The following is a 57,671-nucleotide window of genomic DNA, read 5'->3' as shown; positions in this document are numbered from 1 at the left end:
TAATATATTATTAAAAATTGCCGATCAAGGTAATGGAATGTCAAAACAAGTTCAAAAACAAATTTTTGAAAAGTTTTATAGAGAACATTCTGGAAATGTACATAACGTAAAAGGACATGGATTAGGATTGGCCTATGTAAAACGTATTGTAGATGATCACCATGGGCATATATCAGTAGAAAGTGAAAAAGGAAAAGGTAGTGTATTTACAGTAAAACTGCCACTAATATCTTAGATTATGGAAGAACAAAATAAAAAAATTCTATTAGTAGAAGACGATCCAAATTTTGGAACAGTCTTAAAAGACTATTTAAACATGAACGATTATGATGTGGTTCATGCTAAAAATGGAATGGAAGGTTTTGAGAAATTTAAAAAAGACGATTACGATCTTTGTATTTTAGATGTAATGATGCCATATAAAGATGGTTTTACATTAGCTAAAGAAATTAGAGAGAAAAATGCCGAAGTTCCAATTATCTTCTTAACTGCAAAAGCGATGAAAGAGGATGTATTAAAAGGATACAAAGTAGGGGCAGACGACTATTTAAATAAGCCTTTTGATAGCGAAGTGTTGTTAATGAAAATTAAAGCAATCATACAACGCAAAGCTACAGACACAGTTGCAGATAGCAAACAATTTGAATTTAAAATCGGTCGTTTTGATTTAAACTCAAAATTACGTTTTCTTAAATTTGATGGTGCTGATCCTGTAAAACTGTCTCCAAAAGAGAATGAGCTTTTACGTATGCTTGCACTTCATGAAAATGATTTAATGCCAAGAGAATTAGCATTAACAAAAATATGGAGAGACGATAATTACTTTACGTCAAGAAGTATGGATGTGTATATTGCTAAATTACGTAAGTACCTTAAATTAGATGAAAATGTAGAGATCTTAAACATTCACGGTGAAGGTTTCAGACTTGTAGTCAATAAAAGCTAATACAGTTAATTCTTATTTAAGAGTTAGAAAATACTGTATGAGTTTCTTTATTATCTTTTCAGAATGAAACTATATTTGTTCTGAAAAGATACTTATTATTAAAATATGAGTAGTTTGTTTTTTATGAATTACGAACTTATATCACATGAAAAAGCCAGCAAATTGCTGGCTTTTTACATTAAAAAAATATCGAATATTAGATAACTTTTACGTTTACTGCGTTCAATCCTTTTCTACCTTCTGTTAAGTCGAATTCTACTTCATCTCCTTCACGAACTTCGTCAATTAAACCAGAAATGTGTACAAAATGTTCTTTGTTGTTGTCTTCTTCAGTGATAAATCCGAACCCTTTAGAGTCGTTGAAGAATTTTACGGTACCTTTACTCATAATATAAATTAAATTATTAAAGGTATAAAGATAGTGTTTATAAATTGACTTTAAAGTGAAATAGTATATTTATTTTAACTATTTAACTTTCAGGTAGTTTTTGTATAAAAATCAAGGTATCATTTTTTCTTTTAGCAAGTTGGTAACGGTATTAAAATTGGTATTATAATCTATCCAATTAATGCTTTCTGTTCGTTTAAACCATGTTAATTGACGCTTTGCAAAGCGTCTGCTGTTCTTTTTTATTTCAGAAACGGCAAAATCTAAATCCCATTCTTCATCAAGGTATTTAAAAAGTTCTTTGTAGCCAACGGTGTTTAAAGCGTTCAGATTTTGATGTGATTTTAAGCTTATAACTTCGTCTAATAAACCGGCATCCATCATAAGATCTACACGTTTATTTATACGGTCATAAATTAATTGTCTTTCGGCAGTTATTCCTATGGTTATGGTTTTAAAATTACGATTTACTTTTCCTTTTTTTAAAAATGAAGAATAAGGTTTTTCGCTTCCAATACAAATTTCTAAAGCTCTAATTACACGTTGTGGATTATCAATAGCAATAGTTTGATAGGCCACAATATCCAACTCTTGTAGTTGTTGCTGTAAACCTTCTAAGCCTTGAGTTTCTAACTGTAAATTTAATTGTGTTCTAATATTAGGATCAACTTCAGGGAAATCATCCAAACCTTTTGTTACCGCATCAATATATAAGCCAGAACCACCTACCATAATTACGGTATTATGTGTTTTAAACAAGGTATCTAAGTTTGCTATGGCTTCTTTTTCAAAAGCACCAACATTATAGGTTTCTGTAATGGATTTATGATGAATAAAATGATGAGGAGCGCTTGCCAATTCTTCAGGATTAGGTGCAGCTGTTCCTATTTGCATTTCTTTAAAAAACTGGCGGGAATCTGCCGAAATAATTTCGGTATTAAAATGTTGCGCTAATTTAATGCTTAATGCTGTTTTTCCTATAGCTGTTGGTCCAACTATTGAAATGAGGTAGTTATTTGATGTTGTAGTTGAGATATAATTATATTTAAGGTTAATCTACATGAAGTGTGTGCCCGCATTTATGACAAAATTTGGCACCTGATTTATGATTTTCTTCCAAACAGTTGGCACAAGATTGTGTGTTTTGTTCGTTGGTGTTTAGTGATTTTGCAAATTCTGCTGAAACAATTCCGGTAGGAACTGCTATAATTCCATAACCTAAAATCATAATAATTGAGGCTATAAACTGTCCTAATGGTGTTATTGGCGAAATATCTCCGTATCCAACTGTGGTAAGGGTAACGATACACCAATAGATGCTTATTGGGATATTTTCAAATCCACTTTCTTCACCTTCTATTAAATACATAAAGGTTCCAAAAATGATAGATAATATAACTACCGCAAATAAAAACACTGATATTTTTGGTTTACTTGCCTTTATTGCTGTGGCTAATTGGTTGGATGCTCCGGTATAACGCGCCAGTTTTAAAACTCTAAATACGCGTAGTAAACGTAATGCTCTTAACGCTACAAGTGCATGTGTGCCAACAAAAAAGATAGATAAATATTTTGGTAACGTGGATAGTAAATCAATAACTCCATAAAAACTAGTAACGTATTTAAGTGGTTGTTTAACAGTTACAATACGCGCAATATATTCAACAGTAAAAAGGATTGTAATAATCCACTCGGCAATATCTAAATAGGTATGATATTTTATGTCAAAAGATTTAATACTTTCTAACATTACCAAACCAATACTTGCTAAAATAACAATAAGTAAGATAACGTCAAATAGCTTTCCTGCAGGTGTATCTGCTTCATAAATAATTTCATGAAGTTTTGCTTTCCAATCTTTATGTAATTTGGTTTGACTCATAGTTTCAAATGTACTAAAAGATTTATGATTTCTTCTTTAATAAAATTAATGAATTCTTTTGAATATCAACTATTTTACCCATATAAGCTTTTAAAACTGAATAATATGAAGCTCCGTAAATGGCATCTGTAAAATTGAATTTAAAGTAAATCATCACCGAATTATCGGTTTGTTTTGTTGTAAATATAAGTGTGCCTTTTCCGTTTGGGAGTGAGAGATTTAAATCTTTTGGAATTTCTACAACATCATAACCATCTGTTTTTATTTCAAAAGAATATAGATAGGCATCTTTATATCCAAAATCAATAGGGTAGGTGCGTTCTTGAAGTTTAAATGGGTTTTCTGAGATTACTTTGAATAAAAAAGGATTAAGATAAATGTTACCTCCAATAGTTTCTAGTTGAGAATTGACTGTAAATGTTTCTTTAAAATCAAAGCTGGTTTGGTTTTCGGTGCTCACACTATGATCTAAAAACTGAATGTTTGGGTATGTGTTTTCAAAATATTTTAGATAATTTTCTGAACTTTCAAAATAAGATTTTTTAAGTGGTAGCGCATGATATCCCGAATTTACTGAGCTAATTGTCCCCGATAATTCTTGATTTTTATTAAGCGATAATTCAACCTTATTTCTAACGATAGACATTTTATTAGCTTCAATATCAATCCATCTGCTCCCATTTTTGAAATCTAATAAACGCCCTGTTAAATTTAAACATCTAAACGGAAGCATTCCAAAATCTAAATACTTATCGGTAGCATCTAATAAGTATGTTTTACCATCGATTTCAACTTGTACAATTAAGTAATTAAAATCAGTAATAATAGGATATAGTTTTGTTGGGAAACCGTTTTTTCGAGTAGATGATAATACCGGATATACTTTAAAACCTTCGTTTTCTAGTAGGTTATGAAGTAAAATATTAATTTCTTTAACGTTTCCAGATTTCTCAGAAACTAAATCTTTCACCTTAACCTCTTTAGAGTAAGAATTGTTCCAAGTGTATGTGTCTTGTACGTATTTGTAAATATTTTGTGCTTTTTGTAAAGGAGTATCAGCATTAGTTATTTGGGCAGTTAATAAGGTTTTAGCATAGTTACCTTTTCCTAATTGATGACCTAAATTATCATTTAACTTAAACTCTTTATCTGCATCTTTCCAAGTTTTTGAAATATTATCAATACGTCCATCAAAACCTCGGTATACTTCAAGTTCATATTCAATTCTTGATAAGTAGTTTTGTTTTGCAGTGATATAACTTTCTTCAATAAAAGCGGGAATATTTTCCATTTTATAGGTAGATATATTGCAGTTTGCCGATGCGCCATAATTGGTTTTTAAACATTCTCTTTCGTACGCAACCGAACGGTCTGAGAATTTTAAACCACCTACTAATTTTGCATTATATTCGTAATTTCCTGGGATACTTGTAATGTATTCGCTATACAATTTTGGAATATCACTTTGAAAATTCCATGGTCTGTATTTGTATATAAAAGGGGTATCTAATTCATAACTATAAGTAATTACCGAGCCTTCTTTTATAGCAGGTAAAGTAAATTTTATAGCAGTATGATTTTTGTTGTATGCTTCAGTGTAAATCTGATCGTCTTCTAATTTTATGGTTGAAACTTTTTCACCATCCAAATTATAGGTAATAGCTCTAATATTGCTTATTTTTTCTTTATTACGCTTGTTGTAATACAAGTAAATAGCAACGGTGGCTTTACCAAATCCGTTAGCATTAAGGATTTTAATTTTCTTTTTAATTTCTGTTTTTAATCTAAAATCATGCTTATCAATATAGCTATAGCCTTTTTCATAAATCACTAATGCGCCAGCTGTAGAGTCATTTTCAAAATGATTGGTAATTAAATCATTTCTGCTTACATTATATTCTGAAGCATTAAAATCTGTTTGTGCTTGTAAATTTAAAGCACAAAGTAAGAGTAGGATTTGCACAAAATATTTCATTTTAAGCGTCTAAATTAACAATCTTTAAATTCTTGTTTTTACGCATATAACTCTGTATAATATGCTTGGTATCTTGATTGGCTTGCATTGGCGTAATAAATGATTCTAGTACGCTAATTGTATTAATTTGATGGTTAAGATTATAAAAACCAAAGCCTTTAAAAACCCCATCTTTAATAAGTATTGCACTACGCTCATCAACCTCACGGCCTTTATCTGAAATTACCAGATTTTTATGGTTTAAATCATATTTTGAAATCAACTCATTAACACGTTTGTTGTAAGTTTCGGCAGGTTCTTCGTTTACACAAGCACCTTCACAGGTGTTTAATTTATAATTATAGCAATGAGAATTAGTATCGTAAAGCCCTGTTAGTTTTTGACAAAGATTATATGCTTTTACGTTTTTAAGCATAAAACTTGTACTGCTTTGCTTGTTAGTAAAGGTGATAATAGCCGTTTTTTCAGGATCAATTTTAGTAACTTCTAAATTGAGATATCCGTTAGCATCCGTAAAACTGTACAATCCGTAATGAAACGTAGTTTGTTTTAAAGACCTATTATATTTAGGGTTTTTACGTTTTACTTCTTCACTTTCCTTCAGAAGCGCTATTAGCTCATTTCCGGTAGGTTCATAAGTTACAGAAGCCACCTGTAGTTGTAGTTTTTTAGACCGTGAAGAATTGTTGGTAAAATGCTGATTAATTCGGTTTTTAATATTTCTACTTTTACCAATATATATAATTTCACCATTTTTATTATGAATGTAATAAACGCCAGTAATACTTGGTAAATCTTCGAGAATTTGCTGCAAATTTCCTTGCATTTTATCGGTGACTTCAGCTTTTATTTTTTCAGTAATAATAACCTTATCCAAATCTTTACTCAGCAACATTTTAAACAGTTTTACTGTTGCAATAGCATCACCATCTGCTCGGTGTCTGTCATTAACAGGAATTCCTAAAGCGCGTGCTAATTTACCCAAACTATATGAGTCTTGGTCTGGGATTAATTGTTGTGATAACTCTACCGTACATAGGGTTTTACGTTTGTATTCAAACCCTAAACGCTTAAATTCTGTGCGTAAAATACGATAATCAAATTGTGAATTATGAGCTACAATAATGCAGTCTTCAGTAATTTCAACAATACGTTTTGCAACCTCATAAAATTTAGGTGCATTTTTAAGCATATTGCTGTTAATTCCTGTAAGATTTACAACAAAAGGTTGAATTTCTCGTTCCGGATTTACCAAACTAATAAATTGATCGACTACTTTATGACCGTCAAATTTATAAATGGCGATTTCGGTAATTCCCTCTTCATTGAATTTTCCTCCTGTAGTTTCTATGTCTAATATTGCGTAGATAAGATTGTGGTTTTAAATTGAATAATTTCTTGCTCCAAAAATACTGCTTCCAACTCTAACCATTGTACTTCCGCAGGTTATAGCGAGTTTAAAATCGCCACTCATTCCCATGCTAATAGTTTGTAAGTGTGCGTTCGTATTTTGAAATTGTTTTAAGTGATCAAAACTGTTTTTTAATTCTGAAAACTCATTTTTAACTTGAGTTTCATCATCTGTAAAAGTTGCCATTCCCATAATTCCGGTAACGCAAACATGTTTTAATTCGCTAAATGCATCAGACTGTAAAATAGTTGCTGCCTCTTCACTAGTCATTCCAAATTTAGATAACTCATCGGCTATTTTAATTTGAAGTAAGCAGTTAATAACTCGGTCGTGCTTTTTTGCTTGTTTATTTATTTCTTTCAGCAATTTAAAACTATCCACACCATGAATTAAATCTACAAATTCCGCCATGTATTTTACCTTATTGGTTTGTACATGTCCTATCATATGCCATTTAATATCTTTTGGCATCTCCTGATATTTGTCTGCCATTTCTTGGATTTTATTTTCTCCAAAAATGCGTTGTCCTGTATTGTAAGCCTCCATAAGGTCGCTTACAGGTTTAGTTTTTGAAACTGCTACCAAAGTTACTTGCTCTGGTAATTGAGATTTAATACTGTTTAAATTGTGCTGTATAGACATTTTAAAATTCGTAAATAGTAACTCCACTACGGAGTTTAGGTTCTATAAATGTGCTTTTTGGTGGCATTTTTAAACCATCATTAGCAATCTCTTTTAATTCGTTAATAGTAACTGGGACCATACCAAAACCAACGGTAAAATTTCCATTATCTACATTAGTCTTAATGTTAACAAGGTCTTTTTTTCCGTTAATATATTTTATACGATCATCATTTCTTAAATCTTCAATCCCTAAAATAGGTTGTAAAATGGTTTTAAATAGAATTTGTGCATCCAAGCCATCTAAAGAATTAGAAATGGTATATGTTTTTTTACGTAAGTAAAGGGAATAAAATTCACCTTCCAAATACATGCTGAAATGTTGTTTTTTTGAAGGTTTATAAGGAATAGCGCCTCTATTTTCAATTCTGAAAAAAGCATCTAATTGTATTAAAAACTCTTCTTTACTCAGGCCGTTTAAACCTTTTACTAATCGGTTAAATTCATGAATTTGTAAATCGGATTCAGGAATTAAATAACTCATAAAAAAGTTATAAGCTTCGTTTCCGGTATGTGTAGGGTTATTTTCTTTTAAATCTTTATATAGCAAGTATGATGATGACGATCTGTGATGACCATCTGCAATATAAATAGTATCCATATCCTTAAATTCTTTAGCGATAATGCTTAAAGTTTCAGGATTATCTACTTTCCAAAGATAATGTGTGTCTCTGTAAGTGGTTGTAAACTCATATTCTGCACGTTCCTTTTGTGTCTCGTCTATAATTTGTTTTATAACCGAATTATCAGGATAGGTGAGTAGTACAGGTTCTGCATTAAAGCCTACTGTTTTTAAGTAATCTTTAAAGATGGTTTCGCGATTGGCAATTGTATCTTCATGCGTTTTTATTACATTATTTTCATAATCTAAAGCACTTGAAGCAGCAATAATTCCGTTGAATTCTTGATTCTCTCTATCTACAATTTTATATATATAGTAACAAGGTGTTTCATCTTGAACAAAAATAGCATCCTCTTTAAATTCTGAATATCTGTTTTTTACTAAAGAATAACGCTCAGTACCAGAAATTTCCTTATCATATTTGTAACCAGGATTTACAATGTGCAAAAACGAAAACGGATTATCTCGTAATCGTGCTTCGCGTTGTTGCACCGAATAACTTTGATAGGATCTTGCAGCCACCAAACTCACTTTGTCTCGTGTAGGACGTACCGCTTTAAAAGGAATGATGTTTGCCATGTTATATGCTAAAAATAAACAGAGGTTAGTACATGTTAATAAACTAACCTCTGCTATAATTTATATTTTATTTTGAAAACTGAGCCGAAACTTGCTCTGCTTTTCTACTTTGAGAATAATCGTAAAAACCTTCACCAGATTTTACACCTAATTTACCAGCTCTTACCATATTTACTAATAATGGACAAGGGGCGTATTTTGGGTTTTTAAATCCTTCGTACATAACGTTTAGAATAGATAAACACACATCTAAACCAATAAAATCAGCCAACTGTAATGGTCCCATTGGATGTGCCATACCAAGTTTCATAACGGTATCAATCTCTTGTACTCCGGCAACACCGTTGTATAAAGTTTCAATAGATTCGTTAAGCATTGGCATTAAAATACGATTAGCTACAAAACCAGGATAATCATTTACTTCAACAGGTGTTTTTCCTAATTGAGTAGATAATTCCATGATAGTTTTTGTAACGGCATCACTAGTATTGTATCCTCTAATAATCTCAACCAATTTCATAATTGGCACCGGATTCATAAAGTGCATTCCAATGACTTTATCAGGACGATTTGTTACTGCCGCTATTTGTGTAATAGAAATTGAAGATGTATTAGTTGCTAAAACCGTTTCTTCAGCACATAATTCATCTAATTGCTTAAAAATCTTGAGCTTTAAATCTACATTCTCAGTAGCAGCTTCAACAACCAAACTTGCGTTTTCTACACCATCTTTAATACTGGTATAAGTTGTAATATTATTAAGTGTATTTTGTTTATCAGCTTCAGAAATTCGTTCTTTAGCTACCATACGGTCTAGATTTTTAGTAATAGTCTCTAAACCTTTTTTTAATGAAGCTTCGCTAATATCAATAAGTTGAACATTAAATCCGCTTTGTGCAAATGTGTGTGCAATTCCATTTCCCATGGTTCCTGCACCTATAACTGCTATGTTTTTCATATCACAATACTTTAAGTCTTCCCGAAGGAAAAATCGTGTTAATTTTTATTTTTTTTGTTGAATATCGCCCCACCAGAGGCTTGTGCTTAAAATTGATCTATAATCATGGTCGCCACACGTAATGCTTCGGTACCATCATGTAAGGTTACAACTGGTGTGGTGTTATTGTTTATAGCATCGGCAAAAGTTTCTAACTCATCTAAAATAGCATTGTTATTTGCTACTTCTGGGTTGTCAAAATAGATTTGCTTTTTAATTCCTTCAGCATTTTGAAGAATCATATCAAAATCTCCAGGAGCTTCTGGAGCATCTTTCATTTTTACAACTTCACATTTTTTCTCAAGAAAATCTACAGAAATATAGGCGTCCTTTTGAAAAAATCTAGTCTTACGCATGTTTTTTAATGAAATACGACTTGCTGTAAGATTGGCAACACATCCGTTTTCAAATTCTATACGCGCATTTGCAATATCTGGAGTGTCACTAATTACAGAAACTCCGCTTGCAGATACATTTTTAACTTTAGATTTTACAACACTTAAAATAATATCAATATCATGAATCATTAAATCTAACACTACAGGAACATCTGTTCCTCTTGGATTAAATTCAGCTAATCTATGCGTTTCAATAAACATTGGTTGCTGTATATTATCTTTTATAGCTGTAAATGCAGGATTAAAGCGCTCTACATGACCAACCTGACCTCTAATGTTATGTTCAGATAAAAGTTGTCTAATATGTTCAGCCTCTTCAACTGTATTAGTAATTGGTTTTTCTATAAATATATGTTTGCCTTTAGCGATGGCTTGTTTTGCACAGTCATAATGCGAAAGTGTAGGGGTTACAATATCTACCATATCTACGGCGTCTATCAAGGCTTCAATGGTTTTAAAATATTTAAATCCAAATTCAGCTTCTACTTTTTTAGCGTTAGCTTCATTAGCATCATAAAACCCAACGAGTTCGTATTTATCAGATTGTTCAAGTAATCTTAAGTGAATTTTTCCTAGGTGACCAGCACCAAGTACTCCTGCTTTTAACATGTTTTTGCGTTTTTAACAAAGCTAAGTATTTTTAGTGTTTTTTAATATCAATTTTGTAATAAAATCGTTGAAATAAAAAGATATTAATAATTCTTAGTCCTTTTATTTTTAGCTTTAGTTAGTTTCAATTAATTTAGCGGTGTAAACCCACTTTAATTTCGTGAAAGACTCTTTTAAACACCAAGGAATGCGACAACAACTTGTAAATGTCGTAGCATCTAAAGGTATTACCGATGCAAATGTTTTGGATGCTATTGGTACTATCCCAAGACACTTATTTATGGATTCTAGCTTTTTGGATCATGCTTATCAAGATAAGGCTTTTCCTATTGCGGCAAATCAAACGATTTCACAGCCTTATACCGTAGCATTTCAAACGGAATTAATGCAGATAAAACCTGGAGATAAAGTTTTAGAAATTGGTACAGGTAGTGGTTATCAAACTGCAGTATTGTATTTGTTAGGTGCTAAAGTTTTTAGTATTGAGCGTCAGCAAGAACTGTTTAAAATCACGAGTAAATTTTTACCAAAATTAGGCTATCGTGCTAAAAAACTAATTTTTGGTGATGGTTATATTGGTTTGAAAGAAGAAGCACCTTTTGATAGTATTATTGTAACTGCCGGTGCACCTTTTGTACCAAAACCTTTATTAAGTCAGTTAAAAATAGGTGGTCGTTTGGTTATTCCTGTTGGAGAAAATGTACAAACAATGACGCTTTTTGTAAGAAAAGGACCTAAGGAATTTGAAAAACAAGAATTTGGAGAATTCAGATTTGTCCCATTACTAGAAGATAAAAACTAATCTTCTTTAGGTAGAAAAGCTTCTGGTATAGGGTTTTCTTTGTGTTCTAAAGACCAATATAAGTTAAGAATCCACCAACGGTTTCCATCATATAGCATTTGAAAACTATTTACACCTCTTAAAACAGGAGCAGTATCTGTTTTACTATGTTTTGCTTGGTAAGTACTAAATACATTAGCCATATTGCCAAAACGTTGTGTTTCTCTATGAATTTCTTTTACTAAAAACCCATTTTCAGTTAACCATCCAGAAGACGATTCTATATATGTTTTTGGCGTAATATAACGTGCTTCAAAAAGTGTGTCCTTTACAATGGCTGTAGGGATGAGTTGTGCATTATGATGAAATAAAAAATTGTAAAGCTCCCAGTCGCGTTCACCTTCTTTTTCGGCAGAAAGTACTTCGTAATACGATGTTATTGTACTGTTTAAAGTGGTAACATTTAACGTGTAATCTTTAGGAAGTGGTATTTCTTCTTGTGCAAATGCACTAAAAGTAAAACCAACAACGCAACATAGGAGTATCAAGCAATTTTTCATGGGTTAAAATTAATTAAACTTTAAGCCAAAAACAACTGCATCACTAACAAAACCACTTTGGTAAGAGCGTAAATAATCGACTCTTAAAAAACGGTATTTACCCCAACCAATGTTATCAATTCCAACGGTAAATTCTTGATATGGTGTTTTCCCATCTGTCGCTAAAGCGTGTGCACCAAGAATTAAGTTGAAATTTAGTTTATTAAGTAACGGAATTTTCTGTAAAATAAACCCATTAAAATCATGTTCAGCATGTACTTCTAAATAAGATGTATTTGTACTTTGTTCATAATAGGGTAGGTTATTAAACACGTTTGTATAGTTTCCTGAGGTTGAAAAATGTGTTTGATTTCCATTAAAATGTTTGTAATCCATAAAGGCAATATCATCGGCATTAAAAAACATTCCTGCTCTTAGGTTGTAAATAAATGTTCCTTTATCTCCAACGTTAAATTGTTGTGTTACACGTGCTTTTATTTGATCGAAATTATATTTTGAATCTGTAGCTGCAAAACCTTTTTCATACCCAAGATATAATTTTGGATATTTTGAACTGTAAAGATTTATTTTTCGATCTGGATAACTAAAATATTCTTGTCCGAAGGTAATAGCGGTGTTTAATTCTAATTTTGCAATGCGATGCGTATCAAAAGACGGTATGCCAAAAGCAGTTTCATTTAAAGGATTATTACTAGTGTAAGCATCATTACGGTCTTTAAAAACGGTTTGATCTGTTGTGTTGAAAAGCGCTTTTCTACGCTCATAGCTTACGTTTCCGTAGGCTCTAAATCCATTAGTCACTTCTTGAGAATAACTTATTTTTGCAAACGTTTTATCGTAAAGTTTGATGTAGTTGTCTTTAAAAAATAATGAACTTATAGTGTTTTCTAATTTCGAAATTGGCTCAGCATCATTAAATTGTTGTACGGTTACACCTCCAGAGGCTGATAAATACGGACGCGTAGTATTATTAAATTTGTAGCTTGCCGAAACTGTTGCCCGAAGTCTATCGTCTGAAACCCCATAATTAAAAGTGGCATCTGTGCTAAGATATTGACTGTAGTCATTCCAACCTTTAGTGTAATATAGTTTTACGTTACTATTGTAACCCTGAACGGTATTAAAATTAAAACCAGATAGGGGAGAACTTACGCCTAAACTATATTTTTTATAAGAATTAGAGTAGTTGTAACCCGAAATAAGATTTCCAAATTTAAACTTATTATTTACGCCATCAATAGAATCTAGATAAGGTTTAGACTCTCTAACAATTTGAATACTATCTTTTTTTACATAATCGTTAACCTCTTCAACGGTTAAAGGAACAGGTCGTAAAGTGGCCCAATAGGTAGAGTCTTTTTTGTTTGCAAGATCTTGAAATGATAAAATTTCTCTTCCAAAATCATTTTTTGAAAGTTCAGGATTAAATATATAATCACTATAAACGGCTATAAAACGACCATCACCTTTTAGTCCTAAAAAGGCATATTCAAAATCCATGGTTTGCGAAATTAATGCCCAAATATTATCGTTTTCTGAATATGAAAAATGCTGAGTTATTACAATTTTATCGGCTGCAGGAATTTGTGCTTGTTCTCCTGTAATGCTTAATTCGGTAGCATAAATGGTCCATTGATCTTCAACAATATAAATGCTTCCAGAAAAAATACGATCATTTTTTCGCTTCGGAATGACGTTTACTTTATTAATAAGATTGCCTTTATCGTCATAAAAGATACCTTCTAATTTATAGGTGTAATAATTAAAAGCATAATCTGCAAGTGGTGATATTATTTGATTTCCTAACGGAATTGTATTGTTATAAAAATTAAAATCGGCATCACCAGCAGTATTAAAGCTAAAGCCGTTATTATCGCCACTTACTTTTGAAGCAATAATTTTCTCTTTAAGTTTATCGGGTTTTAAAAATTCAATTTCAGATATAGTTTCCGAAAGATAAATAATTCCACTTCTGGTAGAATCTATTGATCCACCAAGATCACCAAGTTCTACTCCAAATATTTTTTCGGGAGCATCTTTAATTTTTATTAATCCACGTGAGTAATAATTTGCTTTGTAGGCTTTAATTTTATCAAAGTTTTCTTCACGTTTAGCAATAGCAGCTCTCATTATTTTGTTGGCAGGATTTTCGCCAGCAGTTACAATAACTTCATTTAAAGAAATTTCTTCATCTTCCATAATCACATTAAGTGTGTGTGGGAATTTAGAAATTGAAATTGTTTTTTTAATGGTTTTATAGCCTAAAAATTGAAATACAACGGTATAGTTTTTAGGTGTTGTAATATTGAGTTCAAAATTACCGTTTTCATTACTGGTAGATCCTATATACGTGTTTTCAATATAAATATTTACAAACGGAATAGGGGTGTTTTTACTATCGGTGATTGTACCTTTTATCTGAGAATATGAAAGGAGCGAATAAAAACATAAAAAGATAAGGAGTAGTTGTTTTTTCATAAGATTGATGCTTGTATTTATATAGACGCATTTTTTTTACAAATGGTTGCCTAAACATCTCAAACTTACTTATAAAAACGTTTTAAGTTGTTATAAAAATCACAAAATTATTTATATATCTTTTTTACTCTGTCTAGATCACGTTTATTATCTCTGTCTTTTATCGTCTCACGTTTATCGTAAAGTTTTTTACCTTTAGCTAAAGCTATATGTAGTTTTGCTAATCCTTTTTCGTTGGTAAATAATAGTAACGGCACAATTGTAAGTCCTTTTGTAGTAACGTCTTTTTCTAATTTTTTAAGTTCACGTTTGTTTAATAATAATTTACGCTCTGCTTTTGGTGCGTGATTGTAGTAATTACCATATACATATTCTTGTATAGTCATGTTTATTACAAACAGTTCACCTTTATCATTAAATTCACAAAAACTCTCAGTAATTGAGGCTCTACTATCTCTAATAGATTTAATCTCAGTTCCTGTTAAAACAATTCCAGCAGTATATTTATCGAGTATTTCGAATTCAAATTTCGCTTTTTTATTTTTTATTTTTACTGTTTTTTGCATAGCTACAAAATTACGTTTTTTTTAATCTATATATTCAACATCGTAACTAACTTTTTAATGTTACATTACTTTTTTTAAGATGCTATCTGTTTTTATGTCTTAAAAATCACCGTGAGATAAAGCAATCCATCTTACCCATTTATTATCAGGTTTTTTATATAATGCTAAACTTGCGTGACCAAAAAAATCACCACAACATAAATGAATGCTAAACACACAAGCAATCTCTCCATTACGAATAAAAACAGGTTTTGAAATTATTTTTAATTCGCGATTTCTATCTTTTTTTAAAAACGAAATTAGCTCTGAATTCTCAACAGGTATTAACTCTTTTTCGTCTTCTAAATTCCAAGTAAAGTCTGCAAGTTGTGATAATTCAGAAATAATGTATTCCTTTTCTTTTTTACTAAAAATTATACTGTCTGTTTTATTGATTTTATGATCATAATATATCCGTTTAGTCTCTTTTTTAAAGTTATTAATATGATAAGTAAGCATTTTAAAATCTACTGTTTTAACGTATGCAACTTCTGTAAAACGATCTGGGTATAATTTATAATCAATAATATCCCAAAATATGTTTTCGTTGCGATCTGTTTGACTGATTACTGTTGAAGTACTGCAGAGTGTAAAAAAGAATATAAGGTATCTCATTATAAGGTTTTTAACTTAGTTTATGTGTAAGACCTGTACTGATTTTATAGTATTAATCACGGTAATGATATATAAGTTTCCGTTATTTTTATCACTCATTAAATCGTAAATTTCATCTCCTATAATGGCGTTTACAAAATTAGGAGTTGTATTACTGTGACCAACAATTAATACTGTTTTACCTTTGTTTTGTTCCATAAAATGTACGGCATCTATTTTGTTTGGATCATATAACGTAAGCGCTAGCGTATTGTGTGTAGCTGTTGGTTGAGCCGTTTCTTTTGTGCGGTTATAATTTGTAGAATAAACAGCATCAAATTCAATAGTACTTAAAACAGTGTTCCAGTTTTGTGCTCTTAATTTTCCGTTATTATTTAGATGTGGATTTTTATTTTGAGGATCGCTACGGTCTTTTTCAGCATGTCTAATAAAATAAAAGGTACTTACGTCGTTGTTTTCTAATGTTTGAGAAAACAATGAGGTAGTACCTAATAATATGCTTATTAAAAATATAATGTGTTTCATTGGTCTCTTTTTTATAAAGATACTAATAAAAACTATACTTCTTGAAGTGTCTTTACAATGTCAATTCCTGAGGAAGTTCCTATTCTATCTGCTCCGGCATTAATATATTTTTGTACCAATTCATTAGTGTTAATACCTCCTGAAGCTTTAATTTTAGCTTTAGATTTTACTGTTTTTTTTATGATTTTTACAGCAGTTAATGTTGCCCCACTTTTTGAGAAGCCCGTTGATGTTTTTATGAAATCTATTTTAGCATCTAAGCAAATTTCACTGGCTTTTACTATTTCATTTTTTGAAAGCTCACTAATTTCAATAATAACTTTTAACGGAGTTCTTAAGCCTATTGCTAATTTTATTTCGCTTAAATCTTTATAAACTTCAATGTAGTTCTTGCTTTTTAAAGCGCCTAAATTAATTACCATATCAATTTCATCAGCACCGTTTTCAATAGCGTTTTTAGCTTCAAAAATTTTAGATTCGGTAGACATTGCTCCAAGAGGAAATCCAATAACTGACACAATTTTAACTGAACTCATCTTTAGCAACTCTTTTGCTAATGGTACATAATAACTATTGATGCACACTGAGTAAAAATCATATTGTTTAGCTTCTTTACAAAGTTTTGTAATGTCTTTTTCAGATGCAGTAGGTTTTAGGAGCGTATGCTCAATATATTTATTAATTTTCATTTATAATTTGGAAAAAAAAATTCATGTAAAAAAGCTCACTAATGTCTTAAGAGAGTGTTTTGTTAGATTTTTTTTGAAAAATTGTTTAAAAAATAATGGAAATAATAGCAGCACAAAGATAAGTTATTTGCAGATATATATTGTGAAATAAAAGCTAAAAATCTTTAGAAGAACCTATGTAGGTATTCTAAAACTTAATTTTACTATTGTTTTTGTGCAAATAACTATTCTTTTTTAAGTCTTATTTTTTGATTTATAGATAGATATGAAAAAACAGGATGGACTATGATTTTTATCAGCTTTTAACAGGAGTTTAGGGTTTAATTTTGTTGAAAACAATAACCAAATAATCATCAGATGAAAAAAATAATTTTTAGTGCATTAGTAACATTTCTATTTGTATGTAATGCTCAGGCTCAAGACGATAATTCAACAACAGATTACAGTAAATGGCAAGCGCGTTTTCGTGTTATCACAGTAGTACCTTCTCCTGGAGATGATATTGTAGGTGCAGATGTGAATCTTTCAACTGCCGTTGTTCCAGAATTAGATTTCACTTATTTCTTTACAAAAAATATTGCTGCCGAATTAATTTTAGCAACCACAAAACATGATGTTGAAATTGATGGTGGAGCAGATTTAGGAAGCGTTTGGTTATTACCTCCAACATTAAATTTACAATACCACTTTTATACAGGAGATTTTAAACCATATGTAGGAGCAGGTGTAAATTATACAATCTTTTACGGTTCAAAATCTGGAGATGTTGAAGATATGGATTACGAAAACTCTTTTGGTGTATCTTTTCAAGCAGGTGTAGATTATAATTTAAATGACTCATGGTTTTTAAATTTAGATGTAAAGCAAATATTACTTTCTACAGATGTTGATGTTGATACTGGATCAGGAGTATTACCTGTTGATGTTGATATTAACCCACTAATTATAGGATTAGGAATTGGTAAAAAATTCTAATTAATTATATTTATTGATAATAAAAGTCGCAGAAATGCGGCTTTTTTTTGTGCTTAAAAACTAAAGTAATATCCTCGTGGTTTAAGAAAACTTGATTAATTTAGTTGTATAAAATTAGATGATGAAAAAAGAATCAAATAAAAATGTAGAACATTATGATCTTATTTGTGTTGGAGGAGGTATAATGAGCGCCACTTTAGCGGTATTATCAAAACTATTAAAACCAGATTTAAAGCTTTTAGTTTTAGAGCGGCTAGAGGATGTTGCTCTTGAAAGTTCTTCAGCATGGAATAACGCCGGAACCGGACATTCAGCCTTATGTGAGCTTAATTATACACCCGAAGCAGCAGACGGCACAATAAATATTGATAAAGCCATTAGTATTTGTAATCAATTTGAAATATCCAAACAATTTTGGGCGCATTTAGTACGTGAAAATTTAATTAAAAACCCAAGTGACTTTATAAATCATGTACCTCATCATAGTTGGGTTATTGGTGCAGAAAATGCCAATTATTTAGAAAAACGTTACCAAACAATTAAGCAACATTTTATGTTTAAAAGCATTCAGTTTACAAGAGATGTAGAACGAATGAAAACCTGGTTTCCCTTAATTGCTGCAAATCGTAAGGATAGTGAAATTATGGCTGCCAACCGTATTGAACGTGGTACCGAAGTTAACTACGGCGCGTTAACAAAAAGTTTATTCTCTATTTTAGAAAACAAATTTGATCATAAAGTACAATGCAATAAAGAGGTTTTAGATATTGATCCTGATGACGATTTAGAATGGTCTGTAAAAGTGGAAGACACTAAAACCCATGAAATTTCTTACCTAGAAGCAGAACATGTATTTATTGGAGCTGGAGGAGGAAGCATTTTATTACTTCAGAAAGTAGAAATTGAAGAAAAAGCAGGTTATGGAGGTTTTCCTGTAAGCGGGGAGTGGTTAGTTTGTAAAAACGAAGACTTAATTAAACAGCATCACGCAAAAGTATATAGTAAAGCCGGAATTGGCGCACCACCAATGTCTACACCTCATTTAGATACACGTTTTATTAACGGAAAAAAAGAATTGCTTTTTGGTCCTTTTGCAGGATTTAGTCCGAAGTTTTTAAAAGAAGGCTCAAATTTCGATTTATTTAAATCAATTAAAACAGGAAATATTTCACCGCTTTTAGGCGCTTTTTGGCATAATTTGCCACTTACTAAATATCTTTTAGAACAAGTTACCATGTCCCATAAGGATAGAATGGAAGAGCTTCAAAAGTTTGTAAAAGATGCAAAAGGTGAAGATTGGGAATTAATGGTTGCAGGACAACGCGTTCAAATTATTAAAAAAGATGATTTTGAAGGTGGAAAGTTACAATTTGGCACCGAGGTAGTGAGCAGTAAAGATGGTCGTATTACTTGCTTATTGGGCGCTTCTCCGGGAGCATCTACAGCAACAGCAATTATGTTAGATGTTTTAGAAAAAGCATTTCCAGAATTATTAACTTCAGAAAAAGGTAGGGATTTATTAAAAACGATGGTGCCGTCTTGGAATACAGCGCTTAATGAAGAAGATTTTGAAACACATTTAAAAGCTTCTGAAAAGGCTTTAAATCTGTAGGAAACTTGTTTAATTTGTAAAATAAAAAAAGCAACGCTTATTTTGAGGTACCCCAAAATTCACGTTGCTTTTTAACTAACTAACCAATTATAAGACTACTGTCTTCTTTATTTGTTACAAATTAGGTGAATTAATTTTCAATTAAATTCCCTTGATTTCTAAACACTAATTTATCATCAAAAGCATCTAGTAAAATAATACTATCTGTGGTTACGCTTCCTGACAAAATTTCTTTACTCAGCTCATTTAATACTTCTTTTTGTATCACACGTTTTACAGGTCTTGCTCCATATTCTGGATTATAACCTTTATCTGCTAAATAATTTATAGCTTGATCTGTAGCATCAAATGTAATGCCTTGTTGCGCAATCATTTTTGTAATACCTTTTAATTGTAAGCCAACTATTTTAACAATGTTTTCTTTAGTTAAAGGTGTAAATAAAATTGTATCATCTATTCGGTTTAAAAACTCCGGTCTTACGGTTTGTTTTAATAGCCCTAAAACATCAATTTTAGCACTTTCCATAGCGGCATTAACATCTTTTATGGCTTGAAAACGTTCTTGAATAATCTCACTTCCCATATTAGAGGTCATAATGATTATGGTGTTTTTAAAATCTGCAACACGTCCTTTGTTATCTGTTAATCTCCCTTCATCTAAAACTTGTAATAAGATGTTAAATGTATCTGGATGCGCTTTTTCAATTTCATCTAAAAGCACTACAGAGTAAGGTTTACGACGTACCGCTTCGGTTAATTGTCCACCTTCATCATATCCTACGTATCCTGGAGGCGCACCAACTAATCTGCTTACAGAGTGACGTTCTTGATATTCACTCATATCAATACGTGTTAAAGCATTTTCATCATCAAAAAGATAATCGGCCAACGCTTTTGCAAGTTCTGTTTTACCAACTCCTGTGGTTCCTAGAAATAAGAAGGTTCCAATAGGTTTGCTAGGGTTTTGTAATCCCGCTCTACTTCGTCTAACCGCATCACTTACTGCTACAATAGCTTCTTCTTGTCCTACAACACGTTTGTGTAATTCGTCTTCTAAATTTAAAAGTTTTTCACGATCTGTTTGTAGCATTTTGGTTACTGGAATACCTGTCCATTTTGCAACAACCTCAGCAATATCTTCGTAGGTAACTTCTTCTTTTATTAACGAGTTTTCAGACTGGTTTTCTTGTAACTCCTTTTGAAGTTTTTCAAGTAATTCTTGAGCATCTTTTATTTTTCCGTAACGTATTTCGGCTACTTTTCCATAATCACCATCGCGTTCTGCACGTTCTGCTTCAAGTTTATAATTTTCAATATCAGATTTTGCAGCCTGAATATTATCTACTACAGCTTTTTCGCTTTTCCATTTGGCATTAATCTCGTTACGTTCTTCTTTTAAATTTGCTAAATCTGAACGTAATGATTTTAATTTCACTTCATCTTTCTCTCTTTTAATGGCTTCAATTTCAATTTCTAACTGCATCACTTTACGGTCTAAAACATCTAATTCTTCTGGTTTAGAGTTAATTTCCATACGTAATTTAGCCGCAGCTTCATCCATTAAATCGATAGCTTTATCTGGTAAAAATCGATTAGTAATATAACGTTCTGAAAGTTCTACAGCACCAATTATTGCTTCATCTTTAATACGTACTTGATGATGTGTTTCGTATTTTTCTTTAATTCCTCTTAAAATAGAAATTGCGCTTTCGGTATCTGGTTCATCAACCATTACTTTTTGAAAACGACGTTCTAAAGCTTTATCTTTTTCAAAATATTTTTGATACTCATCTAAAGTAGTCGCTCCAATGGCGCGTAATTCTCCACGCGCTAAAGCTGGTTTTAAAATGTTTGCAGCATCCATTGCGCCTTGTCCGCCACCTGCGCCAACAAGAGTGTGGATTTCATCAATAAATAAAACGATGTCTCCATCACTTTCTGTGACTTCTTTTATAACAGATTTTAAACGTTCTTCAAATTCCCCTTTATATTTTGCACCTGCAATAAGTGCTCCCATATCTAAGGCGAAAATTTGTTTGTCTACTAAATTTTCAGGAACATCACCATCTACAATACGGTGTGCTAAACCTTCTGCAATAGCGGTTTTACCTGTTCCTGGTTCACCAACTAGAATAGGATTGTTTTTGGTACGACGCGATAAAATTTGAAGGATTCTTCTTATTTCTTCATCTCTACCAATTACCGGATCTAGTTTACCATCTTTTGCTAATTGATTTAAATTTTTAGCATATTTATTAAGTGAGTTATAGGTTTCTTCTTGGTTTTGAGAAGTCACTCTATCTCCTTTTCGTAATTCTGTAATACTTGCTGTTAATCCTTTTTCTGTGATGCCTTGATCTTTTAGCATTTGAGCAATTTTACTGTTTGATTTAAAAACAGCAAGAATTAAATGCTCGATAGATACATAATCATCTTTCATTTTCTTGGCAATGATTGCTGCTTCGTTAAGCGTTTTTGACGCTTCACGAGATAAGGTCATTTCTCCTCCAGTAACTTTAGGGTAACTCTCTAATTGTTTATCTAAAGTCTGCTGTAATAGATTGATATTTACATTCATTTTTTTAAGAATGAATGGTAAAACATTTTCATCAACTTCAAAAATAGCTTTAAAGATGTGCTCGTTTTCTAGTTGTTGATGTTCTAAGCTTTGAGCAAGCTGTTGCGCCTGCTGTATCGCCTCCTGTGATTTTATTGTATAGTTGTTTAAGTTCATAGTATGTTGTATTTGTAAGCTATAAATCAATAATCTTACCAATGTGAAAATAAAGACAAAATGACTGATTAGATGAGTGGTAGCGTGTCTTTTAGTCAGTTTTGTAAGGTTTGAGAATCATTTCCGACTCATGTTTTTGACATTCTTTATACTGATTTTGAAATTAGTCGAAACATTATTATTAAATTCGATGTTTTGAAGATGTGTTGAGAATAACACTATAAACATAAATAATTAAGATGGGATTTATAAGTAAAATGTTTGGAGGGAATTCTGAACCAAAAGAAGAAAAGTTATTACCATGGATTGGTTTAACAACTGTAGATCAATTATTACAAATTTCTCAGAAATCTAAAACAAAAACGCAAGTCATTTTTAAGCATTCTACACGATGTGGAATTAGTAAAATGGTGATGAATCAATTTGTTGATGCTTATGATGTAGATATTAATTTAGATTTATATTACTTAGATTTATTAAATTTTAGAGACGTTTCAAATGAAGCTGGTTATACCTTCCAAGTATTACACCAATCCCCTCAACTCATCGTTATTAAAAATGGAGTTGCAGTTGCTCATGCAAATCATGGTGGAATAAATGAGATTGATTTAAGTAAATATGTGTCTTAAAATGAATATTTTTTATATCAATTAAGAAATTATACATGAAAGTAAAGATTGATAAGTTTGTCCTTTTTATTACTGGAACTATATTAATTGCTTATTTTTTTCCTAAATGGGGAACTCCGGAAAGTCAAATACCTATCGACACGATTAGTGCGATAGGTATTTCGCTTATCTTCTTTTTTTATGGGTTGAAATTACATCCAACACAGATAAAAGCGGGACTAAAAAACTGGAAGCTTCATCTTTTGGTGCAATCTTCTACCTTTTTAATGTTTCCATTATTGGTGTTATTGGCGCGCCCTTTTATTCAGAATGAATCTCAGGAAACCATATGGTTAGCTTTCTTTTTCTTAGCCGCATTGCCATCAACGGTGTCGTCATCGGTGGTTATGGTATCTATGGCTAAAGGGAATATTCCGGGAGCTATTTTTAATGCTAGTATTTCGGGGATTATAGGTATTGCTATTACGCCACTTTGGATGGGGTTATTTTTAGATCATGCGCAAACAGATTTTGATTTTACATCAATATATTTAAAACTGATTATTCAAATTATATTACCAGTAGTTTTTGGCGTTTTATTACAGCGTTTTTTAGGTGAATTTGCGCATAAACATAGTCGTAAATTATCACTGTTTGATAAATCTATCATTTTGTTAATCATATATAAGAGTTTTGCAACATCGTTTAATGATCACATTTTTAGTTCGGTTTCCTTTTTTAATCTGCTTTCTATTTTTATAGGAGTTGTAGTGTTGTTTGTTATCGCATTTATTTTAACTGGTTTTATTTCTAAGCATTTAAAAATCAGTAAAGAAGATCAAATTACGGCTCAGTTTTGCGGGACTAAAAAATCATTAGTACATGGTACTGTTTTTTCGAAGATATTATTTGGTAACATGGCGACTATGGGTATTATGTTATTGCCCTTAATGTTATTTCATGCTATACAAATATTAATAATTAGTGTGGTAGCTAGTAAATATTCAAACCGATAGATTTTATAAAACATAAAAAAACTCCCAAAGTAATTTGGGAGTTTTTAGTTAATTATACTGTCTTATTGCGTAGCGTGTATGTAACTCTCAATAATTATTATTAAACGCTATATTTGAAACTGACTTATAATGTCTTTCAGTTTTAATTTTAGGTCTTCACCAGTATCAAAAATCATTTGTTCATTACTAGGAAAAGGAATACTTCTACTTCTGGTAAAGTTATAATCATCACTAGTTAAAGCTCGTTTATCACCTCTGTAAGTCGCGTAAATATTTTCAAAAATAAAACCACTATCTATAGGGAATGCCTCTAAAACTTGTTGTTGTTTTAAATCAGAAAGTACAACCTCAGCGATAATTTGAGATGATTTTTGTTGTTCAAACTCATAATATCTCGCTTGTACTTTTATAATGTTATCAACTTTAATATCGTTTCCTAAACTGTCTTTTTTTACATTTCCGTTACGGTCTAAATCATATTTCCAACCATCAACAACATCACGTTCTCTTAATAGTTGACGTTCTTTTACATGTTCTGGAGAAATATTAATACGTTTTAGTTGTAATTGCATCCCGTAATCGTAAGTGATATCTTTATTTGGAGTAGCATGGTAAGCTGTCCAAAATTGATCTAAACCATAGGTGTCAAAATTCAATAAATCATCTTCTAGACGTCTAGGAATTACTTGATTTGTTTGGTTTTCAATTGATACCATTACATAGTGAATACCACGTTGGTGCGCTTCTTGTAATAGTTCTCTTGTATCGTCGTAATTAGGGTTTATAGATTCAATATAACTGTAAATATTATAGGCTTCACGCATCTTATATTTATCATCGGTTTCTAATAACTCTAGGCCTTGTTCATATAAGTAATCGGATGTCTTATCTCTATATGTAGCAATCGCTGTGCTATAATCATTGAATTTAAAATCAATATTTTTTCCGTTTACTGTTAGCGGAAGTACAGGTTTTATAGCTTCTTGTCTTGTATTTAAGTCTGAAAACAGCTTAAAAAGCTCTTGGTATTGCTCAGGATTATTATCTTTTTTAAGATGTTTAACCGTATTTAAATCTTTTTCAACCACTTTGTAGTAGGCGTCTCTAAGCATTAAAATATAGTCCTCTTTACTTTTTTTGTCTTTGTTAGTTTCAAGTTTTTTTAAAGCATCATTAATAGCTTGGTTGTAGTTGCCGTTGCTAATTGCTTTTTGAACTTGCTTTTTTCCATTACAGGACATTAATAATGAAAGTGTCACCAATAGGAGTAGTAATCTTTTCATAGGTCTATATATTTAATGTTATAAAATGTGTATTTCAATTTTGATGCCAAAAAAAAAGAACCCCCAAGTTTTTGCTTGAGGGGTAATTAAATATGTGGTAAAATTATTTTAATTTTTTAGGTTCAAAAATAGGTAACAACTGTGTTGAAACTTCTCCAAAACCAATACGAGTACCATCTTTTTCACAATGACCACGCATAATTACGGTATCCATATCGTTAATAAATTTACGTTCAGTACCATCTTTCATGGTGATAGGTTTTGAGCCTCTCCAAGTAATTTCTAACATTGATCCGTAAGAATCAGGTGTAGGTCCAGAAATGGTTCCACTTCCCATCATGTCTCCAGAGTTTACTGGGCATCCATTAATAGTATGGTGTGCTAATTGCTGTGACATGTTCCAGTACATATACTTAAAGTTAGATTTACTAACAATAGTTTCTTTTGCTGTTTCAGGTTTTATAGCAACTTCTAAGCTAATATCGTATCCTTTTTTACCTTTATATTGTAAATAAGGTAATTGTGGCTTTAATGGTTTAGGGCTTTCTACTCTATAAGGTTCTAAAGCATCTAAAGTTACAATCCATGGTGAGATTGAAGATGCAAAACTTTTAGCTAAAAATGGTCCTAATGGCACGTATTCCCATTTTTGAATATCTCTAGCAGACCAGTCATTAAATAATACCATTCCAAAAATGTGCTCTTCAGCTTCATTAACAGGAATAGGTTCTCCAAGATCGTTAGCGTCTGTAGTAATAAAAGCCATTTCAAGTTCGAAATCCACTAATTTTGAAGGTCCAAAAACAGGAGTATCACTATCTGGAGGAAGTGTTTGTCCTTGTGGTCTGTGTACAGGAATCCCAGAAGGAATTACTGAGCTACTTCTACCGTGATATCCTACTGGTATATGTAACCAGTTAGGTAATAAAGCATTGTTAGGATCTCTAAACATCGTTCCTACATTGGTAGCGTGCTCAATACTAGAATAAAAATCTGTGTAATCACCAATTTGAACAGGTAATTGCATTTCAATTTCATCTAATCTAAAGCAAACCGCTTCTTTTTGTTTGATGTTATTTTTTAATGTGGTGTTACTACTATCAAAGATTTCAGCAATTCTATTTCTTACCGCTCTCCATGTTTGGCGACCGTCGGCAATAAAATCGTTTAAAGTATCTTGTAAGAAAATATCATCGGTTAACGGAATTCCTTCAAAATACCCTAACTGATGTAGTGCCCCTAAATCAATAGCGGTGTCTCCAATTCTAGTACCAATGGTAATAATATCATCTCTAGTTAAAAACACACCAAAGGGAATGTTCTGTATAGGGAAATCGGAGTTTTTTCCAACGTGTAACCAAGATGTTCTATCGGGATTATTTGCAGATAAAGGCATATGTGTAATGTTATTAATTATAAACTTATTTGTATTCAAACCTACATAATTTTTTTTGTTATAAAGAAATAAAAGCCTAAAAAATGTGAGCATTTTAACAAGTTTATAAAAAGTAACAAGTATAGCTGTAAATAACGCATATTTAAATGCAGAAACGATTTGTATTTATTATTTTTGATGCAACTAAAAACATGTAACTAGTTTTCTGAGTATTGAAAACGACAAAACAAAACAATATGCAACGCGACGAACAAATTTTTGAACTTATTGAAGCTGAAAAACAAAGACAGCTAAACGGACTAGAACTTATTGCTTCAGAAAATTTTGTAAGCAATCAGGTGATGGAAGCAGCTGGTTCTGTATTAACAAATAAATATGCTGAAGGCTATCCTGGTAAACGTTATTACGGAGGATGTGAAATTGTTGATGAAGTAGAGCAATTGGCTATTGATAGAGCTAAAACTTTGTTTGGTGCAGCTTACGCAAACGTACAACCACATTCAGGAAGTCAAGCAAATACAGCTGTTTTTGCTGCATGTTTAAAACCTGGAGATAAAATTCTTGGATTTGATTTATCTCATGGAGGTCACCTTACTCACGGATCGCCAGTAAACTTTTCGGGGAAATTATATGACCCAGTATTTTATGGTGTTGAGCAAGAAACAGGTGTTTTGAACTATGATAAAATTCAAGAAATAGCAACTAAAGAACAACCAAAATTAATTATCGCAGGTGCTTCGGCTTACTCTAGAGATATCGATTTTAAACGTTTTAGAGTTATCGCTGATAGCGTAGGGGCAATTTTAATGGCAGATATTTCTCACCCAGCAGGATTAATTGCTAAAGGTATTTTAAACGATCCAATTCCTCATTGTCACGTTGTAACTACAACAACTCACAAAACTTTAAGAGGACCAAGAGGAGGAATGATTATGATGGGAGAAGATTTTGATAACCCATTTGGAATTACCTTAAAAAACGGAAACTTACGTAAGATGTCATCAATCTTTGATTCGGCAGTATTTCCAGGAAACCAAGGTGGACCATTAGAACATATTATTGCTGCTAAAGCAATTGCTTTTGGTGAAGCTTTAACTGATGAGTATATGCACTATATGTTGCAGGTTAAGAAAAATGCTGCAGCTATGGCTGAAGCTTTTGTAGCTAGAGGTTATGATATTATTTCTTCAGGAACTGATAATCACATGATGCTTATTGATTTAAGAAATAAAAATATTACAGGAAAAGAAGCTGAACAAGCTTTAGTAAAAGGAGATATTACAGTAAATAAAAACATGGTGCCTTTTGATGATAAATCACCATTTGTAACTTCAGGAATTAGAGTTGGTACTGCTGCAGTAACTACTCGTGGTTTAGTTGAAACAGACATGGAGCCAATTGTAGCTTTAATTGATGAGGTAATTACTAACTTTGAAGATGAAGCTGTTTTAGAAGCTGTTGCTGAAAAAGTAAACAACATGATGAGTGATAAGCCATTATTTGCATAGTTTTATAACTTAAAATAGTACAATAAAAAAGCCCTTTCAATATTATGAAAGGGCTTTTTATATGTAATGTTTTCTTATTAAATATCTACTTCTTCTATTCATCACTAAATGTCACATGTTGATAGGCTCCAAGATCTGGAGGTGTTGTACGTGTTGTATTTAATAAATCGGTTGGGACTTGTGTTGCAAAGGTGCTGTTTCCTTCGGCAATTGCTTCCGAGTCATCGCCAATCATAAGTTGATTTAAAGCCGTGTCTTTAAAATCTGGATCTTTATTAAAAATACAGTTTTCGTATAAATCGGTATTATCAAAATCATACTTTTCATCTGAAAAGAAATTGTTAGTATTTTGAAATCTAATTAATGTATTGGTAAATTTAAAGTTGAAATCTGCCGCATTATTTTCATCATATAACACTTCTGGATTATCATTTCCGTAGATAATACAGTTATTAAAATTAGCTTCATCTAGATTATTTACAAAAACAGTTTGGTTTTCATCTTCAATATAATTATTTAAAAAGACCGAAGGAAACTGTCTAAAACTGTTACTCCAGTAATTAGCAATTGTACAATGTGTAAAGTTGTATTTTCCACCATACGTTCCAGCGAAAGATGATTGCCCAGTATTGTTAATCACTACATTTTCTGCTTTAATAGAAGTGGCTCTTCCTAAAATACCGTAGTTACTAGAATTGTAAATTTGAGAGTTTGTAATGGTTAATTTATCATTTACTGCAGCTTGATCCCCTTCACTTAAAACACCAATGGTTGCATTTTGTATGGTAGCATAATTAATGGTATTGTTTTCGCTACCATTATATAGCCAAATAGTACCCCATTGTCCTGGAACATCTTCAAATAAAGGTTCTAAACGATCGCCTTGTAAAATGACTTGGTTTTCAAGAAGTTCTTGGTTGGCACTCAAAGTACCATTAATATTTAGTGAAGCATTGTCTGTAATAATTAATCCTGAATTGGCATGAAAATGAACACGCGCACCCGCTTCAATATTTAAAGTTTCTCCAGCGTTTACAGCCGCATAGCCATAAATAACATAAGGTTTTTGGTTGGTGAACGTAAGTTCGTCACTTTCAAGAAAACGCCCTTGAATACCTGTTTCATCATCTGTTCCGTCTCCATCAAGATCAAAGCTTAAGGTTTCAATAACACCTTCGGCATCTTTATTAGGGTAAATAAAAACGGCATCTTTTACTAAGGTTACTAATTCTACTTTTTGCAAATTAGCACCACTATCAAATTCTATAGCATCGGTATATAAAAACTGTTCATCTGTGGCTGTTAAGGCTTCAATATCTACTGTAGTTTCAATAAAAATGTACATGCTATCTTTTGCAAGAATTTCGACATCTTCAAAAACTTTCCCAAAAATACCGTCTACGTTTAGGCGATAGTTTGAAGTTTCGCCTTCTGTTAGTTGTAAAGTAGGAATTGAAATATCGTTGTTACTTCGGTTATAGACTTTTAAATTGTAAGTGCTAGAACCAATATTAGAAAATACGGTATCTAAATACACGGTATCTTTTGAAAATTGAAGTTGTCCTTTACTTTGATCGAAATCAAAATCCTTTCGGCATGAGCTCCAAAGTAATAAAACAGAAAGTGTAGATATAAAGTATAAAAGTCTTCTCATAATGTGTGCATAAATAGCATATGGTCAAAAATATAACTTTTGAATCTATGTTTTATTATGAAAGGCATTAAATTCTGTGAGATTTACTCTTTTTTCTGACTTTCAACAAGTTTTAAAAAGGCCGCGCTATAATTAAAAAGTGCGTCGAGTAGGAGCATACGGTTTTCTTTGGTCAGTAAATTGGTATTAATGCGTTTTGTACTGCAATATTCTAAGAATAAGGGGTGGTAGGTTTCGGGGATGTTAAGATCTTCGTTTAAAAGTGTATTGGTAAAAAAAGTATCGGTTTTAAAATAAGCGCTTAAATCTTCGTAAGATGCCATATTTGGGGCGCTACTAGAATTTTTATTTTTAAATAAACCTGCAACCATTCCTGCAATGGCAACAAGATCCATATTTCCGCTAGGGGATTTTTGATATAAATGCGGATTGTTTTTTATATCTGCTTTAAACTGTTGTTGTACGGTTTCGTTAGCTTCAACAGGGTCAAATTCTTTAAATTTTGGAGCGTCGGTGATGTAAACTTCATCTAAAGTGTTGACTATTTTTTTTAGTTCGATAATTAAAAAATCCTCAAAATCAGTTGCTTTTAGCGTGTAGCTTTTTTCATTATGAAATAAAGACTTAAAAGTTAGCGTATCATTTACTGAAGCTGCAATTTTATATTCACCACGCTCATCGGAATAGGTCATTGTATGTCGCGAACTATTATACACTTTTACACCTTTTACGGAAGCATCAGCATCGTAAACCATTCCGGAAATGGTTTGTGCCTCCATAAAATAGGGGACACTAATAAAAAAAATGAATAAAAGGTATTTCAATTGTAAGACAGGTTGGTGGTTGTCTCCAAATTAATGTGTTTTAATTGAGGTTTTGTTATGTGTTAAGAGAGTTTAACAATTACTTTAGTTCTTTTTTAACAAAAAGACTGTTAAGTTGGGGAGTAATACGTGCTGGTCTGTTATTATGTTTTGAAATTAAACACCATTCAGTTTCCGATGTTGTAATTAGTTTTCCTGTTTTAGCATTGTAAATTTCTACTTGACGGATAGATTTTACACCTTCAGATTTTGTGATAAATGTTTTTAAAAGTAACTCATCCCCTAATAATGCTTCCCCTTTATATTTAATATGGTGACTTAGCATTACCCAGTAGTAACTGTCTAAAATATCTTGTGTAGCACGTGTTTGCCAATGTTGAGCGGCAATATCTTGTACCCATTTTACATAGCGAATATTATTAACGTGGTTTAATTGATCTAAATCATCTTTAACTACGGTTAGTTGTATTTCGAAAATTTCCATTTATACCTTTTAAGAGGTATAAAAGTATTACTTATTGTTTGCTTCTAAAAATATTAGTCATCTTATAAAGTAATTTACCGACCGTTGTACGTGCAATCTCCCCATTTTTAATCTGTTGGCGTCTGACTTTTCTTTTTTCGCGTTCTATATGATGCTTTTTCTTATAAAAGGTGAAATAGTTTTTAGTACTTAATTCAAGCTTTTCTTTGTTCTCTAATTCTTCAGGAGTATACGTGTATTGCGGTTTACTTATGGAAACATAGCCACCAACTACAATCACTTCCCCTAGCATTTCTTCTTCCATTTCTATAAGGTTAAGTTGCAGTGTTTCTGATTTAGTAATTTTGATTTCTTTTGTTTCAAAGCCTATAAAACTAAGTACTAAAGTGCTGTTTGGTTTTGTTTTTAATGCAAAATTTCCATCAAAATCAGATTGTACGCCAATAGTTGTGCCTTTAATCATGACATTTACTCCAGGTATGGGTAAGCTGTCATGGTTACTTATAATGGTTCCTTTAATGTCTACTTCAGGTAGAATTGATACGGCTATTTTTCCTTTTACACTAGGACGGATTAGACTATCATTTTGTGTAGTTTGTGGGTGATTTTGGGCAATTAATTCCTGACTTCCTAAAGACAAAAACGCGAATAGGGAAGAAGCGACAAAAGATAAGTAGTTGTTTTTCTCCTTACGGCTCAGTACAAGTGTTCTGTTTAATTGTGTGTTTTTAAAACGTCCGCAGAGTTTTGTATTGCTCTCTAAGGTTTTAATGATGTTTTCATCGGTAGTGGTTGTGAAATCTGTAACTGTTTTTTCACAAACGGCACAATGACGTCCTTTAGCATTGGGCGTCATCGTGTTCCAGTCTTCATGACATGGTTCTGTAATGTTTATGGTGATTGTTTTTCTCATAGTGTAAATAACACTAAGAAATTTCAATCCTAAAAGATATAATGCGTGAACGGTACTTTTGGGTGCGTAAAGTCTACTTTTCAATAAGTTCAATCTCAAATAACTTATCCCAACGTTTTCCTGTAATAAATATCGTTTTGGTATCTGGATTGTAAGCAATACCGTTAAGTACATCTAAACCTCTGTGTTGTGTAACGAGTTTGTGTAACGGCGAAAAATCAATAACCCCATCAACAGCACCGTTTTTTGGGTTGATGATTACCACACCATTACGTTGGTAAATATTAGCATATATTTTTCCGTTAATCCATTCTAGTTCGTTTAACGCGCCAATTTTACCTTTGTTAGTATATACTTGAAGTTTGCTTGCTTCGGTTAAATTATCATTGTTTAAAGTCCAGATGTTTTCGGTTCCATCAGATTTGTATATGGTTGTCCCATCATTACAAAGTCCCCAACCTTCTTTACTTTGTGCGTATTTAAAACTGCTTAATTTTTCAAAAGTCTCAACATCGTACACAAAACCGGTATTTTCTCTCCAAGTTAATTGGTATATTTTCTTATCTAATATGGTTAAACCTTCTCCAAAATATTGAGCAGCTAAATTTGTTTCTTGTAAAACCTTAGCTGTTTTATAGTCTACCTTTAATAGTTTAGATTCTCCATATTGTCCGGTGCTTTCGTATAATTCGCCATTATAAAACTCTATCCCTTGTGTGTATGAAGAAATTTCATGCGGATATTCGTTAATAATTTTATAGGTATATATTTTAGGATTTACATTATTAACAATTGTGATTTTTGTTGAAATGGTTTCCGAGGTGTTTTCAAAGTTTATTGTTGCCGAAAGTGTTTGTACACCTAACTTTTCATCTTTAATAATCGCATTTTCTGAGATGTTTTGATCACCAATTTTATATGTAATAGAAGAAATTTTAATGTTATTTGGGTTTTTTACACTCAAATTTAGGGTGTCATTTAGTGAAATCACATTCTTTTCGAGTGCTGTATCAATAGAAAACCCATTTTTTTTAGGCGCAGTATTGTTTCCGCAAGATAGTAGTGATAAAGTTAAAATGGTGATTATAAAAAAGTTAAAGTAATATTTCATTAGATATATTTTTTAGCTAATTTATTTAATTAAATTCATTTTAAAAAATCATTGCGTAACAAATAAATATGTGTACCTTTGCACTCGGCAAGTCCTACACAACTAGCTCCTGTTGAATCCTCCAGGGCGGGAACGCAGCAAAGGTAAATGGTTGTAGCGGTGTGATGTAGGTAGCTTGCCTTTTTTTGTGTCCAATACTTTCCTTTTTTTATTGTAATTTTGAGCTTTCAAAATCATTCAATTCAAAACTTATTTCAAGTTTCAAACTATATAACATTTCAAATTATTTTTTATGTCTAAAGTCGTTTTAATCACAGGCGGATCTTCTGGAATAGGAAAATCTATTGGCGAATTTTTAACCGAAAAAGGCTATACCGTTTTTGGTACTAGTAGAAATCCAGAACGTTATACACAAAGTAAATTTGCATTAGTCGCTTTAGACGTTGCTAAAATTGACACTATTAATGCTGCAGTAAAAACGATAGTAGATACCGCAGGGCGTATTGATATTGTTATAAATAATGCTGGCGCAGGAATAACGGGACCTATTGAAGAAATCCCCGATGCAGAGATTAAGCGTAATTTTGAAACCAATTTATTTGGTCCTATAAACGTTATTAAAGCGGTATTACCGCAAATGCGTATACAAAATGCAGGTTTAATTTTAAACGTCACTTCAATTGCGGGATATATGGGTTTACCCTATCGCGGAATTTATAGTGCAAGTAAAGGAGCTTTGGAGTTGGTTACCGAAGCCTTTAGAATGGAGATTAAAGATTTTAATATTCAAATGACTAATGTTGCTCCGGGAGATTTTGCAACTAATATTGCTGCCGGACGTTTTCATGCACCAATACAAGAGCAATCGCCTTACAAAATCCCTTACGGGAATACATTAAAATTAATGGACGCCCATGTTGATGAAGGGAAAGATCCTTTATTAATGGCGAAAGCAGTGTATAAAATTATAAATACCAAAAATCCAAAAGTACATTATAAAGTAGGAGAGTTTATGCAAAAATTCTCTATCGTTTTAAAACGAATTTTGCCAGATAAAGTTTATGAAAAACTACTGCTTAATCATTATAAATTGTAATTTTACGCAACTTTTTAAACACAACTTAAAATAATAACACATGAAATTTTTTATTGATACAGCTAATTTAGAGCAAATTAAAGAAGCACAAGAATTAGGTATATTAGATGGTGTAACTACCAACCCGTCTTTAATGGCAAAAGAAGGTATTACTGGTGTAGATAATATTATGAAGCACTACGTTGCTATTTGTAATATTGTTGATGGTGATGTAAGTGCTGAGGTTATTGCTACCGATTTTGAAGGTATGGTAAGAGAAGGAGAAGCTCTTGCAGAGTTACACGAGCAGATTGTTGTAAAATTACCAATGATAAAAGATGGTATTAAAGCTTGTAAATACTTTAGCGATAAGGGTATTAAAACAAACTTAACATTAGTGTTTTCTGCAGGACAAGCTTTATTAGCAGCCAAAGCAGGAGCAACTTTTGTATCTCCTTTTATTGGACGTTTGGATGATATCTCTACAGATGGATTAAATCTTATTGCTGAAATAAGAATGATTTATGATAACTACGGTTTTGAAACTGAAATTTTAGCCGCTTCTGTACGTCATACCATGCACGTTATTGACTGTGCTAAACTTGGTGCAGATGTAATGACAGGACCATTAAGTTCTATCACTGGATTATTAAAACACCCATTAACTGATATTGGTTTAGCTAAATTTTTAGAAGACTACAAAAAAGGAAACTAGATAATAGTCACCTATTTATATACAAAAAGCGTCTAATGTTAATTAGACGCTTTTTTATTGTTTTATAATTTACTGTTATCGTGTTAAGAATTGTATTTGTCTTTCAAACTCTGGACTAAACATACTAGAGTTAGAGGAGATAATTTTATTGTTTTCATCCACCAGAATTACTGTGTATACAGAGTTAATGGCTAAAACATCAATAGACTCATGCATGTTTTTAAACTGAAACTCATTCTCTGTGGCAAATTTAGAACGTTTTAATTTACGTTTCCAATAGGCATTATCGTTATCGTTTATATTGATTGAAATAAAATCTATATTAGGATATTTAGCTTTAAGTTTTTTAGCTCTGTGATGACTGTTACGGTTAATCAATTCGTAATTTGAAGACCAAAAGAATAAAATAGTAGGTTTTGTAATTAAACTACGCACTTCAGTTTGTTCGCCTTTATAATTAGTCAGCATTACATTAGGGATGTGTTTACCAGGTTCTAGATTACTTAATTTTTCTAGTAAATCATTAATCTCAGCAATGTCTTGCTTGTTTTTACTCTTTTTTAAGTAGGATTTATAAACAAGATTTGTTTGCACTTTATTTCTACTATTGTAAATAAAATCTTTAGTAGTATGTTTTAATAGGTAGTCTTTTATGGTTGTATCAGATACCAAGCTATCTATAAGCTTCAGTTTAGCAAGATTGTATTTTAAAGACTGTCTGTTAAATACAATATGATGGTGTTTTGCATTTTGGTAATATTCTTTTAAGGCTAAATTATTAAAATGCGCAAACAAGAAGCGGTTATAAATGCCGTATTCGTTTAAATAATCTAGGTTATAATTTATATTTTTTCGATAGTTGTAAAAACCTTCAGGTAAATCTTTATAATGTACAAGTTTTGTATTTCCGAAGTAAAAAAACGGATAAGCCTCCTTGTAGTAGTAGTTGTTATAATTAATATTTACTTCAGCAATAGATTTAAATAACTCTGAAGACGGTTTGCGCTCCAAAAATTTATTTAGATCTTTTTGTTTAGCTATCTTACTAGAATCCAAATACACTTCTAAAGCTTCGGGTTCTAAGAGGCATAAGGTTTTGATATTGTTGTTTTCGGTTTCATTTTCCAAAAACGTTTTAATAAGGTAGTTGTTTTTTTTAGATCCAATCCCTGTAAATACTAGTGACTCATCAAAGTCAATGGTGTTTAACCGCAAGAATAAACTATCATGATCCTCTAATAACACTAATTGGTGTTCGCCACCATGAGTAAACGAATATATCCCTGGTTTTACATTGGTAATTTTCGTGTAAAAACGATTGTGCTGATCTAGGGTAATGGTATCTGTTCCTGTTTCAGGATTAGATAGGGTAATGTGATTGTTTTTTGGGTTAATAATCTCACCTCCAAAATAGGTGTAGGTTTCAGCGGTATTGCTGTTGTTTTTACAACCTACAAAACATAAAGAGGCAATTATTGTTAAAGTATACAACTTCATAAGTATAACGTGGGATAATGTGCGTTTCAAACAAAAATAGAGTTTGCAAACAATAACTCTTGTTAAGGCGTTGTTAAAACTTATAATTAGTCCGCTTTATAGTCAATATGTTGGCTAAAATAAGACGGAGATGTTTCGTCTTGTGAATTGATTTTTCTACTTTTGCAGCAATCTTGTAAAAAATTTTATGTCGAGGAGTAAAATTAATAGGAAACAAGCTTATAAAGACCGTTTTAGGTTATATTTTAAAAATATCTGAGTACTTAAAAATACAATACATATGTTATCAGTTTCTAATCTTTCAGTTCAATTTGGAAAGCGTATACTTTTTGATGAAGTAAACACCGCGTTTAACCAAGGTAACTGTTATGGAATTATAGGTGCCAACGGAGCAGGAAAATCTACGTTTTTAAAGATTTTGGCAGGGAAAATGGATCCAACCTCAGGACACGTGACCTTAGAGGCCGGAAAACGTATGTCGGTTTTAGAACAAGATCATAATTTATATGATGAGCACACGGTTTTAGAAACCATTATTATGGGAAATAAGCCGTTATTTAATTTGAAAAGTCAAATTGATGCGCTTTATGCAGACTATACCGATGAGAATGCCGAAAAAATAGGAGAACTTCAAGTTCAATTTGAAGAAATGAACGGATGGAATGCCGATAGTGATGCTGCCGCCATGCTTTCTAACTTAGGTATAAAAGAAGAGTATCATTACACCTTAATGAAAGATTTGGATGGTAAACAAAAAGTACGAGTGTTATTAGCACAAGCCCTTTTTGGATCTCCAGATGTACTTATTATGGATGAGCCTACCAATGATTTGGATTACGAAACTATTTCTTGGTTAGAGCACTTTTTAGCAAATTACGACAGATGTGTAATTGTGGTTTCTCACGATAGACACTTTTTAGATTCTGTTTGTACACATATTTCTGATATTGACTTCGGAAAAATTAATCACTTCTCAGGAAACTATACGTTTTGGTACGAGTCTTCTCAATTAGCAGCAAGACAACATGCACAACAAAACAAGAAAGCAGAAGAGAAGAAAAAAGAATTAGAAGAATTTATTCGTCGTTTCTCTGCCAATGTTGCCAAGTCTAAACAAGCAACGAGTAGAAAGAAAATGATTGAAAAATTAAATATTGCCGATATCAAACGCTCTAGTCGTAGATATCCAGCAATTATTTTTGAACGCGATAGAGAAGCAGGAGATCAAATATTAAATATTGAAGGTTTAGCCGCATCAATTGATGGAGAGGTTTTATTTAAAGACATTGATATTAATCTTAATAAAGGTGATAAAATTGTAGTTTACTCTAAAGACTCTAGAGCAACCACTGCATTTTATCAAATTATTAACGGAAAAGAAGAAGCTGATGCTGGTAAAGTAGCATGGGGTGTTACTACATCTCAATCTTACTTACCATTAGATAACAGTGAGTACTTTAACAACAACCTTACTCTTGTTGATTGGTTACGCCAATGGGCCACTACAGAAGAAGAACGTGAAGAAGTTTATATTAGAGGTTTCTTAGGAAAAATGATTTTTAGTGGTGAAGAAGCTTTAAAAACTTCAAAAGTATTATCTGGAGGAGAAAAAGTACGTTGTATGTTAAGTAGAATGATGATGGTGAGAGCTAACGTATTAATGTTAGATGAACCAACCAATCACTTAGACTTAGAGAGTATTACTGCTTTTAATAATTCGTTAAAAAACTTTAAAGGTACTGTGTTGTTTACCACTCATGATCATGAGTTTTCTCAAACTGTAGCCAATAGAGTTATTGAATTAACACCAAGCGGAATTATAGATAGATATATGACGTTTGATGAATATATGAGCGACAAAAAAATTAAAGAACAACGTGAAAAAATGTATGCGGTTAACGCATAATCATTTTTTATTATAATAGAAAAGTGCTGATATTTTTAAATATCAGCACTTTTTTTTTGCTCTTGTTTTTGCTTAAAACTGTTAATTATTGCGCCGTTTAGGATGTGTTATTATTCGTGATGTAAGGTGTGATATACTTCTTTATGGTGTTGCCATATTGTTATTAGTTGCCGTGTCTTGTATGTGTTTTGTATAACTATAATACGTTATAAGCTTCTTATAACTATGCTATAACCACGCTATAACCTTAAGAATAAAATGATTATATTTAGGGGTGTTATGTGTTGTAACACAGTAAACTATAGTTGTATGGCAAAGCAAAAAGGCATTATACCATTAGTAGGTACTATTGGCGGCGTTAATTTTTATTATTTAAATGGAAAACCTGTGGCACGTATGGCGGGAGGCGGTTTTAATGGCGATGCCATAAAGCGTAAAAAGAGTATGCAACGTGTAAGGGAAAATGGTAGTGAGTTTGGAGCTTGCTCTCGGGTTAATAAAATGTTTAGGCAGGCTTTACGTCCGTTTTATTTACAGTATAAGTTCACTTTTTTCCACAGTCGGTTAATGCGTTTATTTACCGGCCTAAAAACTTTAGATACAGAAAGTGTAAGAGGCGCACGTTGTGTGCATAAAGGTGTTGCAAGCCCTATGGGAAAAGCGCAGTTGGTGAAATTTTGTTATACTCCAAATTGTATACCTCGTATGGTGATGCCTTTTACTTATGCTATAGATTGGCAAACGTATGCTTGTACTATTAGTGAGATTGCTATTGCTAATGCAGTTTTTATAAAAGGTGCTACACATATAGCTATACAGTATGGTGTTTTGGACTTTAATTTTGAGACTTTAGTTTTTGATTTGCATATGGCCGATGTGCAACTATTGAGTCGTAGCGCTACAGGTAGTAGTTTAACATTTGTACCCAATAGTTTACCTAGCGGTACAGGTGTTTTAATGGCCGTTGTAGGCGTACGTTATTACCAAGAGATTGCAGGTGTATTGTATGTCTTGCAATCTGAAAACAGTGTAGGTATTGAGGTTTTGGAGGTGTTGTGATGTTTTTGAGTCGTATTTGCTTTTTTGGTTAAGGACGGTTGTAATTATAATGTTTGGTAATTGGCACTCTAATTTTAGAAGACTATTGGTTGTACAGACACTAAATATTTAAGATTTCTCAATGCCTTTTTTAAAAAAGGGTTTATATTTAAACTCTCCCTAATAATTGATATTCCTAACAAAAATTAAGGCCTTTATTATTAGGGTTTTATAACTAAATTTAACGAATAGTTTTTACATGTCTGAAGACCAAAAACAACAACAACTAAAACAAACCTTGTGGAATATTGCCAACGACTTACGTGGTAATATGGACGCCGACGATTTTAGAGATTATATACTAGGCTTTATATTTTACAAATACCTAAGCCGTAAAATGAAAAACTACGCCAACGTCATTCTAAAACCAGACGGTTTAAGTTACGACACCGTAGAAAGTCATGAAGAAGCCGAAGCACTACTAGAAGCCATCCGTTTTGAAGCTTTAGACAAACTAGGTTATTTTCTAAAACCAAGCGAACTCTTCAGCGAGCTAGCAAAACGCGGTAACTCGGGCAACAAAAACAACTTTATACTAGGCGATTTAGCAAACGTGCTCACCAGCATAGAGCAAAGCACCATGGGTAGCGAAAGCGAAGACGATTTTGGTAACCTCTTTGAAGACTTAGACCTAACAAGTAGTAAACTAGGAAAAACCGAAGACGCCAAAAACGAACTCATCGTAAAAGTACTCACCCATTTAGAAACCATAGATTTTGATGTAGAAAATACCGAAAGCGACATCCTTGGTGACGCTTATGAGTACCTCATTGGGCAATTCGCCTCAGGCGCAGGAAAAAAAGCAGGTGAGTTTTACACCCCACAGCAAGTCTCAAAAATACTAGCCAAACTAGTCACCACCAATAAAACCAAACTAAAATCGGTTTACGATCCTACCTGTGGCTCAGGATCCTTACTATTACGCGTATCCAAAGAAGTAGAAGACGTAGGCGAATTTTTTGGGCAAGAAAGCAACCCAACCACCTATAACCTGTGTCGCATGAACATGATCATGCACAACGTACACTACAAACAATTCGATATTTATAATGAGGACACCCTAGTCAACCCAAGTCCAAACCATATAGACAAACGGTTCGAGGCCATAGTAGCCAACCCACCATTCTCGGCAAACTGGAGCGCAAGCCCATTGTTTATGAGCGACGATAGGTTTTCGGCATACGGTAAACTAGCACCAAAATCTAAAGCCGATTTTGCCTTTGTGCAACACATGGTGCATCAATTAGACGATAACGGAACCATGGCATGCGTACTACCACACGGTGTATTGTTTCGTGGCGCAGCCGAAGGACACATACGTAAGTTTTTAATAGAAGATAAAAACTACCTAGACGCCGTAATTGGCCTACCAGCAAACATATTTTATGGCACCAGCATACCAACCTGTATTTTAGTGTTAAAAAAGGACAGAGCACAAACCAAAGACATCCTATTTATAGACGCCAGCCAACATTTCGAGAAAGTTAAAACCCAAAATGTACTGTTAGACCAACATCTAGACACTATAATAGACACCTACCGTACCAGAACAACCAAAGACAAATACAGCTACGTAGCCACAATAGCCGAAGTACGCGACAACGACTACAACCTAAACATACCACGTTATGTAGATACTTTTGAAGAAGAAGAACCTATAAATTTAACAACCGTAGCCAAAGACCTAAAAACCTTAGAAACAGACATAGCAAAAACCGATGCCACCATAGCCGACTTTTGCAAACAGTTAAACATAGAAACACCGTTTTGAGCCATGACAAATACTAACAATTTGGGCGTGCCCCAAGGGTCGGGCTATACGTTGCAATCTTTTTGTTCGTGCCTCTCAAAAAGGATTTCCACTGCTATCCCTCACGCAAACAAAACAAACCTATAATGGCGATAGAAAACAACAAACCAACAGTCATTGCGAGTGAGGAACGAGCGAAGCAATCTCTTCCTCTAGTACCCAAACTACGCTTTAAAGAATTTGAAGGTGAGTGGGAAAAATATAAAGTAGGAGAACTATGTGATTGTATAGTTCCTGGCAGAAACAAGCCTAAAAAATTTGAAGGTAATATCGCTTGGATTACAACACCAGATATTGAACATAGTAGTTATATTTATTATTCAAAAAGTGGTTTAGGTATAAGTAAGGAAGAAGCAAAAAATGTAGGATCTAAAATTGTTCCAAAGGACTCTGTAATTATTTCTTGTGTTGGTGATTTGGGGCTAGTCGCAATTGCAGGAGTCGAATTAGTTATTAATCAACAACTGCACGCTTTTCTTCCTAGTCAAAAAGTTGACCACCGATTTATAATGTATTCTATTTGCACTCAAGCTAAGCATATTGATAAAGTAGCAACCAAAACAGCTGTTCCTTATATGAATAAGGATAATTGTAATTCTATACCAATTTATAAAGCATCCATAAAAGAACAACAAAAAATAGCCAATTTCCTAACCGCAGTAGACACCAAAATACAGCAACTAAACACCAAAAAAGAACATTTAGAGCAGTACAAAAAAGGCGTTATGCAACAACTGTTTAGCCAACAACTACGTTTTAAAGATGAAAATGGTGAGGCTTTTGCGGATTGGGAAGAGAAGAAGTTGGGGGAGGTTTGCGCTAGTATTAAGTCAGGAAAAAGTAAATCAAGTGATAACGGTTCCTTTCCGTTATATGGTTCAACAGGTATAATTGGTAAATGTGATGATTTTTCACATAATGGTTTCTTTATTCTTATTGCAAGAGTTGGAGCTAATGCAGGAACTATCAATGTTGTAGATGATAAATTTGGAGTTTCGGATAATACTTTAGTTGTAATTTGTGATGATAATACATATTCAAAATTTATATATTTCTTTTTAGATTTTTATAATTTGAATAGATTAATATTTGGTTCTGGCCAACCTCTAATTACAGGAGGTCAATTAAAATCATTAAAGTTTAATGTTCCTTGTTTCGAAGAACAACAAAAAATAGCCAATTATTTAAGTGCTATAGATTTAAAAATAGAAGCGGTAAACACACAAATTAGTAACACGCAAGCGTTTAAAAAAGGCTTGTTGCAGCAGTTGTTTGTTTAGTATGTTATTGTCTTGTGTGCGTCATTGCGAGAAACAGATTGCTTCGGCAAAAGGCCTCGCAATGACGGCAGGAGTAGAATTAACATTAAACAGATTGCTTCGTCCTACGTCCTCGCAATGACGTAAAGAGAAGCGTTTGCAATGACGGCAGGAGTAGAATTAACATTAAACAGATTGCTTCTCTTTACGTCCTCGCAATGACGTAAAGAGAAGCGTTTGCAATGACGGAAGGAGGAGAATTAACATTAAACAGATTGCTTCGTCCTACGTCCTCGCAATGACGTAAAGAGAAGCGTTTGCAATGACGGAAGGAGGAGCGTTTGCAATGACGTAAGAGATTGCTTCGGCAAAAGCCTCGCAATGACGGCAGGAGAAACAGATTGCTTCGTGCCTCGCAATGACGTAAAGAGAAGCGCTCGCAATGACGGCAGGAGAAACAGATTGCTTCGTGCCTCGCAATGACGTAAAGAGAAGCGCTCGCAATGACAGAATAGAATGAAACCAGGATATGTATACATATTAACCAATAAAAATAACACCACACTATACGTTGGTGTAACGGCTTATTTAAAACAACGTATCATTCAGCATAAGGAAAAACACGATAAAAAGTCTTTTTCGGCAAGATATAATTTAAACAAATTGGTGTATTATGAAGCACATCAAATGATTGGCGATGCTATTGGTAGAGAAAAACAATTAAAAGCAGGTAGTAGAGCAAAAAAAATAGCATTAATAGAAAGTATTAATCCAGAGTGGTTGGATTTGTATGCTGTCATTGAGAGGGAAGTATGACTGAAGTAGTCTTATGAAGTGAAGGATTAGCATTAAGCAGATTGCTTCTGTTTGCCGCGTCGAGTTTGCTTCGTTCCTCGCAACAGGCTCTCGCAATGATTTAAAATATGAAAATGGAAACAGGAAGAGTTGAAATTAAAGACGTTAAAAAAGTGTTGAAAGACACTAAAATAATTTTAAAACATAATGAAGCGTTAACCATAGCTAAAGGAGAACACTTTAATATGTTTTCGGTTTTAGGTATAGAAACTAAAGAAAATAAAACACATTCTGCTTTTCTTTCCGAATTATTAAATCCTAAAGGTTCTCATAAAATGGGGAATGTTTTTTTGAAGTTGTTTATGGATGTTATTCAGCATAATAAACAATTTAAGGAAGAAGAAGATAGATGTTTTAATATAGAAAGAGCTTCTGTAAAAGTAGAAAAAAATATTGGTCCCGTTAAATTGTACAATAAAGAAGGAGAAGATAAAAGCAAAGCTACAGGAGGACGAATAGACATATATTTAAAAGATAAAAAAGGTAATATAATTAGCATTGAAAATAAAATTCATGCAGAGGATCAAGAAGCACAAATACAACGGTATTACAATCATAAATCCGATAAAAACACAGTGTATTACTTAACCTTAAAGGGAGAAGACCCAAAAGCAGATAGTTGTTTAAAATTAAAATCTGGTGCGGACTTTTTTAACTTAAGTTATAGAGACGATATTATTAAATGGTTAGAGTTATGCTTAAAAGAAGTGCCAAACTTTACTGGGTTACGGGAAACTATTAATCAGTACATTTTATTAATAAAAAAACTAACGCATATTTTGAATAAAGAACAGCAAGAACCACTTAACGCTATTATTGTTGAGCATTTAGAGGAAGCGCAATATATTGCCGATAATTATCAGAATGTATTAAATACCATACGAGAAAATTTCAGGAAAGAATTAAAAGCAAGATTAGAAGAAGTATTAAACCCCGAATTGTTTCATGTGGAAGTGGGGAAACCAATTGATCAAAGTTATTCTCAATTATGGATTTTTTATAAAAACCGTAAAGAGATTCCTTATAGTTATGGTGTAGAGTCGTTTAGTGGTAGAGGTAATAATAACGGAGCAATGTTTGTTGGGTTGTTTGGCTATAATGGAGCTAAATGCGAAAGCTTACCTACGCCTAATAAATTAAATGATTTTTGGCAACATTATAAAGCACTTAAAACAATGACAGATGATAATAATCTTCATTTGAATTCTAAAAATTTATTACGAATTTTATACGATAGTAAACCTGATGTATATGAAAGCTTAGTAAGCTATGTAGTTACTCAAATTGTTGCTTTTATAAAAGATACAAATAAGTATGTTTTATTAACGGACAATAAAATTCCTGTTGAAAAAATAATTAAAGTAGATTAAACAAAAAAAACAAACAGATTGCTTGAGTTTGCCGCGTCGTTTCACCTCGCAATGACGGTAAAAAAGCAATGACAGTAAATAACAAACTATGTCAAAACAATCTGAAGCACAACTAGAACATAACCTAATTACACAATTAGTAGGTTTAGGCTACCAAAGTGTTACCATACCAGATGGTGATGCGTTGCTATCTAATTTAAAAACACAGCTAGAAGCGTTTAATAAAACTTCTTTTTCTACTAAAGAATTTGAAACCGTTTTAAACCATTTAGCAAAAGGTAATGTGTTTGAAAAAGCAAAAACACTTCGCGATCGTTTTAATATTACCAGAGAAAACGGCGATAGTTTTTATGTACGCTTTTTTAATAGTGAGGATTATGCAAGTAATCTGTTTCAGGTTACCAATCAAATTACCCAAGAAGGCACTTATAAAAACCGTTACGATGTTACGTTATTAGTAAACGGTTTGCCGTTAGTGCAAATAGAGTTGAAGCGAAGAGGTCTTGAAATAAAAGAAGCTTTTAATCAAATTAATAGGTATCAAAGGCATTCTTTTGATAGTAATTATGGATTATTTCAATACGTACAAATATTTGCCATCAGTAACGATTTAGAAACTCAATATTTTGTAAATAATAAAGCCCAATCTATAAAGCAATCCTATTATTGGAGCGATGTAAATAATAAAAATGTAAAAGACCTAAAAAGCTTTACAAACTTGTTTTTAAACCCAAACCATTTGGGAAAAATGATAGCGCAATATGTTGTTTATAACGAAACGTATAAGGTGTTAATGGTGTTGCGTCCCTATCAATTTTATGCGGTAGAAGCCTTAGTAAACAAAGCCAAACAACAAACAGATACAGCAGATTCAGTTGCGGCTAACGGTTATATTTGGCATACTACAGGTTCTGGTAAAACCTTAACCTCATTTAAGGCAAGCCAAATTATAATGGATTTACCAAATGTAGATAAGGTTGTTTTTGTAGTCGATCGTAAAGATTTAGATTACCAAACCATGACGGAGTTTAATAGCTTTAAAAAAGATAGTGTTACAGGTACAACAAATACAAAAAAATTAGTTGATCAGTTAAAAGACGAATCTAAACTGGTGGTTACTACCATACAAAAGTTAAACAACGCCATAACAAAAGCTAACTACAATAAGAGTTTTACAGCTTTAGAAAACAAGCGTGTGGTTTTTATTTTTGATGAGTGCCATCGCAGTCAATTTGGTAAAACACATAATGAAATAACCAAGTATTTTAGAAATAGCCAACTCTTTGGTTTTACAGGAACCCCAATTTTTGCAAAAAATGCCTCTAAAAACGACTTAGGAAAACGAACCACTAAAGATTTATTTGGTAAATGTCTACACAAATACGTAATAACAGATGCTATACGCGACGATAATGTATTAAAATTTGGTATAGAATACATTGGTAGATATAAACAAAAAAGTAACACGTTTATAGACATTGATGTCGCAGCAATTGATAAAGCTGAGGTGTTTGCAGATCCAAAACGTTTAGAGAAAATTGCTGATTATATAATTGCCTATCACGATACAAAAACCTTTAGCCGTAAGTTTTCTGCGCTATTTGCAGTTAACGATATTGATACGCTTATTAAATATTACGATATTTTTAAACGTAAAAAACTAGCAGGAGAGCATGATTTACGTATTGCTACCATATTTACTTATGGTACAAACGAAGATGGAGTTGGAGCAGACGATGCCTTACCATCTACAGAAGAAGAAAAAATACGCTACGCAGCAGAACCAAATGCTACATATAATAAAGAACATCATACTAGAGAAAAGCTAGACGAGTACATTGAAGATTATAATAAAATGTACACGCAAGCTTTTTCTACAAAAGATCAAAAGCTTTTTGAAAACTATTTTAAAGACATCACAAAACGTTTAAAAGAACGCGAAAAAACAACCGCTTTAGATAAAGATCGTTTAGATATTGTGATTGTGGTAAACATGATGTTGACAGGTTTTGATGCTAAAAAAGTAAACACTTTGTATGTGGACAAAAATTTACAATATCATGGTTTAATTCAAGCTTTTTCTAGAACCAATAGAATTATTGGAGATGTAAAATCTCAGGGAAATATTCTATGTTTTAGAAACTTAAAAGGAGCAACAGATGAGGCTATTACCTTATTTTCTAATAAGGAAGCCATAGAAGATATTATTTTACCAGATTACGAAGTGGTGGCAGGTAAATTAGATGATGCTATAGAGCATTTATTTAAAATAACACCAACTTTTGAAGATATAGAAACGCTTAAAGATGAAAATGAAGAGCTGAATTTTGTTCAAGCTTTTAGAAGGGTTTTAAGAACTATTAATGTATTGAAATCGTACACCGATTTTAATTGGGACGATTTATCTATAGATGAAGAAACTTTTAAGGAATATATAGATCGCTATTGGAGCTTAAGCGATAAAGTAAAAAAAGAAAGTAAAGTAGATAAAACTTCGGTACTTAACGATATCGATTTTGAGTTAGAGCTCATCCATCGCGATCAAATAAACGTGGCCTATATTTTACAGCTTTTAGCAAAATTAAAAGACGCTAAATCGGTTGATGCCAAAGCACAGAAAAAAGCAATAATAGATATGCTGTCTGGAGATGTAGAGTTAAGAAGTAAACGGGAACTTATTGAAAAATTTATAGAAGAAAATTTACCACATATTAGTGATGTAGATAATATTCAAGATGAGTTTGAACGCTTCTGGCACGAAGAAAAAATATTAGCATTATCTAAGATGTGCGAAGAAGAACACTTGGACCAAAAACAGTTTAAAGCCTTAATAGAAAGTTACACAGACTATGGCAGAGAACCCTTACGCGATGATATTTTTAAATGCTTAGACAATAGACCAAGTATTTTAAAAGCAAGAGAAATAGGTGAGCGAATTTTAGATAAAATGAAAGAGTTTGTGCAAGTGTTTGTTAATGGAATGGTTGGGTAATTAAAAACACTGTACTGCTTTTAATAATTACGTAAAAAAATGTATGCGGTTACAGCTTAATCATTTTTGTTATACTTAAAAAGTGCTGATATTTAAAATGTCAGCACTTTTTTTGATCTTATTTTAGGTTATGCATTCGCATCCATTTCAACTTTCACTCTAGCCACAATTTCTAGCGCTTTGGTGAGTTCATCATTATGCACAAAGAGTTCTTGAAATCCTTGGTTCATTGACGCGTAACCCCCTAAGCGTTGCGATTCACTTTCGTCTTTAATAATTGGAATAATACCAACATCTTGTAGTTCGTCTTTTACTCTAGTCACTAAAATAAAGTTACCATCATAAATTTTTGTATATTCAGAAGTATTCATAGGCTTATATATTAATTGAATAGTATAATTTACAATTTTTTTAGGACATTTTACAACATGATAAGTTAATTGTTTGATTAGTGTTTTCTATGAGTTTTTAATTAATAATAGTTTTTAACTATTAAAATATAGTTTAATAAAATCTATAGATTTAATATTAAGCGTATTAATATGTAATTTTATAAAAAATAAGAGACCACACATTAACAATATATAACACAAAGAAACTATGGAACATAATATGGACGGCGATATTGGCAAATGCCCTTTTATGCAAGGCGCAATTACGACTACCGAAAAATCAGTAACAGATTGGTGGCCTAACACCTTAAATTTAGATATTTTACATCAACAGGATTCTAAAACCAACCCATTAGGAGCAGATTTTGATTATCACGACGCATTAAAAAAATTAGATGTTGCTGCTTTAAAAAAGGATGTTCATGAGTTTATGACCGATAGTCAAGATTGGTGGCCTGCAGATTGGGGACACTATGGTGGATTAATGATTAGAATGGCGTGGCATGCTGCAGGATCGTACAGATTAGCAGATGGTCGTGGTGGTGGTGGAACTGGAAACCAACGTTTTGCGCCATTAAACTCTTGGCCAGATAATGTTAGTTTAGATAAGGCAAGACGTTTATTGTGGCCAATCAAAAAAAAATACGGTAATACAATAAGTTGGGCAGATTTAATTATTCTTGCCGGAACTATTGCTTATGAAAACATGGGATTAAAAACTTATGGTTTTGCCTTTGGACGTACAGATATTTGGCATCCAGAAAAAGATGTGTATTGGGGTGCTGAAAAAGAATGGTTAGCACCAAGTGATGAGCGTTACAGTAATGTTGATAAGCCAGATACTATGGAAAATCCATTAGCAGCTGTACAAATGGGATTAATTTACGTGAACCCAGAAGGTGTTAATGGTAAATCAGACCCTTTAAAAACCGCATTACAAATTAGAGAAACATTCAAGCGTATGGCGATGAATGATGAAGAAACAGTGGCTTTAACCGCAGGAGGACATACCGTTGGTAAAGCACACGGAAATGGTGATGCAAGTATTTTAGGTCCAGATCCAGAAAGTGCAGATGTAGATGCGCAAGGTTTAGGGTGGTCTAACCCCAATAAATCAGGAAAAGGAAGATATACGGTTACTAGTGGAATAGAAGGCGCTTGGACCACGCATCCTACTAAATGGGACAATGGTTTTTTTGAAATGTTATATAACCATGAGTGGGAATTACGTAAAAGTCCTGCAGGCGCTACACAGTGGGAACCTGTAAGTATTAAGGAAGAAGATATGCCTGTAGATGTTGAGGATTTAACAACAAAACTAAATCCAATGATGACCGATGCAGATATGGCCATGAGAATGGACCCTATTTATAACGAGATATCCTTAAAATTTAAAGACGATTTTGATGCGTTTTCAGATGCCTTTGCTCGTGCTTGGTTTAAGTTAACACATCGTGATATGGGACCAAAAGACCGTTGGTTTGGACCAGATGTCCCACAAGAAGATTTAATTTGGCAAGATCCTATTCCAAAAGGAACTAAAGATTATGATGTTGCAGCTGTAAAAGCTAAAATTGCCAATACAGATTTAAGTATTTCAGCATTAGTGTCTACCGCTTGGGATAGTGCAAGAACGTATAGAGGTTCAGATTTTAGGGGTGGAGCAAATGGCGCACGTATCCGTTTAGCACCTCAAAATACATGGGAAGGTAACGAACCTGCGCAATTAGAAAACGTATTATCTGTTTTAGAGCCTATTGCAACTGAATTTGGAATTAGCGTTGCTGATACTATTGTATTAGCTGGTAATGTTGGTGTAGAAAAAGCCATTGAAAATGCCGGTATGCATGTGAGTGTTCCTTTTGCTCCAGGTAGAGGAGATGCTACGCAAGAGATGACAGATGTAGACTCTTTTGAATCTATGGAGCCACTTGCAGATGGTTATAGAAACTACCAGAAAAAAGAATATGTAGTTAGCCCTGAAGAGATGTTACTAGATAAAACACAATTACTTGGATTAACTGCTGCAGAAATGACAGTATTAGTAGGAGGTATGCGTGTTATGGGAACCAACTTTGGAGGAACTAAACATGGTGTATTTACAGAAAACGAAGGTGCTTTAACTAACGATTTCTTTGTAAACCTTACTGATATGATTTACGAATGGAAATCTCAAGATAACGGTATTTACAACATTACAAACCGTAAAACAGGTGCTGTTAAATATACAGCCACTCGTGTAGATTTAGTTTTTGGATCTAACTCTATTTTACGTGCCTATTCAGAACTATATGCACAAGATGATAGTAAAGAACGATTTGTAACCGATTTTGTTGCCGCTTGGACTAAAGTGATGAACGCGAATCGTTTTGATATAAAATAATTAGTACTAACATATAATGTAAAGGAGTGGGTTTTAAAAATCCATTCCTTTTTTATTGAAAAATTTTAGAAGATGAAAAAAGATACCGATGTTTTTTTTGAAGCGATTCGTGTAGAAGATAAAGACCGTTTAGATGCTTTATTATGTATTAACCCAGCTCTTGTCGCGGCTAAAGATGCTCGCGGATTTACACCATTAATTTTTGCTACCTATTTTGATAACGAAGTTGCAACCAAAATTTTAGTCGCACATAATGCCCCTATTAATGCTAAAGACGCGTCTGGAAACACCGCTTTAATTGGTGTTAGCTTTAAAGGTAACGTGGCACTTGCTAAGTATTTAATTGAAAATGGTGCCGATTTAAATGCAATAAATAACAATGGAACAACAGCATTAACCTTTGCAACGCAATACAATAAAGTTGATAGTGTAAAATTGTTATTAGAACACCATGCTGATACTACTATTAAAGATAACGACGGTAAAACAGCTTTGGATTATGCAAAAGCTAAGGATTTTGGCGAGATTGTTACGCTTTTAAAATAAGTAGTTTAAGCATTTTCTAGAATAGTTGAATAGTTGTATTAAAATAAAATAATAAAACCCCAGACCAGTCTGAGGTTTTATATAAAAATATATAGTTGTTTCTTAATTAAAAGAAGCCCATTGGTTTTTTGTCATAAGAGATTAACATATTTTTTACAACACGGTAATGATCTAAAGCCATTTTATGGTTTTCACGACCAAAACCAGATTCCTTAACTCCACCAAATGGTGCGTGAGCAGGATAGGTATTGTATTGGTTTACCCAAACTCTACCTGCTTGAATAGCACGTGGTACTTGGTATAATTCGTGAGCATCTCTAGACCACACACCAGCACCTAAACCGTAAGGTGTGTCATTTGCTATAGCGATTGCTTCTTCCGTAGTTTTAAACGTTGTTAAGGCTACAACAGGTCCGAAAATTTCTTCTTGGAACACTCTCATTTTGTTATCTCCTTTTAAAACGGTTGGTTGTACGTAGTAACCTTCGGCTAATTCACCTTCATAGTTACCAGCTTCACCACCAGCTAAAACAGCAGCACCTTCTTCAATACCAATTTTAATATAGTTTAATATTTTTTCGTATTGCGCTTTAGATACCTGAGAACCAATCATTGTTTCTGGATCTAATGGGTTTCCTGGTTTAACTAATTTTAAACGTTCCTGCATTTTTTCAACAAAACGATCTGCAATATCTTCGTGTACTAAAATACGAGACGGAGACGTACAAATTTCACCTTGATTTAAAGCAAACATTAAAGCCCCTTCAATAGCTTTACTAAAAAACTCATCGTCTTGAGCTGCTACAGATGGGAAGAAAATGTTTGGAGATTTACCACCTAATTCCATAGTTACAGGAATAATATTTTCGGCTGCATTATGTAATACCGTACGTCCTGTTTCTGTAGATCCTGTAAAAGATAATTTAGCAATACGTTTAGATGTTGCTAATGCTGCACCAGCTTCTTTACCAAAACCAGTTACAATATTTAATACCCCTGCTGGTAAAATATCACCAATAAGTTCCATTAACATCATTACACTTGTAGGTGTTTGTTCTGCTGGTTTTACAACTGCTGTACAACCGGCAGCTAATGCTGGCGCAATTTTCCAAGCTAACATTAACATTGGGAAGTTCCATGGGATAATCTCACCAACCACACCAACAGCTTCGTGTAATACGATGCTTACGGTGTCTTTATCGTGTTCTGAAATACTACCTTCATCTGCACGAATAACACCTGCGAAATAACGGAAGTGATCAATACAGTAAGGGATATCTGCTGCAAGAGACTCACGGATTGGTTTCCCATTATCAATGGTTTCTAAAGTTGCTAAATACTCTAAGTTATCTTCCATAACCTGAGCAATTTTTAATAACATATTACTACGTTCTGTTGCTGAAGAGTTGCTCCAAGCAGGAAACGCTTCGTGTGCTGCATCTAAAGCAAGATCGATATCTTCTTGTGTTGATCGTGCTGCTTGTGTAAAGACTTTACCATCTACAGGAGATCTGTTTTCAAAATATTGCCCTTTTACTGGGTCTACAAATTTTCCTCCAATAAAGTTTCCATACTTTTCTTTAAATTCGGGTTTCGTTACATTTGCCATAATTATATATCTGTATTTAATTTTTATGATTAGCCTGAAATATCAAGCGTTTTAATTATGGTACAAATGTATAATGGAAGAGAGGCTTTGTATTTATTGATATGGTTCAATAACTTATGAAAACAGTCCAAATAATTAAAACCAGTGTTGATTAAATCTTAATCAATTATTAAAACATTGATTTTTAGTAATTTGAAATAAAATAGAGATATTTAAATTTCGGTTGGACTAATTCCGAATTTGTTTTTAAATGCCACACTAAAGTTAGACAGGTTGTTATAACCGACTTCTAAATAGATATCAGACGCTTTTAAATCGCCACCTTGAAGTAACTCTTTTGCTTTTTGCAAACGCTTATCTTTTAACCATTTTCCAGGTGCTTCTTTATATTCTGCAGTAAAATGTCTTTTAAACGTAGACAAACTCATGTTGCATAAAAAGGCGATTTCTTCTAATTTTAAGTTAGAGTGCACGTGGTCTTCGACAATGTTTTTAAAAGGCGACACCTCTTTTGAGATTAAGGCGTGTAGATAATGCTCAAACTCACTACCATATTTGTCTAGTAAGTACAATAGTATTTCGTCAAATTTAAGCGCTAGCATCGCATCGCAATACGGAGAATCTTCAAAAGTGATGGAAGATAACGAACTTATAAACGACGCCATATAGGCATCGTTTTCTATTACAAAATAAGGTACCTTTTCTTGGTAGGGCTTTACGTTTTTGGTGTATTTACTTAAAAAATCGGTAAGTTTCTTTTCAGAAAAAAAGAAGAGTTTGCAATAGTAAATCGCTTCGGTGTCTAGCAACTCGGTCCAAAGCCAGTTTCCTTTTTTCAATAATAATGATTGCTCGCTATTTACCGCTTTAGAGGTGTTTGCAAAATGGACTTGCTTTTTACCCACTTGCAAAAAACTAAACATATTCATGCTTAAGTTCACCTTACTTTTAACCACATCGCTGGTCATTTTAAAGTCGTACACAAAAATGTCTTTGCTTTTGGCCGTGTTACCAATAAAAATTTCAGGAATGTTCTCTATGGCCATTTATAGTGTTTTTTGGACTTATTTTTAATACCGATTGGCAAAGTTAGTTATTTTAAACCCAAGCTTCCGATTGTATTAACTTGTTTTATTCCAAACCTGTTTTTTCAGGATTCCAAAATGGTTTGGTTTTAATTTGTTTGCTGTCCCAGCCTAAGTCGTTTTTAAAGTATTTGTTAAGTGCAATACAGACACGGCTATCTCCAGCGATGTATACCATACTTTTTCCGTTAAGTTTAGGTGCTATTTTTTCAATATGTGCAATGATTTTTTCTGAATTGTTTGGTTCGAAGTCATAAAAATCAAATGGCTTTTTGTTATCGATATCGGCATACAATTCCTTCAAATCCTTGTTATAAATAATACTTTCTACCTGTTTATCTTCCGTTAGGTATCTATTTATCATATACAGGTGTGATACTGCCGATAAATCGCCAATCATTAGGTAACTATCTGCCGTTTGATCCACCGTAAACTTCCCTTTTTTGGTCTTGTAATACACGGTATCTCCAACTGTACAATTTTTTACCCAAGAGGCACCAATACCATTGCTATGTGTCGCTATTGCCAAACTAATGGTGTTTGTCTCTTTATTAATATCCCAAATAGAATAGCTTCTTACCATATCTTTTTTGGAGCTGGTATTTTGCCCAATTCCTACGCCTAATCTTATAAAACACCCCGGTATAAAGTCCATAGTTTTTACCGCATCACTAGTAATATCTATTTTATAAACACTAGCGTTATACTTTGTTTTGGATGTAATTACGCCTTTGTCCATTATTGTCTTCATTATTGTTTCTAATAGTACCATAATTTTATTTTTTAAATTTCTTTTTAATTGTAATAACTAGACCGATTAGTAAAGCTGGAATGGTAATAAATACGGTAACTTTTACTAACGGTAGTACATAAAGCAACCAAGATGGTGTTGGTTTTTGAGCATTTTCAGTGGTGTTTTTAGTCGAATTTAAAGTGATTTGTTGTGCCCAATTTGAGTATTCAATCCACCAAATCCCTAAAGACAGGATTACACTTAAAGCTAGTAGCAGTAGTAATGCCTTACGTTGTTTTTTAACGATAGTTAAGATTTGTTTTAAGTGGTGTAAATCGGCTAGTAGCTTTAGTTTTTTTAGGGATTGCACAATCCATGTCCAATGCAACGCTAAATGCACACCCAAAAAGGCCATAAATAAAGTAGCCGATAGATTATGTGTGACTGTCCAAAAGGCATTTATTTTAAAATGTATTCCCAATACGGGTAAGGCAGCTTCTGAAATTACAATCCCTGAAACCGTGACGACTAACATTAAAAGGTATAAAAACCAATTAAAAAAATAATCGAACTTAGATTTTTGTTTTACGTTTTTAAATGCTTTTTTGGAGTTATTCGCAATCCATTTCCAATTAACCAGTAAGTGTAAAAAAAACGGTATTAGAATTATAAAACTTAGCCATTCATGTATAGGAATCCCTGTGCTTTGGGGTATTAATACCAAAATCATTAATACAAAGAATAACAGGTCTAGAAGGACACGTACTTTAGCTATTTTTCCATAATTTTTATTTGATTTGCTCAATGGTTTTATTTTTTAAATTTTATTAGTAAAAAGTAGATTATAGAAAGTACTAGTAAAATGGCACTTACTGCAATAAAGCTATTTTGAAGTCCTATTGCATTCTGTATAGGTTGAATTGCTATTGGTGACATAAACATTCCTAAAAAATTAAACCGTGTTAATTTACCCACGTATTTTCCGCGCTGTTTTAGAGGCACTAAAGACATGATCCATAAGTTTGCATTAGGCATTAGCGCCCCAATACCAAAACCAACCGCAACAACACCAACGACCGCAATAAGATAACTTGTACTTAGTCCAATAATTAAATACCCTAAGGCCATAAACATAAAGCCAACAATATACAGACTGGCAAAGCTTAATTTTTGTCGTAGTTTTTTAGAAAGAATGGCTGATATTGCTAAGGATATCATCATTGTACCAATAGCGATACCCACTAAATTAGCACTAACGCCAGAAAATGATTTTAGTAAAAAAGGAAGCTGCACAGGGATGATATAAAAGAAAAGCATGGTTAAAAACGAACTGATATACACCAACCAAACTTTGTTACTTACGTGCACATCAGATTCATTTTCTAGGTGTTTATGATGGTGTTTAGGCTCGTGTAAATAAAACGGCACTAATACTACAACGATGGCTGCAAAGCCATACACTAAAAACGTATAATGCCAATTTATATCTGCCAAATAGCCTGCTGCAGGAATAAAAAGTAAGCCTCCAAGTGCATTAAAAGCCCCTTGTAACCCCATAAAATGTTCGCGTTTATGTCCTTCAAAATAATCGCCTACCAAGGTTGTGGACGTGGTCATAATTCCGGCGACGCCAATACCTAAAACAACACGACCAACTAGTATAAGATATAAGTCATTTAGCCAATACCCAGAGGTTCCGGCAAACGTGAAAATAATTAGAGCGGCGATTAGTATTTTAATACGCCCATATTTATCAATAAATTTTCCAGTAATAGGAGAGATGATGGCAATGGTAAGTGCTGGTAGCGTAAGCATCAGTTTTGTTAAGGTCTCCACATTGGCAATATGGCTAAAGGCGTTGCTTATTGCAGGTAATGATGGTGCAATAATTGCATTGGCTAGCATGGTAAGCATGCTGGCTAATAGTAATGTAATTTCTAGGGATTTTTTAGTAGTCATTTTCATTTGTAATGTTGATTAGTCAACAATTAATTTAAATTTTTTTAATCAATGTTTTTTAATAATTTATTAAGGAGTTGGTTTAATGTTTGTGCTTCCGTCTCTGTAAAACAACTCAGTGCTTCGCTAACCGTTTGTTTAGAAGCTTCTTTAAATACTTGTACTACATGTTCGCCATCTTTAGTTAATGCAATAGTATTAGATCTTGCATCTACACCAGATTTTCTAATCACTAATTGTTTGTTTTCTAAATTATCCAACATACGTTTTGTAGCCGCTCTATCTTTATGTTGTAATTTGGCAATTTGGCTTTGGTTCATTTCACCTTCGTTAGAAATTAACACCAATAATCGCCACTGTTCTGGAGTGGTATTTAAATCTAAAGTATTAAAACGTCCCTGAAGTTTTTGTTGTAAAATTCGGGATATGGTTGTGGTTAAATAGCCTACAGAATCGGTAAATATATATTTTTTAGCCATCAGTAAAGTGTTGATTAGTCAACAAAGTTACGTCGTATTTTTTAAACTACTATTATTTTTAGTCAAAAAAATAATAGTATGATTTTTTGCGGTGTTTAGGCGATCTAAAATAAAGTTAACACAAATCCCAGAAAAGCACCAGCAATTACAATAAAAGCACTGTTCACTTTATTAAAGATGTATACAGCTATCAGGCTTATTGCAGCAATCAGAATTGTTCGCCAATCCGTCAATGTTTCTTGTCCCATGGCTATACAAACCGCTATAATTACTGCTACTGCCGCAATATTTACCGCATCTAAAAAAGCCGAAAACAGTTTTGATTGTCGCATTTTAGGTATTAACGGATTCAATATTGCTACAAATATAAAAGAAGGTAGGAAAATGCCTATGGTAGCCGCTATGGCTCCCCAAAAACCTCCTAATTGCCAACCAATAAATGTGGCGGTAGATAAAACTGGTCCAGGCGTAAATTGTCCAACCGCAACCGCATCAATCAATTCTTGCCTGGTTAGTAATCCTGTAGTCACTAATTCGGCATCCAGAAAACCAAATAATACATAGCCACTTCCGTATAGTAAGGCACCCACTTTAAAAAAGGTCCAAAGAATTTTTAAAGTGCTTGGTGTTAAGACTATTTGCAATGCAACAAGAGGCGCAAAGCTGTTGAGGTTGTTTTTATTGTTTTCAAAAACATATAACAGTAAACCTATAAGTCCGCATGTAAATAAAGCTATAATTTCGTTTGCTCCCAGTAGACACGCTATTAAGGTTATTATTCCTAATACGCCAAGTTTAACATTCTTTAGGGCTTTTTTACCTAGTCTATAAACCGCATCTAAAATAATAGCAATTACAGCAGGTTTAATGCCATAAATAAAAGGTTCTACTTTTGGGAGTTGTCCATACTGTTGATAGAGCCAAGCCAAAAGCATGGTAATGGTTATTGCCGGAAATACAAAGCAAAAACCCGCTACAATTAGCCCTTTCCAACCTGCTTTTTCATGTCCGCAATGCATGGTCATTTCGGTAGAGTTTGGTCCAGGAAT

Annotated in this window: 51 protein-coding genes and 1 other RNA gene (2 of these 52 only partly in view); 20 read left to right on the top strand and 32 right to left on the bottom strand. The window is 32.8% G+C overall.

Features of this window, described 5'->3' with window-relative positions:
• Positions 1–235: the final stretch of a sensor histidine kinase gene (locus ACU4C5_RS14740; RefSeq protein WP_446844975.1), read on the top strand. It extends 1,337 nt beyond the left edge of the window; 235 of the gene's 1,572 nt are visible here — the last part of the coding sequence; the start codon falls outside the window, past its left edge; it ends in the stop codon at positions 233–235.
• Between the two features lie 3 nt (positions 236–238).
• Positions 239–946 carry a response regulator transcription factor gene (locus ACU4C5_RS14735; RefSeq protein ID WP_446844974.1) on the top strand — a complete coding sequence of 236 codons (708 nt, stop codon included), beginning with the start codon at positions 239–241 and terminating at the stop codon, positions 944–946.
• 196 nt (positions 947–1,142) lie between these two features.
• On the opposite strand, the gene ACU4C5_RS14730 is transcribed toward ACU4C5_RS14735, so the two are convergent.
• The 9 genes from ACU4C5_RS14730 to ACU4C5_RS14690 form a co-directional block, all read right to left on the bottom strand.
• On the bottom strand, positions 1,143–1,334 hold the full coding sequence (locus ACU4C5_RS14730) for a cold-shock protein (RefSeq protein WP_446844972.1): 192 nt from the start codon (positions 1,332–1,334) through the stop codon (positions 1,143–1,145).
• Positions 1,335–1,445: 111 nt separating this feature from the next.
• A complete protein-coding gene (miaA, locus tag ACU4C5_RS14725; RefSeq protein WP_446846469.1) occupies positions 1,446–2,369 on the bottom strand; it encodes a tRNA (adenosine(37)-N6)-dimethylallyltransferase MiaA in 924 nt (307 codons plus the stop codon).
• A 16-nt stretch (positions 2,370–2,385) separates the two neighbouring features.
• Entirely contained in the window at positions 2,386–3,216 is an 831-nt protein-coding gene (locus tag ACU4C5_RS14720) for an ion transporter (protein WP_446844971.1), read from the bottom strand.
• Between the two features lie 22 nt (positions 3,217–3,238).
• On the bottom strand, positions 3,239–5,191 hold the full coding sequence (locus tag ACU4C5_RS14715; RefSeq protein WP_446844970.1) for a DUF3858 domain-containing protein: 1,953 nt from the start codon (positions 5,189–5,191) through the stop codon (positions 3,239–3,241).
• A gap of 1 nt (position 5,192) precedes the next feature.
• A complete protein-coding gene (locus ACU4C5_RS14710) occupies positions 5,193–6,560 on the bottom strand; it encodes an exonuclease domain-containing protein (protein ID WP_446846468.1) in 1,368 nt (455 codons plus the stop codon).
• Positions 6,561–6,572: 12 nt separating this feature from the next.
• Positions 6,573–7,244, bottom strand: a complete 672-nt coding sequence (locus tag ACU4C5_RS14705; protein WP_446844969.1) for a YggS family pyridoxal phosphate-dependent enzyme — start codon at positions 7,242–7,244, stop codon at positions 6,573–6,575.
• Between the two features lies 1 nt (position 7,245).
• Entirely contained in the window at positions 7,246–8,484 is a 1,239-nt protein-coding gene (locus tag ACU4C5_RS14700) for a DUF1015 domain-containing protein (protein WP_446844968.1), read from the bottom strand.
• 67 nt (positions 8,485–8,551) lie between these two features.
• Positions 8,552–9,442 (bottom strand): 3-hydroxybutyryl-CoA dehydrogenase, encoded by an 891-nt coding sequence (locus ACU4C5_RS14695; protein ID WP_446844967.1) that lies wholly within the window; start codon positions 9,440–9,442, stop codon positions 8,552–8,554.
• An 86-nt stretch (positions 9,443–9,528) separates the two neighbouring features.
• Positions 9,529–10,488 (bottom strand): Gfo/Idh/MocA family protein, encoded by a 960-nt coding sequence (locus tag ACU4C5_RS14690; RefSeq protein WP_446844966.1) that lies wholly within the window; start codon positions 10,486–10,488, stop codon positions 9,529–9,531.
• Between the two features lie 160 nt (positions 10,489–10,648).
• Between ACU4C5_RS14690 and ACU4C5_RS14685 the strand changes: the two genes are divergently transcribed.
• Complete coding sequence (locus ACU4C5_RS14685; RefSeq protein ID WP_446844965.1) at positions 10,649–11,290, top strand: protein-L-isoaspartate(D-aspartate) O-methyltransferase; 642 nt, start codon at positions 10,649–10,651, stop codon at positions 11,288–11,290.
• Here the strand turns inward: ACU4C5_RS14685 and ACU4C5_RS14680 are convergent.
• The 6 genes from ACU4C5_RS14680 to deoC form a co-directional block, all read right to left on the bottom strand.
• Positions 11,287–11,829 (bottom strand): hypothetical protein, encoded by a 543-nt coding sequence (locus ACU4C5_RS14680; protein WP_446844964.1) that lies wholly within the window; start codon positions 11,827–11,829, stop codon positions 11,287–11,289. The genes ACU4C5_RS14685 and ACU4C5_RS14680 overlap by 4 nt on opposite strands.
• 9 nt (positions 11,830–11,838) lie before the next feature.
• Positions 11,839–14,307, bottom strand: a complete 2,469-nt coding sequence (locus tag ACU4C5_RS14675; RefSeq protein ID WP_446844963.1) for a DUF5686 and carboxypeptidase regulatory-like domain-containing protein — start codon at positions 14,305–14,307, stop codon at positions 11,839–11,841.
• 107 nt (positions 14,308–14,414) lie between these two features.
• Positions 14,415–14,873, bottom strand: coding sequence for an SsrA-binding protein SmpB (gene smpB, locus ACU4C5_RS14670; RefSeq protein WP_446844962.1), 459 nt, complete (start codon positions 14,871–14,873; stop codon positions 14,415–14,417).
• A gap of 99 nt (positions 14,874–14,972) precedes the next feature.
• Positions 14,973–15,527, bottom strand: coding sequence for a hypothetical protein (locus tag ACU4C5_RS14665; RefSeq protein ID WP_446844961.1), 555 nt, complete (start codon positions 15,525–15,527; stop codon positions 14,973–14,975).
• 15 nt (positions 15,528–15,542) lie between these two features.
• Positions 15,543–16,052: a SixA phosphatase family protein gene (locus ACU4C5_RS14660; protein ID WP_446844960.1), complete on the bottom strand. Its 510-nt coding sequence runs from the start codon at positions 16,050–16,052 to the stop codon at positions 15,543–15,545.
• 32 nt (positions 16,053–16,084) lie between these two features.
• Entirely contained in the window at positions 16,085–16,741 is a 657-nt protein-coding gene (gene deoC / locus ACU4C5_RS14655; protein ID WP_446844959.1) for a deoxyribose-phosphate aldolase, read from the bottom strand.
• Between the two features lie 357 nt (positions 16,742–17,098).
• Here deoC and ACU4C5_RS14650 point away from each other — a divergent pair, with 357 nt between their 5' ends.
• Entirely contained in the window at positions 17,099–17,716 is a 618-nt protein-coding gene (locus ACU4C5_RS14650; RefSeq protein ID WP_446844958.1) for an OmpW/AlkL family protein, read from the top strand.
• 121 nt (positions 17,717–17,837) lie between these two features.
• Positions 17,838–19,328, top strand: coding sequence for a malate dehydrogenase (quinone) (mqo, locus tag ACU4C5_RS14645; protein ID WP_446844957.1), 1,491 nt, complete (start codon positions 17,838–17,840; stop codon positions 19,326–19,328).
• 130 nt (positions 19,329–19,458) lie between these two features.
• Here mqo and clpB read toward each other — a convergent pair whose 3' ends face one another.
• Positions 19,459–22,062, bottom strand: a complete 2,604-nt coding sequence (gene clpB, locus ACU4C5_RS14640) for an ATP-dependent chaperone ClpB (protein ID WP_446844956.1) — start codon at positions 22,060–22,062, stop codon at positions 19,459–19,461.
• Between the two features lie 239 nt (positions 22,063–22,301).
• On the opposite strand from clpB, the gene ytxJ reads away from it, so the two are divergent.
• Both ytxJ and ACU4C5_RS14630 read left to right on the top strand, forming a co-directional pair.
• Positions 22,302–22,691: a bacillithiol system redox-active protein YtxJ gene (ytxJ, locus tag ACU4C5_RS14635; RefSeq protein ID WP_446844955.1), complete on the top strand. Its 390-nt coding sequence runs from the start codon at positions 22,302–22,304 to the stop codon at positions 22,689–22,691.
• Between the two features lie 35 nt (positions 22,692–22,726).
• The gene (locus tag ACU4C5_RS14630; protein WP_446844954.1) at positions 22,727–23,686 is read left to right on the top strand and encodes a bile acid:sodium symporter family protein; all 960 of its coding nucleotides are present in this window, start codon (positions 22,727–22,729) and stop codon (positions 23,684–23,686) included.
• 107 nt (positions 23,687–23,793) lie between these two features.
• Here ACU4C5_RS14630 and ACU4C5_RS14625 read toward each other — a convergent pair whose 3' ends face one another.
• Positions 23,794–24,969 carry a hypothetical protein gene (locus ACU4C5_RS14625; protein WP_446844953.1) on the bottom strand — a complete coding sequence of 392 codons (1,176 nt, stop codon included), beginning with the start codon at positions 24,967–24,969 and terminating at the stop codon, positions 23,794–23,796.
• Positions 24,970–25,072: 103 nt separating this feature from the next.
• Positions 25,073–26,365: a fumarylacetoacetase gene (fahA, locus tag ACU4C5_RS14620; RefSeq protein ID WP_446846467.1), complete on the bottom strand. Its 1,293-nt coding sequence runs from the start codon at positions 26,363–26,365 to the stop codon at positions 25,073–25,075.
• 236 nt (positions 26,366–26,601) lie between these two features.
• Here fahA and glyA point away from each other — a divergent pair, with 236 nt between their 5' ends.
• Positions 26,602–27,873: a serine hydroxymethyltransferase gene (gene glyA / locus ACU4C5_RS14615; protein ID WP_446844952.1), complete on the top strand. Its 1,272-nt coding sequence runs from the start codon at positions 26,602–26,604 to the stop codon at positions 27,871–27,873.
• Between the two features lie 94 nt (positions 27,874–27,967).
• Here the strand turns inward: glyA and ACU4C5_RS14610 are convergent, their stop codons facing one another.
• The 5 genes from ACU4C5_RS14610 to ACU4C5_RS14590 all read right to left on the bottom strand — a co-directional run bounded on the left by ACU4C5_RS14610 (position 27,968) and on the right by ACU4C5_RS14590 (position 32,859).
• The gene (locus ACU4C5_RS14610; protein ID WP_446844951.1) at positions 27,968–29,527 is read right to left on the bottom strand and encodes a right-handed parallel beta-helix repeat-containing protein; all 1,560 of its coding nucleotides are present in this window, start codon (positions 29,525–29,527) and stop codon (positions 27,968–27,970) included.
• Between the two features lie 83 nt (positions 29,528–29,610).
• Complete coding sequence (locus ACU4C5_RS14605) at positions 29,611–30,306, bottom strand: hypothetical protein (RefSeq protein WP_446844950.1); 696 nt, start codon at positions 30,304–30,306, stop codon at positions 29,611–29,613.
• Between the two features lie 124 nt (positions 30,307–30,430).
• Positions 30,431–30,835, bottom strand: a complete 405-nt coding sequence (locus ACU4C5_RS14600) for an acyl-CoA thioesterase (protein ID WP_446844948.1) — start codon at positions 30,833–30,835, stop codon at positions 30,431–30,433.
• Between the two features lie 31 nt (positions 30,836–30,866).
• A complete protein-coding gene (locus ACU4C5_RS14595; protein ID WP_446844947.1) occupies positions 30,867–31,748 on the bottom strand; it encodes a carboxypeptidase-like regulatory domain-containing protein in 882 nt (293 codons plus the stop codon).
• Between the two features lie 73 nt (positions 31,749–31,821).
• Complete coding sequence (locus tag ACU4C5_RS14590) at positions 31,822–32,859, bottom strand: glutaminyl-peptide cyclotransferase (protein WP_446844946.1); 1,038 nt, start codon at positions 32,857–32,859, stop codon at positions 31,822–31,824.
• A gap of 85 nt (positions 32,860–32,944) precedes the next feature.
• On the opposite strand from ACU4C5_RS14590, the gene ffs reads away from it, so the two are divergent.
• From ffs to fsa, 3 genes are all read left to right on the top strand, one after another.
• Positions 32,945–33,043, top strand: an RNA gene (ffs, locus tag ACU4C5_RS14585) — signal recognition particle sRNA small type.
• A gap of 108 nt (positions 33,044–33,151) precedes the next feature.
• Positions 33,152–33,955, top strand: a complete 804-nt coding sequence (locus tag ACU4C5_RS14580) for an SDR family oxidoreductase (RefSeq protein ID WP_446844945.1) — start codon at positions 33,152–33,154, stop codon at positions 33,953–33,955.
• Positions 33,956–33,995: 40 nt separating this feature from the next.
• Positions 33,996–34,649, top strand: coding sequence for a fructose-6-phosphate aldolase (gene fsa, locus ACU4C5_RS14575; RefSeq protein WP_446844944.1), 654 nt, complete (start codon positions 33,996–33,998; stop codon positions 34,647–34,649).
• Between the two features lie 75 nt (positions 34,650–34,724).
• Here the strand turns inward: fsa and ACU4C5_RS14570 are convergent, their stop codons facing one another.
• Entirely contained in the window at positions 34,725–36,146 is a 1,422-nt protein-coding gene (locus ACU4C5_RS14570) for a TlpA family protein disulfide reductase (RefSeq protein ID WP_446844943.1), read from the bottom strand.
• Between the two features lie 280 nt (positions 36,147–36,426).
• Between ACU4C5_RS14570 and ACU4C5_RS14565 the strand changes: the two genes are divergently transcribed.
• From ACU4C5_RS14565 to ACU4C5_RS14535, 7 genes are all read left to right on the top strand, one after another.
• A complete protein-coding gene (locus ACU4C5_RS14565) occupies positions 36,427–38,052 on the top strand; it encodes an ABC-F family ATP-binding cassette domain-containing protein (RefSeq protein WP_446844942.1) in 1,626 nt (541 codons plus the stop codon).
• A 309-nt stretch (positions 38,053–38,361) separates the two neighbouring features.
• Positions 38,362–39,111, top strand: coding sequence for a hypothetical protein (locus ACU4C5_RS14560; protein WP_446844941.1), 750 nt, complete (start codon positions 38,362–38,364; stop codon positions 39,109–39,111).
• A gap of 238 nt (positions 39,112–39,349) precedes the next feature.
• Complete coding sequence (locus ACU4C5_RS14555; protein WP_446844940.1) at positions 39,350–40,921, top strand: type I restriction-modification system subunit M; 1,572 nt, start codon at positions 39,350–39,352, stop codon at positions 40,919–40,921.
• A gap of 125 nt (positions 40,922–41,046) precedes the next feature.
• Positions 41,047–42,240: a restriction endonuclease subunit S gene (locus tag ACU4C5_RS14550; RefSeq protein ID WP_446844939.1), complete on the top strand. Its 1,194-nt coding sequence runs from the start codon at positions 41,047–41,049 to the stop codon at positions 42,238–42,240.
• A 495-nt stretch (positions 42,241–42,735) separates the two neighbouring features.
• On the top strand, positions 42,736–43,035 hold the full coding sequence (locus tag ACU4C5_RS14545) for a GIY-YIG nuclease family protein (RefSeq protein ID WP_446844938.1): 300 nt from the start codon (positions 42,736–42,738) through the stop codon (positions 43,033–43,035).
• A 113-nt stretch (positions 43,036–43,148) separates the two neighbouring features.
• Positions 43,149–44,444 carry a PDDEXK-like family protein gene (locus ACU4C5_RS14540; RefSeq protein WP_446844937.1) on the top strand — a complete coding sequence of 432 codons (1,296 nt, stop codon included), beginning with the start codon at positions 43,149–43,151 and terminating at the stop codon, positions 44,442–44,444.
• Between the two features lie 88 nt (positions 44,445–44,532).
• Entirely contained in the window at positions 44,533–47,436 is a 2,904-nt protein-coding gene (locus ACU4C5_RS14535) for a type I restriction endonuclease subunit R (protein ID WP_446844936.1), read from the top strand.
• 128 nt (positions 47,437–47,564) lie between these two features.
• Here the strand turns inward: ACU4C5_RS14535 and ACU4C5_RS14530 are convergent, their stop codons facing one another.
• Positions 47,565–47,807: a putative signal transducing protein gene (locus tag ACU4C5_RS14530; RefSeq protein WP_446844935.1), complete on the bottom strand. Its 243-nt coding sequence runs from the start codon at positions 47,805–47,807 to the stop codon at positions 47,565–47,567.
• A gap of 229 nt (positions 47,808–48,036) precedes the next feature.
• On the opposite strand from ACU4C5_RS14530, the gene katG reads away from it, so the two are divergent.
• Together katG and ACU4C5_RS14520 are read left to right on the top strand one after the other, a co-directional pair.
• Complete coding sequence (katG, locus tag ACU4C5_RS14525) at positions 48,037–50,211, top strand: catalase/peroxidase HPI (protein WP_446844934.1); 2,175 nt, start codon at positions 48,037–48,039, stop codon at positions 50,209–50,211.
• A gap of 72 nt (positions 50,212–50,283) precedes the next feature.
• Positions 50,284–50,757 carry an ankyrin repeat domain-containing protein gene (locus tag ACU4C5_RS14520; protein ID WP_446844933.1) on the top strand — a complete coding sequence of 158 codons (474 nt, stop codon included), beginning with the start codon at positions 50,284–50,286 and terminating at the stop codon, positions 50,755–50,757.
• Between the two features lie 106 nt (positions 50,758–50,863).
• Here ACU4C5_RS14520 and ACU4C5_RS14515 read toward each other — a convergent pair whose 3' ends face one another.
• The 7 genes from ACU4C5_RS14515 to chrA form a co-directional block, all read right to left on the bottom strand.
• Positions 50,864–52,366, bottom strand: a complete 1,503-nt coding sequence (locus ACU4C5_RS14515; protein ID WP_446844932.1) for an aldehyde dehydrogenase family protein — start codon at positions 52,364–52,366, stop codon at positions 50,864–50,866.
• Between the two features lie 212 nt (positions 52,367–52,578).
• Positions 52,579–53,412 (bottom strand): helix-turn-helix domain-containing protein, encoded by an 834-nt coding sequence (locus ACU4C5_RS14510; RefSeq protein WP_446844931.1) that lies wholly within the window; start codon positions 53,410–53,412, stop codon positions 52,579–52,581.
• 85 nt (positions 53,413–53,497) lie between these two features.
• On the bottom strand, positions 53,498–54,202 hold the full coding sequence (locus ACU4C5_RS14505; RefSeq protein ID WP_446844930.1) for a siderophore-interacting protein: 705 nt from the start codon (positions 54,200–54,202) through the stop codon (positions 53,498–53,500).
• 25 nt (positions 54,203–54,227) lie between these two features.
• The gene (locus ACU4C5_RS14500; RefSeq protein ID WP_446844929.1) at positions 54,228–54,989 is read right to left on the bottom strand and encodes a DUF4405 domain-containing protein; all 762 of its coding nucleotides are present in this window, start codon (positions 54,987–54,989) and stop codon (positions 54,228–54,230) included.
• Between the two features lie 5 nt (positions 54,990–54,994).
• A complete protein-coding gene (locus ACU4C5_RS14495) occupies positions 54,995–56,143 on the bottom strand; it encodes an MFS transporter (protein ID WP_446844928.1) in 1,149 nt (382 codons plus the stop codon).
• A 44-nt stretch (positions 56,144–56,187) separates the two neighbouring features.
• Positions 56,188–56,622 carry a MarR family winged helix-turn-helix transcriptional regulator gene (locus ACU4C5_RS14490; protein ID WP_446844927.1) on the bottom strand — a complete coding sequence of 145 codons (435 nt, stop codon included), beginning with the start codon at positions 56,620–56,622 and terminating at the stop codon, positions 56,188–56,190.
• A gap of 104 nt (positions 56,623–56,726) precedes the next feature.
• Positions 56,727–57,671, bottom strand: partial view of a chromate efflux transporter gene (gene chrA / locus ACU4C5_RS14485; RefSeq protein ID WP_446844926.1) — the 3' portion only. The gene runs 171 nt beyond the window's last position; the window shows 945 of its 1,116 coding nt (coding positions 172–1,116); its start codon lies beyond the right edge, outside the window — the gene reads right to left on this strand; its stop codon occupies positions 56,727–56,729.

This window comes from Lacinutrix undariae (assembly GCF_052934785.1).
Note: the sequence above shows the minus strand (reverse complement) of the source record. Positions and strands in the feature narration are given on the sequence as shown.

Bases quoted from the DNA above. Each gene is read 5' to 3' on its own strand.
- deoC (WP_446844959.1), bottom strand. From the start codon at position 16,741: ATGAAAATTAATAAATATATTGAGCATACGCTCCTAAAACCTACTGCA.
- ACU4C5_RS14705 (WP_446844969.1), bottom strand. From the start codon at position 7,244: ATGTCTATACAGCACAATTTAAACAGTATTAAATCTCAATTACCAGAG.
- ACU4C5_RS14610 (WP_446844951.1), bottom strand. From the start codon at position 29,527: ATGAGAAGACTTTTATACTTTATATCTACACTTTCTGTTTTATTACTT.
- katG (WP_446844934.1), top strand. From the start codon at position 48,037: ATGGAACATAATATGGACGGCGATATTGGCAAATGCCCTTTTATGCAA.
- ACU4C5_RS14720 (WP_446844971.1), bottom strand. From the start codon at position 3,216: ATGAGTCAAACCAAATTACATAAAGATTGGAAAGCAAAACTTCATGAA.
- ACU4C5_RS14630 (WP_446844954.1), top strand. From the start codon at position 22,727: ATGAAAGTAAAGATTGATAAGTTTGTCCTTTTTATTACTGGAACTATA.
- ACU4C5_RS14550 (WP_446844939.1), top strand. From the start codon at position 41,047: ATGGCGATAGAAAACAACAAACCAACAGTCATTGCGAGTGAGGAACGA.
- ACU4C5_RS14560 (WP_446844941.1), top strand. From the start codon at position 38,362: ATGGCAAAGCAAAAAGGCATTATACCATTAGTAGGTACTATTGGCGGC.
- ACU4C5_RS14505 (WP_446844930.1), bottom strand. From the start codon at position 54,202: ATGAAGACAATAATGGACAAAGGCGTAATTACATCCAAAACAAAGTAT.
- ACU4C5_RS14625 (WP_446844953.1), bottom strand. From the start codon at position 24,969: ATGAAAAGATTACTACTCCTATTGGTGACACTTTCATTATTAATGTCC.
- ACU4C5_RS14530 (WP_446844935.1), bottom strand. From the start codon at position 47,807: ATGAATACTTCTGAATATACAAAAATTTATGATGGTAACTTTATTTTA.
- ACU4C5_RS14565 (WP_446844942.1), top strand. From the start codon at position 36,427: ATGTTATCAGTTTCTAATCTTTCAGTTCAATTTGGAAAGCGTATACTT.
- smpB (WP_446844962.1), bottom strand. From the start codon at position 14,873: ATGCAAAAAACAGTAAAAATAAAAAATAAAAAAGCGAAATTTGAATTC.
- ACU4C5_RS14715 (WP_446844970.1), bottom strand. From the start codon at position 5,191: ATGAAATATTTTGTGCAAATCCTACTCTTACTTTGTGCTTTAAATTTA.
- ytxJ (WP_446844955.1), top strand. From the start codon at position 22,302: ATGGGATTTATAAGTAAAATGTTTGGAGGGAATTCTGAACCAAAAGAA.
- ACU4C5_RS14680 (WP_446844964.1), bottom strand. From the start codon at position 11,829: ATGAAAAATTGCTTGATACTCCTATGTTGCGTTGTTGGTTTTACTTTT.
- clpB (WP_446844956.1), bottom strand. From the start codon at position 22,062: ATGAACTTAAACAACTATACAATAAAATCACAGGAGGCGATACAGCAG.
- ACU4C5_RS14730 (WP_446844972.1), bottom strand. From the start codon at position 1,334: ATGAGTAAAGGTACCGTAAAATTCTTCAACGACTCTAAAGGGTTCGGA.
- ACU4C5_RS14650 (WP_446844958.1), top strand. From the start codon at position 17,099: ATGAAAAAAATAATTTTTAGTGCATTAGTAACATTTCTATTTGTATGT.
- ACU4C5_RS14675 (WP_446844963.1), bottom strand. From the start codon at position 14,307: ATGAAAAAACAACTACTCCTTATCTTTTTATGTTTTTATTCGCTCCTT.
- ACU4C5_RS14540 (WP_446844937.1), top strand. From the start codon at position 43,149: ATGGAAACAGGAAGAGTTGAAATTAAAGACGTTAAAAAAGTGTTGAAA.
- glyA (WP_446844952.1), top strand. From the start codon at position 26,602: ATGCAACGCGACGAACAAATTTTTGAACTTATTGAAGCTGAAAAACAA.
- ACU4C5_RS14695 (WP_446844967.1), bottom strand. From the start codon at position 9,442: ATGAAAAACATAGCAGTTATAGGTGCAGGAACCATGGGAAATGGAATT.
- ACU4C5_RS14735 (WP_446844974.1), top strand. From the start codon at position 239: ATGGAAGAACAAAATAAAAAAATTCTATTAGTAGAAGACGATCCAAAT.
- ACU4C5_RS14595 (WP_446844947.1), bottom strand. From the start codon at position 31,748: ATGAGAAAAACAATCACCATAAACATTACAGAACCATGTCATGAAGAC.
- ACU4C5_RS14510 (WP_446844931.1), bottom strand. From the start codon at position 53,412: ATGGCCATAGAGAACATTCCTGAAATTTTTATTGGTAACACGGCCAAA.
- fahA (WP_446846467.1), bottom strand. From the start codon at position 26,365: ATGCCTTTATCTGCAAATAATCCCGATAGAACATCTTGGTTACACGTT.
- mqo (WP_446844957.1), top strand. From the start codon at position 17,838: ATGAAAAAAGAATCAAATAAAAATGTAGAACATTATGATCTTATTTGT.
- ACU4C5_RS14660 (WP_446844960.1), bottom strand. From the start codon at position 16,052: ATGAAACACATTATATTTTTAATAAGCATATTATTAGGTACTACCTCA.
- ACU4C5_RS14535 (WP_446844936.1), top strand. From the start codon at position 44,533: ATGTCAAAACAATCTGAAGCACAACTAGAACATAACCTAATTACACAA.
- ACU4C5_RS14520 (WP_446844933.1), top strand. From the start codon at position 50,284: ATGAAAAAAGATACCGATGTTTTTTTTGAAGCGATTCGTGTAGAAGAT.
- ACU4C5_RS14690 (WP_446844966.1), bottom strand. From the start codon at position 10,488: ATGTTAAAAGCAGGAGTACTTGGTGCTGGTCACCTAGGAAAAATTCAC.
- ACU4C5_RS14665 (WP_446844961.1), bottom strand. From the start codon at position 15,527: ATGAGATACCTTATATTCTTTTTTACACTCTGCAGTACTTCAACAGTA.
- ACU4C5_RS14570 (WP_446844943.1), bottom strand. From the start codon at position 36,146: ATGAAGTTGTATACTTTAACAATAATTGCCTCTTTATGTTTTGTAGGT.
- ACU4C5_RS14600 (WP_446844948.1), bottom strand. From the start codon at position 30,835: ATGGAAATTTTCGAAATACAACTAACCGTAGTTAAAGATGATTTAGAT.
- fsa (WP_446844944.1), top strand. From the start codon at position 33,996: ATGAAATTTTTTATTGATACAGCTAATTTAGAGCAAATTAAAGAAGCA.
- ACU4C5_RS14495 (WP_446844928.1), bottom strand. From the start codon at position 56,143: ATGACTACTAAAAAATCCCTAGAAATTACATTACTATTAGCCAGCATG.
- ACU4C5_RS14515 (WP_446844932.1), bottom strand. From the start codon at position 52,366: ATGGCAAATGTAACGAAACCCGAATTTAAAGAAAAGTATGGAAACTTT.
- ACU4C5_RS14490 (WP_446844927.1), bottom strand. From the start codon at position 56,622: ATGGCTAAAAAATATATATTTACCGATTCTGTAGGCTATTTAACCACA.
- ACU4C5_RS14580 (WP_446844945.1), top strand. From the start codon at position 33,152: ATGTCTAAAGTCGTTTTAATCACAGGCGGATCTTCTGGAATAGGAAAA.
- ACU4C5_RS14605 (WP_446844950.1), bottom strand. From the start codon at position 30,306: ATGGAGGCACAAACCATTTCCGGAATGGTTTACGATGCTGATGCTTCC.
- ACU4C5_RS14700 (WP_446844968.1), bottom strand. From the start codon at position 8,484: ATGGCAAACATCATTCCTTTTAAAGCGGTACGTCCTACACGAGACAAA.
- ACU4C5_RS14555 (WP_446844940.1), top strand. From the start codon at position 39,350: ATGTCTGAAGACCAAAAACAACAACAACTAAAACAAACCTTGTGGAAT.
- ACU4C5_RS14590 (WP_446844946.1), bottom strand. From the start codon at position 32,859: ATGAAATATTACTTTAACTTTTTTATAATCACCATTTTAACTTTATCA.
- ACU4C5_RS14545 (WP_446844938.1), top strand. From the start codon at position 42,736: ATGAAACCAGGATATGTATACATATTAACCAATAAAAATAACACCACA.